The organism is Kordiimonas sp., from assembly GCF_048260245.1.
Taxonomy (GTDB): Bacteria; Pseudomonadota; Alphaproteobacteria; order Sphingomonadales; family Kordiimonadaceae; genus Kordiimonas.
On sequence record NZ_JBLXGZ010000012.1, the window covers coordinates 1 to 56541 of the forward strand.

Below are 56541 nucleotides of genomic sequence, written 5' to 3' on the forward strand. Positions count from 1 at the left end.
GTCAAGGTCCGGCCAGTGTTGCTTGACGGCAGCGCGCACGCTGGCGAGCGCCCCCCCACCTTCAACCATCACCGGGCCTTCCGCGCCTTCTACCGCGACCATCGCCTGTTCCATGGGGGAGAAGGCGAACATCAGGCCGGGCTTGCCGGGGGTGGTACGGAGCGCGTCGGTAAAGCGTTTGGCCTCGGCCGCTACAGCTTCAACGGGCACGGTATCCGCGCGGGAGCGCACGATGATCGCACCGTCTGTCGCCATGGGCTGCAATAAAGGTTCAAGCGTCTTGACTGTTTTGGTGGCAATGTCCTTGGAGAAATTGAGCCGCGCGCCGCCGTTCTCCACCACCACATAGCGGCCCATCAGGCGCGGGCGCGGGGTGACAACAAAGGCTTTGCCTTCGCCCACTGGCGGTTCGGCTACCACTTGCACCGGCAGCATCTGTCCTTCGGTCACACAGTCGCCCACGCGGTCGGCGCGGCCCTTGACCAGAAGCTTTGCGCGGCGCAGGTTCATTGAGCCATTGCGACCGTCGCCAAGGTCAAGGAACGCCATGTCCAGCGTGTTGTCCACACGGGTCACGCGGGCGTAAAACACGGCGTCTGCAGGGCTTAAGGCCACGTCGTCATGGAAAGCGATCGTGAGCGGCAGGCCGTCTTCGTCAAGGCTTGCGCTGCGCCACTGGCCAATGCCGGGTTCGATGATGGTGTCAAAACTCATGATGTGCGTGCCTTAAGGTGGGCGTTCAGCCAGCCGCCAACTTCAAAAAGTGGCAGGCCGACAACATTACTGTAGGAACCCTGAATGAAGCGGACATACATGGCAGCAAGGCCCTGAATGGCATAGCCACCCGCCTTACCGTGCCACTCACCACTTGCGATATAGGCGTTTATTTCCCCCGGCGACAGTACCTTGAATCCTACCGTGGTGGTGACGGATTTGGTTAGCTGTGCGCCGTCAGCGCGCACAAGCGAAATGCCCGAGGTTACCGTATGCCGCCTTCCGGACAAAAGCGCGAGGCAATCGCGGGCCGTGGCTTCATCTTCCGCCTTGGGCAGGATACGCCGTCCGCAGGCCACCACGGTATCGGCCGCGAGGACAACCGCACCGGCGTGCGCGGGGGCAATGGCCGCTGCTTTTTCCCGCGCCAGCCGTTCGGCATAGGCTTTGGGCTGTTCACGCTCAAGCGGCGTTTCGTCAAGGTCGGCAGGAGTGATGGCATCGGGCGTGATGCCGATCTGCGCCAAAAGGTCCCGCCGCCTGGGGGATGCAGACGCAAGTACAAGCATGTCAGCCTTGTGGGGTAGGGGCGCGGGGCCGGGCTTGTTGGAAACTTTGTCCGGTGCGTGCGTGGAAGGTCCAGCAGCCATCAAGCCACCCTGCGCCTTATTTGAAGCGGTAGGTGATGCGACCTTTGGTCAGATCGTATGGTGTCAGCTCGACGAGCACTTCGTCGCCCGCGAGAACACGAATACGGTTCTTGCGCATCTTGCCTGCTGTGTGGCCGAGAATTTCGTGGCCGTTTTCCAGCTCAACACGGAACATGGCGTTGGGCAACAGTTCTGTTACCGTGCCGCGCATTTCCAAAACTTCTTCTTTAGCCATTGTGTCTCCTTGTCATGGCTTTCAATTCGCGCACATACATGAAGCGCTTACAGCACAAATGCAACAATTTTGGCTGAAAACTCCCGATATTTGTGCAAAATGCACGAATTAAGTCACGGTGCTGTGCTCAAACAGGCACGCACATCACCCTTAAAACGGGAAGCGGTCTGCGATGCGGCACTCCAGATGGTCGCGCACAAGGCGGTAGCTGTCCATGATCTGGCTGCGGTTGCCTTCATTGTCTGCCGGGTCCGGAATCGACCAATGCTCGAGCGACTCGGTGCTTTTAAGTTTCTGTCGCGCTAGGTGCGCATGTGATTCGTCTGTCAGCGCAATCACCACATCAAAAGCGGTGAGGTCCACGTCGGCGACCGTCAGCGCCTTGTGGGATGACAGGTCGATTTTTTCCTCCGCCATGACGGCGACGGTAAAGGGGTCCAGTGCCCCTGCGATCAGCCCGGCAGATTCGACAAATATACGCCGTTTGCTCAGGCGTTTTGCCAGTGCCTCGGCCATCGGGCTTCTCACTGCATTCTGGTTGCAGACAAACAGCACACTTTTAACCGGCGCTTTTGCCGGTTGGTCTTCGGAAGACGCTTTGCTCATCTCGGTCCTCGCCCGTCCTTGAGATGCAGCACACAAACAAGGGTGAAAAGCCGCCGCGCCGTTTGCATATCTACCTTGATCTTGCCGTCAAGCCGTTCCATCAACAGCTCGCTGCCCTGGTTGTGCAGGCCGCGCCGTCCCATGTCGATCGCTTCAATCTGGCTGGGGCTCGATGACTTGATGGCTTCATAGTAGCTGTCACAAATGGCGAAATATTCGCGGATGATGCGGCGAAACGGGGTGACGGCGAGGCGGAAGCTCATAAGGGTTTCCTCCCCGGTACTTTTTACCTCAAACACCAGCCTGCCTTCAGCAATGGCGAGATGCAGCTTGTAAGGGCCTTCGTAGCGTTCATCGGCAGATTTCAGCAGCTTGAAGCTGTTTTCCTCCAGCAGATCAAAAATTGCAATGCGGCGCTCATGCTCCACATCCGCGCTCCAGCGCGTGATGGTGGATTGATCGAGCGTCACATCTACAAGTTTGTGTTTGGCCATAGTGCTATTGTTGAAGGTCTTTCAGTCGAATGGCAACAGAAAGTGCATGTGCATCAAGCCCTTCTTCCTCCGCCAGCCGTACCGCAGACGGGCCAATCGCGGCCAGGCTCTCGGCTGAACAGCCCACAAATGTGGTGCGTTTCATGAAATCATAGACGCTGAGGCCTGACGAAAACCGTGCCGTGCGCGCCGTGGGCAGCACATGGTTTGGCCCGGCAACATAATCGCCAATGGCTTCCGGTGTGTAGCGACCAATGAAAACCGCACCCGCATTACGAACCTTGAGCCGCATGGCGTCGGCATCATCGGTGGCAAGCTCAAGGTGTTCAGGCGCGAGGCGGTTAGTCAGCGGGATGGCATCCGCCAGTGCATCCACCGTGCTGATGGCCCCATATGTGTTCCAGCTCTCCAGTGCGATGTCGGCGCGCGGCAGGGTGGCAAGGTGGTCTTCAACGGCCTGTGCGACCATCTCGCCATAGCGGGCGTCATCGGTGATCAGGATGCTTTGGGCCGACGTGTCGTGTTCGGCCTGTGACAGAAGGTCAGCCGCGATCCAGCGCGGGTCGTTTTTGTTGTCGGCCACGACCAGAATTTCACTCGGCCCGGCGATACTGTCGATGCCAACCTTGCCGAACACCTGCCGCTTGGCTTCGGCGACAAAGGCGTTGCCGGGGCCGACGATCTTGTCGACGGGGGCGATTGTCTCAGTGCCGAACGCCAGCGCCGCCACCGCCTGCGCCCCGCCGATGCGGTAAATCTCTGTCACGCCTGCCAGTTTCGCCGCTGCCAGCACCAGCGGGTTTAAGACATTATCGGGTGTGGGCACCACCATGACCACCCGGTCAACGCCTGCCACACTTGCGGGGATAGCGTTCATCAGCACGCTTGAGGGGTAGCTGGCCGTGCCGCCCGGCACATAAAGCCCGGCGGCTTCGACCGCCTGCCAGTTCTGGCCAAGGCGCACGCCCACGTCGTCGGTATAGTCAAGGTCATCGGGGATTTGTTTTTCGTGGAAGGCGCGAATGCGCGCGGCAGCCACTTCCAGCGCAGCCATGGTTTCCGTGTCTACCTGTTCGCAGGCCGCGTCAACTTCCGCCGCGCTGATTTTCAGGCCGCGGGTGCGGGCGTCGAAACGGTCAAACTTTGCCGTCAGGTCATAAAGCGCATCGTCACCGCGCGCCTTGATGTCTGCGATGATACCCTCGACCACGTCGCGCACGTCGGTGGTGGTTTCACGTTTGCAGTGCAGCAGTTTTTCAAACTCGGCCGCAAAATCTGCGGCACTGGATTTAAGACGCAGAACCATTTTGCACCGCCTCCCTGAAACGTTCGATCCAATAGCTGACCTCGCGCGGGCGGGTCTTGAAGGCAGGGCGATGCACCACAAGGCGCGAGGTGATGTGGGTCAGCACCTCCACTTCCTTCAGCTTGTTGGCCTTCAAGGTGCCGCCGGTTGACACAAGGTCAACAATGCGGCGCGACAGGCCAAGCTGTGGCGCCAGTTCCATCGCGCCATTGAGCTTGATGCATTCCGCTTGCACCCCGCGTTCGGCGTAATAGCGCCGCGTAAGGTTCGGGTATTTGGTTGCCACCCGGATGTGGGACCATTCGCGCGGGTCTTCGGTTGCTTCATCTTCCGGCATCGCCAGCGACAGGCGGCAGTGGCCTATCTCAAGGTCCAGCGGGGAATAGAGGTCGCTATAGCCAAATTCCTGCAGCACGTCATTGCCGACAACCGCGAGGTGCGCCGCGCCAAAGGCCGCAAACGTCGCAGCATCAAAGGCACGTACCCTGATGATCGACAGGTTCTTGATATTGGTGTCGAACTGCAGCGCGCGGGACTTGGGGTCATCAAACGCCGGTTCCGGATGGATGCCCGCCGCATGCACAAGAGGCATGACTTCACCGAGGATGCGGCCTTTCGGGAGGGCGAGTACCAGTTTGTCGCTGAGTTCCATGATTTTGGTCCGGTTGTTTGGCTTGATAGGGGAAGTATTCCATAGGCTGTTTATATGTCGGTTTTGTTTGCCGACAATGATGTAACCCTCACGCTGATGCCTCGCGCGTGTGGCCTAATCGGTATGATGCGGGCGCGTAAGCGCCTCCCAGCCTTCGGTGAGGTCGGCCATCACGGCGTCAACACATTCAGCCGTCAGCTTGAGCGTGGCACCACCGGCGAAGTTCAGCAGGATATCGATTGCCTCATCCTTTGTGTGTGCTTCCATGCTCAGAAGTTCCAGCACGTCGTCCGCGGCGTTCATGTCGATGCCTTGCGCCTGCACCTTGATGACGCTGTTCAGGTGCAGCCCTGTACGGACGCGTTCGCCTTTTGGACGGAAAAACCTGCGTTTTTTCTCCCAGCGGAAGCGATTGGCGACAAAGGCGAGCCTGTGGCTTGTGGCCATATAGTCGATATCACCCACGCGCACGGTCGCATCCTGCATGAGGCTGGACATCACGGTTAGGTCTTCTGCGCTGTGCGCCAGCAGTTTCAGTGTATCGCTCATTTAAAAAGCCCAATGTTCATGTTCGGGGGCAATGTACGGGGGCGAGGCGTCCGCTTCAAGTGCTTAAACACCGGTGAGCAGGCAGAAATTCTGACGCCGCACGAAACGGGGGGTTATGCCTTAGTCTGCCACCCGCTCGATTTTGGCACCCACGCTGCGCAGTTTTTCCTCCAGCCGCTCATAGCCGCGGTCCAGATGGTACAGCCGGTTAACGGTGGTTTCGCCCGATGCCACGAGCCCCGCCAGCGCAAGCCCCATGCTGGCGCGCAGGTCTGTTGCCATCACGGGCGCACCCCTCAGCAGCTTTGTGCCGCGCACCGTGGCGGTGGAGCCCTTGACGGTGATATTGGCACCAAGGCGTGTAAGCTCGGATACGTGCATGAAACGGTTTTCAAAAATGGCTTCGGTGATCACACTGGCGCCGTCGGCCACACACGCCAGCGCCATGAACTGCGCCTGCATGTCGGTCGCGAAACCGGGGAAAGGCTGGGTGACGGCATTAAAGCCCTGCACATGGCCGTTGGCCTTCACGCGCACACCGACGTCTTCCACAGTGACGATGCCGCCCGCCTCGGTCAGCGTGTCCAGGGTTGCCTGCATGTCTTCGGCTTTCGCACCTTCAAGCAGCAGGTCCCCGCGGGTCATCAGCGCGGCCACCGCGTAGGAGCCAGCCTCGATCCGGTCCGGCATCACCGCGTGGGTGCAGCCGTGCAGTTTCTCGACACCCTCGACCGTGATGGTCTCATGCCCGGCGCCTGTGATGCGCGCGCCCATGGCGTTGAGGCATTTGGCAAGGTCGACAATTTCGGGTTCGCGTGCGGCGTTCTCGATTGTGGTGGTACCCTTGGCAAGCGCTGCCGCCATGAGGATGTTTTCTGTCGCACCAACAGATACAAACGGGAAGCGCACACGTCCGCCCTTGAGGCCACCAGGGGCGGTGGCGCGCACATACCCCTGTTCCATCTCGATTGTTGCGCCCAGTGCCTCAAGCGCCTTCAGGTGCAGGTCAATCGGCCGGTTGCCGATGGCGCAGCCGCCGGGCAGGCTTACCGTCGCTTCGCCCATGCGTGCCACAAGTGGCCCCAGCACAAGGATGGACGCGCGCATTTTACGCACAATGTCATAGGGTGCCACGGTGTCATTGATGGTGTGACCGTCAAAGGTGAGGCTGCGGCCCGCCAGCATGCCGCCCTTGCCACCCTCAATAGTGACCGTGACGCCCAAGTGGTTCAAAAGGTCAGTGAGCGTGGTGATGTCCGCCAGTCGCGGCAGGTTCTCAAGCGTGACCTTGTCTTCCGTCAGCAGGCAGGTGCACATCAGCGGCAGGGCGGCATTTTTTGCGCCCGAGATAGGGATGGTGCCGTGAAGCGCAGTGCCGCCGGTGATGACAAGTTTTTCCATGAATGGGACCTTTGGAATAGAAATAAACGATGCCCGCACCATGGCGGAAGAAAAAGGCAGTAAGGCGGCAGGCGCAGCAGCTTTTTAGGGGTTCGCGGCTATAGCCTCCGCCCTCAAGTTTCGGCGCTAAAGCTTCGGCAATGTCACGCCGCGCTGCCCCTGATATTTGCCCTGCCGGTCAGAATAGGCTGTCTCGCATGGCTCATTGCCCTGCAGGAACAGGAACTGGCACGCGCCCTCGTTGGCGTATATCTTGGCCGGCAGCGGCGTTGTGTTTGAAAACTCCAGCGTCACATGGCCTTCCCAGCCGGGCTCCAAGGGTGTCACGTTCACGATAATGCCGCAGCGCGCATAGGTGGATTTGCCGAGGCAGATCACCAGCACATCCTTCGGGATGCGGAAATATTCCACCGTGCGGGCAAGCGCGAAGCTGTTGGGCGGGATGATGCACACATCTGTGTCACGGTCGACAAAGCTTTTTGGCGAAAAATCCTTGGGGTCGACAATGACCGAATCGACATTGGTGAAAATCTTGAACTCGGGTGCCACGCGCGCGTCATAACCATAGGAAGACAGCCCGTAGGAGATATTGTCTTTCCTTACCTGGCCATCCACAAACGGTTCGATCATGCCGTGTTCCTGCGACATTGTGCGAATCCATTTATCAGACATGATGGACATGGTTGGTGCTCCCCTCAGTAGACGTATCAAGCTGTCCGGTGGCGGACTTTCCCGCATTAGTAAGCCAATCCTTGGGGGCGGACAAGCACCAATCTACAAGATATTGGGGGTGTAGGGTTACTTGCCGCGCGAGGGGTCTGATTTGCGGTCGCGCATCTGTTCCTTGCGCTTGCGCAGGTTGGCGCGCAGCGCTTCTGCCAGCCGGGCCTGCTTCCCAGCGTCGTGCAGCTTGCCGGGATCCTGCTTGATATCGGTTGTTTTGTCAGCGTCTTTGCTCATGGGATGAATAGATGCCGCAAAAGCCGGCGCTTTTTCAAGCGATAAATGATAAGCTTCCGCGCGTGGGTGGTGCGCGGGCGGCAAAATTATTGCTGTTTTGGCTTGCATCACTTGCGCGCCTGTGGCAATAGCCCCGGCGTGCGGCGCACCATCGCCAGCACCCACATGGTGACGCTGCTGTAGCTCAGGGGTAGAGCACTCCCTTGGTAAGGGAGAGGCCGGGAGTTCGAATCTCCCCAGCAGCACCATTTTCCTCACTACCATTTCGGCCCAAGCGCCTGACAGCCAGATGCGCAGCCATGCTCAGCAGGGGCGCGGCGGCTTGCCGAAAGCTCTTTTGAAATCCTGTGCCGAGTAGCCATACGTGCGTTTGAAGGCCCGGCTGAATGTCTCAAGGTTGTCATAGCCCACCATGGCGGCGACATCGGTGATCCGTTTGTCCGGGTCGGCTTTGATGATCTCTGCCGCCCGGCTCAGGCGGCGCACTTGAACCAGTTCCATTGGCGTACCCTGAGGTTTGCAGGCGCGATAGAGTTTGGCGCGCGAGACGCCAACCGAGCGGGCAATGAAATCGGGGGAAAGGCCGGCACGGTGCAGGTTGCGCCCAATGCAGGCCTGGATCGCCCACATCAGGGCCCCCGACATGGTTTCCGATGCAAGAATATCCGGGTGGTCGGTACTGAGGAGGGCCGCGACCACGACCTCAAGCGTTACGTCCGATAGCCTTTCCGCCTCCAGTTTGCTTGCCCGTGTGAGCACCTTCATCGACGATCTCATGTGATCCCGCAGCAGCATCGCCATCGCGCCCTCTGTCGGCAACACCAGGCCGTTCATGTGGGCGAGCCCCGGCACACGGTCAGCAAGATGATTTCGGCCGACAATCAGTGCAATATTTTCATATCCGTGGTTGCCGGATGAAAACGGTTTGGAGAGATCATGAACCCGGATTTGCCCAGGCGAAAACACTGTGCCATGGCGGAAACTGTTTTCAACCTCTACTCCGGCTAGCCGGTACTGGAGCCCGATACCGTCGAAATTGCCATGGGCGATGGCTTTTTCATCGCGGCGCACGCTGGCCGCGCAGCCGATGTGGTGGTGAGCGTATCCGGCCTTGGTCGTCAGATAGTTTTTCACGAAAGCGGGGAACGGTGCCTCGTGGGGGGCCGGGCGCTCAATGGTGCCAAAAGAGGCAGCTACCGCAGTACGCCACATCGAGTATTGGTCCCGAACAGGGAAATCCGTGCTGTCAAAACGGCTAACTTCGACCGCTGGCGCGACGGTTGTGAAGGTGCGTGCCTCCAGCAAGGTCGGTATGCTTGAAGCCGCAGCATCTGCATGCTCGAAAGAGGTCATATATTCACTCCGACATCGCAAAACCCTAAAAAGATACGCCGGGTCAAACAATTGATACGCTGCGTCAAGCAGCTCGCTTGAGCCGATGTTACAAATTGTAGCTACCCAGCCGGAAATTGCAATTTTAGCTGTGGTTGGGTGACCGGGGCGGCGACGAAGGCCCGGCAGGTCGGTAAGGGAACTCACGTAGCTGAACCTGCCGTCGGCATCCCCTCGCCTGTGAGTAGGGACGTAAGGCGAGGCAGAAGCCTTAACTGTATGCCGGTGTCGCCTGTAAGCGATACATGGCAACAACACAACCATGGATGCATGTGACTTATAGAACGAAGGGGGGACTGTCGTGACGACAGCTACGATGACATTTGACATTCCGCAGGCTTTGGACCTGCTGATAAATTTTCACGGGCAGGACGCCCATTCACAGATGAATTCACCAGCACCGAAGGAAGCCATACCGGCAGGGCTGGCAACCAGCGATAGCACATGCACGGTCAGAGATGTCGTGCTGCACCATCTGTTAAATAACACGACCCCCGGCGCAAGCCTTAATGACGCTTTGAGCACCGTCAGTAAGTCGAGCAATTCAGGCGTGTCCGGTCAGTTGAAAAGCTGCACTGTGAGCAACGATGCTCAAAAAGTTGAAGACTGGATCTTTGTCACCATCGATTCCGTGTCGGTGATCATTGATATGTTTTTTCTGGTGGAAGCCGGGGCAGAACTGGACCGCGAGGCCATCGCTGAAAAACATATGAACAATGCCGGTAGTTTGCTGGAGAAAGAACTGAAAACCATCATGAAAGGCGGAGATCTGTGGGAGCAGGCAAAGGCCTTTTTCAAGGTGCTGAAAAAAGCGTTCGAGTTTGGCATGTTTCAGGACATTTTTCACGCGCTGGCAGCAGACTGGAGCGTGTGGGATTATATCAAGGAGTCGGTCCTCGCGCTGGTGCAGATCATTGCCTGGCTTGCCACTGACTTCATTGCCGCGGTGGCGGAGTTCGTGGAAAAACTGACAACCACGGTCGAAGATATCGATAAATTGTATGAGGATATTGAGAATCTCTGCAGTTTTAACGACGTGGAATCTGCGATCGGGAGCCTCGAAAGCCCGATCCAGTTGCATACGCCGGCGGCCACTCAATACGGTGGAGACTATTATGTGGCCCAATGCCTGAAGGGCTATCATGCTGTTCTTGTTTACAAGACGACGGGCGAGCAACTGAACAGCTATCAGGCCGCTGCGGAAAAACTGAACACCGAGCTGGCAAACAAGCAGATAACGCAGAGCCAGGCAGCTGAGGCGTTTAAGGCAATATCCCCGTGGCAGACCACCCATACGCTGTCTTTCGTCGATAAAACCCAGACCTTGCATGACCCCGTGGGGGCGCCTGCATTGATGGTGTTCCAAGACACGCTATTCTGTGCGATCCTGACCGGGGACCAGTCCAGCATTATCGAGGGCAACCCACCCAAGTTTCGCGGCGAAATCTACCTGACATTCTCAACCGATGGTACCTCGTGGGCGCCAGCCTATAAATTGGGAACGGTTGATGACGCGGGCTGCGCGGCTGCTTTCTGTGAAGTTAATGACACGCTTTTCTGTGTATATATGCAAGGCGTCAGCGGCCAGATTTTCAACTGTTCCACTACTGACGGTACGGGGTGGGGGGTACAAGAAGCCGTTATGAACGGCACTGCTACGACAGCAACAACGCCGGGCGTTTGTATCAATACCGACAATGACAACAATAGCGGGCTGACGATTCTTTATCGGGGCAGTGGCTCAAACACCGACATCTGGCAAGTGCAGAGCAACCCGGATTTTTCATGGCAAGGCCCGGATGCCCAGTGTTCCGGCACATTCGAAACGCTGAGCAGCCCAATGCCTGTTGTGCTGGCAGATAACTGGCGTTATGTCTATTACCGCGGCAGTGATCCTTTCATCGCACATCTCTATTGTGGCGATCGTTTCCCCGGCCCTCGGGAGCCCTATGTCTACCCGTTTATTGACATTCTGGTTTCTGGCTCGCCCTCGCCATGCGGCGATTACATCTTCTATGCGGATGAACACTATAGTTTGCAGTTCGCGGGAATCAATTCTTACTCCTGAGGTTGAAACAGGGAAAATGGTGCTGCGCAGGTTCGCTTGACAGCGCCATTTCCCTTCTCACTTGGCTGGAAGTATGGGCCAATCCAGCAAGTGGACCGCGGGCATCCATTGCATTTGTGCCGGATCGCCTAAATATTGCGCGGCAATCGCACCCGTCACGACAGTCGTGTAGTGTTCTGGCCAACGCCGATGTTGTTCAGGTGTGCTGATCAGTCTTCCTGCTGCCGGTCACAGAAGTGGCAGCTGCGCGGTCGCCCCTTCAAGCGCCAGAAGCTGCTGCTTGGCTGCAAGTCCGCCACCAAAACCGGTGAGCGAGCCGTCTTTGCCGACCACGCGGTGGCAAGGTATGATGATGGAGACAGGGTTCATGCCGTTCGCGGTGCCGACTGCGCGCACCTTGTTGCGCCCACCCAGTGTGACGGCGATCGCCTCATAACTTATGGTTTCGCCATATGGGATATGCTGTAGCGCTTGCCACACCGCCTGCTGAAACGGGGTGCCCGCCATGGTAAGTGGCAGGTCAAAGCTTTTGCGTTTCTGGTTAAAATAACCGTCCAATTGCCGCATCACTTCATCCAGAAGCTCATGACACCCGGCCTGCGGCAGTGCCCCCACAGCGGCGTTTGTCACCGGTTTTTTCAGGTCGCACGGCCATAAAACGGCGTGCAGGGCATGCTGCCCCGCGATCAAATGAAGGGGTCCAACCGGACTTTCCATGCGGCGCACACAGGCTCCTTCAGGGAACCGTTTAAACAGGCGGGTTTTCATTCTTTTACTCTCGTAGCGGCGCTGATTTCAGGTCTTGACCACCATTACATCGGTCTTGATCTCGTGCACGGCTTTTTCCGCTGTGTTGCCAAGCAGGACAGCACTCAGCCCGCTGCGCCCGTTGCTGCCCATTACCACAAGGTCGGCCTTGCGTTTACGCGCGAGACGGGCGATTACGTTGCCCGGCGGTCCGGCAAGTACATGGCTGGCCGCAGGTGTGATGCCCGCGCCAGCAAGTAGGGCGTCGAGCGCTTCCTGCGCTGCCGGGCCTTTGTTATAAAGCACGGTTTCAGGGTCCACGGCGTCAATCTCCTTGAGCGCACGATTGACCGGGATGACATAAACTACCTCAAGCTCATAGCTGCGGTTTTTGGCGATGCGGGCAGCGGTCTCAAGCACCTTCAGCGTCATTGCATGTTTGCTGTCACTGCCATCGGTGTCAATCGCGGCGAGGATCAGCGGTTTGCTTTTCAGTTTGGTGGGCGAGGCGATGTAAAAAGGTACCGACAGTGCGCGCATCAGCTTCCAGTCAGACGGTGTGTGCAACAGGCCTTCCGACCGGCGCCCGGTTTTGATGACAAGGTCAAACCCGCGTGTGGCCACGGCGTCCAGTACCCAGGGTGTCATGTCATCTTCTGCCACCATTTCGGTTTTGCACGAGGTGCCTTCGGGGAGTGTGGCCTTTGCCGCTGCGTCGATGTCGGCCACCAGCGCCGGTGCGCTGATGTCGCCCCATGCCGCGCGCGACACGTCATTGACAAAAGCCACAATCGTGACATTGGCCTCCGCCGGGATGGCGATGCCGGCCAGTTTACCGAAAAGGTCTGTAGTCTTGGTGTCTGTGCCCCAGATGATCAGGATATTCATGGTTTTGCCTCCAGCCACTGTATTGCATAACATTCCCTGTATCATAGGACATTGTATCATCGCTGTCGCCCGGGTTGTATGTCATGCCGTCTGGCTATTTTGCCGCATGTTCGGCGTGCGAGGGGACCCCGCCTAAGCGATTGAAATATAGCGTTTATGGCTTATAGTGGCCACGTGTGCAGCACGGCGCGTGCGCATGAGGGGGATGCTGATGCTCCAGTCTTTTTACCACTGTATATACTTGGTCCGGCGCTGATATGCTGGGCGCGATAGAGGCTGGCGGGACCAAATTTGTCTGTGCGGTGGGCGGCGCACATGACGATATCTGGGCGCAAAAGACAATCCCTACCAGCACGCCCGACGAAACACTCTCTGCCTGCGCGCGGTTCTTTCAGGATGCGCAGGTGCGTTTTGGTGTCATCACCGGGCTGGGTATCGCGAGCTTCGGCCCCATCGACCTGACCCGCAGCGCCACATATGGCACGCTGCTGAACACCCCCAAGCCCGGCTGGACCGGGACCAACTTCGCCCATTTTTTTGGTCATCAGGTGGGGGTGCGGGTGGCGCTTGATACTGATGTGAACGCCGCCATGCTGGCGGAAGCAAAGGTTGGCGCGGCGCGCGGAGCAAAGGACGCGGCCTATATCACCGTGGGCACCGGCATTGGCGTGGGTGTGCTGAGCGGTGGGCAGTTGCTGCACGGCACCTTGCACCCCGAGCTTGGGCACATGCCTGTACCGCGTTGGCCGGGTGACGAAAAGTTCGAGAGCCAATGCCCCTACCATAACGACTGTGTCGAGGGTCTGGCCTCAGGCCCGGCGATCGCCATGCGGGGTGCCATGCCCGCGTCCATCCTGCCGCCTGATCATCTGGCCTGGCAGGCGGAGGCGTATTATCTGGCGCAGCTTTGCCGTACCATCACCTTGGCTTATGCGCCTGAACGCATCGTCATGGGCGGCGGGGTGATGGCACAAAAAAGTCTGATCGGGCGTGTGCGGCGCGAAGCCGAAAAGCTGATCGCGGGTTATGTGCCGGTGGCGGCGCGCCGGGGCGGCATGGAAAGCTATATCGCCGAAGCGGCACTGGGAAAAATCTCCGGCCTTGTAGGTGCCTTTTTGCTGGCGCAGCAAAACAAACCCACGGGTGGTCGCTAGCACGCGGATCATTGTTGAGGCCTCGCTCTGGCTAAAGCTTGCGAAATTTGACGGCGCCTGTTGCAAATGCGGGCGATATGGCTTTTTCTCTAGCGATAAATTCAGGGAGCCATCCGGCCTATGGGCGAACGTGTTGTCATCATCAAAAACCCGATCTCGGGCGGGGGTAAGGGGCCATTTATCGGCGCGGTGGCTGAGCGACTTTTGCGTGGTGGCCAAGAGGTCAGCATCATTCCCACTGAAGGTCCGGCACACGCCAGCGACATCACACGAGAATTGGTAAGCGCAGGCAAAACGGATGTGATTATTGCGGCGGGCGGTGACGGCACTATCCGCGAAGTGGCAGAAGGCGCGTTTGGTTATGATATTTCGCTGGGAATTATTCCGGCAGGCACCGCCAATGTTCTGGCGCGCGAACTGGGCTATATGCCGCATGGCCGGATCAGTGCCCGACATGTCTCTGATGTGTTGCTGTCACGCTCCATCATGGACCTCTATCCGTTTGATGTTGCATTCCAAGGTGAAAACCATCTGGGACTATGCTGGCTGGGTGCCGGGTTTGACGCCCGTGTACTGGCACATGTCTCCCCGATGCTGAAGGCAAGGGTCGGGCGATTGGCGTTTGTACCTGCCACGCTTAAGGCGCTGGTTGAGGAACGCAAGGTAAGCCGGATAAACTGGGCAGTGGAAGGCGGTGGTTCGGGCCATGGCGGCTGGGCCATTGTTGCAAACATACAGCGCTATGCGGGCCCCTTTCTCCTGACGCGGCAGACAAAGGTCAACCAGCCAGGGCTCGCCTGCCTGCTGATGGGCGAGACAGGCGCGCTGGCACGCATGGCGGACCAGATTGCGCTGTTGTTCGGGCGGCTCGACCGACGTGCCGGTATTCGCATTTTAGACAGTGGTAGCATGAGCCTTGGCGACAGCGACTCGCCTATCCAGCTGGATGGAGATTTTATTGGCTATGGTCAGGTGACGATAGCACCGCGAAAGAAAGCTATTGCCTTTCGGGCGTTAGTCTAGTTGCTGTTGATCCTGTGGTGTCAACCACCGCTGCACAATGGCCTTGGCGCCCGCAAGGTCATGGCAGTAGGACAGCGTGCCTGCGGTTTTGCGGAACCCGGCCCGGCGTAATTTCAGAATGATGCGGGCGGGCAAGCCAACCAGAACCAGCCCGGTGCCTGCTTTCCGCATATCGGTCAACAGGACCTGAAGCGCGATGATGGCGGTGGCGTCGATGGTGGGCACATCGGTCATGTCGAGAATGATGATCCTGACACCGGGGTCGACACGGTGCAGGGATGTCAGCGCTTTTTCCGCGACGCCGAAAAACAGTGGGCCATTGATGTCATAGACGGCGACTTCAGGTGGCAGGCCCTTCACGGTTGGGTGGCGGTCTGCATCAACACGGTTGGTCTGGGTCACAAGCGCCATACGGCGGATAAACAGTGCGCCGGCCAGCCCCATGCCGACCGCCACAGCCAACACCATGTCGAAGATGACGGTAAGGCCGAAGCAGATGACAAGGATGACCACATCCCCGACCGGGGCAGAACGCACCATCTGGACGAAATGCCGGGCTTCGCTCATGTTCCAGGCGATGATGAACAGGAGTGCGGCGAGCGCAGCCATGGGCACAAGGCCAAGCAAGCCGGCAAGTGCAATGATGGTCAGTAACACTACGGCGGAATGCACGACTGCGGCGATCGGTGAGCGCGCGCCGCTGCGGATATTGGTGGCGGTGCGGGCGAGGGCTGCGGTTGCTGTGATGCCGCCAAAAAAAGGCGCGATGATATTGCCGAAGCCCTGACCGATCAGCTCCGCGTTGGGGTCGTGTTTTGTTTTGGTCAAGCCGTCAGACACCACGGCGCACAGCAGCGACTCGATCGCGCCCAGCATGGCGATGGCAAAGGCGGGCCCCAGAAGCGCCTGTATCAACGCAAAGTCCAGTACGAGCGGTTGGCCGTCTGGCCCTGGCAAGTGCCAGGGTGCAGCGAAGGAAGGAGCGATTGGCGGGATGCCGCTGCCGCTGATGCCGTCTGCCTGCCAGGTGAAGCGGGAGGCGATGGTTTCCACTGTGGCAGCGGCGTCTGGCCCGCCCGCCCAGTGGTTGGCGGCATAGGCTGCAAGCGCGCCCAGTATCAGCCCGACAAGCGGTGCAGGCACGGGCAGCTTGAGTTTTGGCCACAGCAGCATCACACACAGGGTGAAAGCGCCGATACTCAGCTCCCAAAGGTTGAGTGTGGGCAGCGCGCTAATGATTTCCCCCACATTGTCGGTGAAATGTTCGCCAAGCTGGTCAACCTGAAGGCCTAAAAAGTCGGGCACCTGCAACACGGCGATAACAACCGCGATCCCAGCAGTGAAACCAAGTACGACGGGATAGGGTACAAATTCGATCAATCGCCCCATACGACTGAGCCCGAGGGCCACAAGGATAAGCCCCGCCATCATGGACGCGATCAGCAGGCCGCCAAGGCCATATTGTTTGACGATAGGAAACAGGATGACAACGAAGGCCGCTGTGGGGCCGGATACGCTGAACCGGCTACCGCCGGTGAGGGCGATAATCGCCCCGGCGACGATGGCGGTATATAGGCCGTGCTGGGGCGGTACACCGGTGGCGATCGCCAGCGCCATCGACAGCGGCACCGCGACGGTGCCAATGGTCAGCCCTGCCAGAATATCCTTGCGCAAATCGGCGAGGCCATACCCCTCTCTCAGGGCGGCGCGCAGGCCCGTGGCAATGCTGGGCGGATAGTACGGGGCAGAGCGGCGACGTGCCATGGTGTTTGCCTTTAAAGCTTGGCGCTACCACGTGGCCGGGTAGCTTTTTTTGTTTCTGATATGTTAACAGTATTAACATATGATTATCATATCTAGCAAGGTGGCAGATGGGAGATATGAGCAATGAGGCGTTGCGTGCATGCGATCACTACATTACCATCAAATGTTAATGTCATGGAGACAGCGAATGGAAAAGAAGACCGCGCGCCTGACCTTGTTGATTGACCCTCACAAAAAACAGGCGTTTGAAAAATTGTGTGCCGCGCAGGACCAGACACCCTCGCAAGTGGTCCGTCAGCTTATCAGGGACTATCTTGGCAGTCACGGCGTGACCTATGAAACCCAGCTGGGATCAGGCAGCAACAACGCTTGACACCGGCGCAAGGAACTGGACGGTATTGCACCGTCCAGCCTTATTGGTTTTAAAGCAACGACATTTGCATCTGGCCGTCCGGTGTACCCTTGAGGTTCACCGAGACGCCGTCCGCATTGATCATCAACCTCACGCGCAGGCGGGTGAGGTTGAGAGCTGACTTGGGTCCAATATCCACCGGGGCGTCAAACTGGATCTTGATGCGCCATACCGGGCCGCCGTCGGTTTTCTCCAGCCCCAGAATGGTGCCCTTGAAATCACTGCCGCGGTATATGCCGCCAACGCGGTCGCCGACGTGAAATGCAAGCCGGTGTGCCGTGTTTTTTTCCTCGCTGTGTGGCCGGGCCGGGACATCTGCGGCCACAAGTGTGGCCGACAATGTGTTCCAGTCCCGCATGCCATCTTCTTTTGCTACGGCTTCCAGACTTTGGGCGTGGGTGATGGGTATGTTTTGTGATGCCAAATAGGATCGGAGCCGTTTGGCACGGCCCTTGGTATGTTTGAGTATATCACTCATGGTTCGCCTTTCCGCGAACGGCACAATCGTCAAGCGGGGCCCGCGTTGCCGCCCGGTGCCGCTCATGGGCTTTGGGCGAACAAAATGTTCCGAGGCCTTCACCATGCATATGCGCGGGCGGCAGGCGGCCTCTGCCTTGCGCGCCTTTTCTCACGGGTCGCGCGATGCGTCAAGATACATATGTCTGCTTGGCGCCGTGAAATCGCAGTGATAGTCTGCCGCCTCAGTGCAAGGGGGAGGACATTTTGCAGACATCATCAAAAGGCTGGCTGCGCCAGCTTGGACCCGGCCTGTTGTTCGCGGGCATGGCAATCGGTACGTCGCATCTGGTGCAGTCGACACGTGCGGGCGCGGTGTTTGGCCTTGGCCTTGCCGGGGTTATCCTCATGGCCAATATCGCGAAATACCCGGCCTTCCGTTTCGGGGCGCAATATGCCGCGGCAACGGGCGAGACCTTGATCGCGGGCTACCGCCGGGTAGGGCTGGTACCGCTCTTGTTCCTGATGGCGGTGTTTGAGTTTGCGCATGGGTTTGCCGTGGCGGCGATATCGCTGGTGACCGCAGGCATGCTGAAAGCGGTGCTGGGCGTCAGCCTGCCCCTGATGCCGACGATCGCTGTTGTGTTGCTGGGCTGCACTCTATTTTTGGGGCTTGGCCGTTACCGGGTGCTGGAACGAGTGAACCGCGTGTTTATGGGACTGCTGACGGTTGCAACACTCACTGCGACGGTGTTGGCGTTACCCAGTGTGGACTGGTCCTTTTATCCTGATACAGCTCCGGCCTTTGACCTCACCGCCTTCCTGTTTGTTGTGGCGCTGGCGGGCTGGATGCCGTCACCCATTGAAGCATCGGTTTTTTCCAGCCTCTGGACATTGGCGAAAAAGCAAACTGGCGACAGTGTGGCGCCAGTGGGTGATGACGCCCGCAAGGCAGCGGTGCATGATGCGGTGGCTGACTTCAATGTTGGCTATGTTGGCACCACCATACTGGCCATTTGCTTCATGTTGCTGGGGGCAGGGGTCATGCACTCAAGCGGGGTGATCCCCGAAGACACCGCCCCCGGTTTTGCAGCCCAGCTTGTCGCGCTCTATTCCGGTACGCTGGGGGCATGGTCTGCCCCCGTGGTCGGTTTTGCGGCGCTGACGGTGATGTTCACCACGGCGATCACGGTGCTGGACGGCCTTACGCGCGCGCTGGTGGTCAGTTGGGCCACGCTCAGGAATGTGCCGGAAGCAAACACACAGGCGGGCACCGGGCGAGCCTATATATATGTACTGATCGGCCTTGGTGTTGCCGCCATGTTGCTGATCGGCTTTTTCATGCAGGGCTTCCGTGCATTTATTGATCTTGTGACCTCGATCGCGTTTCTCACCGCGCCTGTGTTTGCTTTTCTTAATCATCGGGTAATGATGCAAGACACGGTGCCCGAGATGGCGCGGCCAAAAGGCGGTATCAGACTATGGAGCTATGGCAGCATCACCACGTTGGCGTTGTTTGCGCTTGCCTATCTGTGGCTGCTGGCACGCTAAGGTTCAGTCAACCGCGCGTACAAGCTGGCGGTCAAAATATTTGAGAAGCTGGCCCAGATCCTTGCCGCGTTTGAGGATCTGGCCGTCCATTCCCATGATGCGCCACATACCTTGCTGCTTTGCAAGGGCGGGCTCCTTGATGACGCGGTAAAGCGGCATTTCGCTGGCGCGTCGAAAGATGGAGAAAATGGCCTCATCGCGCAAATGGTCAATAGCATAGTCACGCCATTCGCCAGCGGCGACCATGCGACCGTATATGTTGAGGATTTTGGTTAGCTCAAGCCGGTTGAAGTAGACGGTGGTATCCGCCCGCTTGTTGCCGCTACGCACCGTGCCGCTCCCGACAATTGGAATATAAGACGCTTCGTCCATGCACTCCCTTGCTGCCCTGACGCGGGCGCGTTTTTCAGCGGACATTGTGCGAGGTTTTACACTGCATGGCAAGCGGCCAGATAGCAGCTCTTGAATAGCCTTGACGAGTGATTACATGAGTGAGACTATAACGAGCCGATATAATAACAAGCGGCAAATAAATAATAACAGCGAGGAATATCTCATGAAAAAGATCGATTCACTCCGTCATGGTGTGGTGGCGTTGGCTATTGCTGGCAGCGCTGGTGCATTGGCTTTTGCCCCCATGGCGCCTACATTTGCACACAGCAACCACGGTGACCGTACGACGCAAACACGCGATGTGGAAACGTTCACCCGTGTTCAGATCAAGGGCGGTGTTGAGCTTCACCTGACCGCTGGCAAAGACCAGAAGGTCGAGATCGAAGCCGATGAAGACGACATGGCCGTTATCAAAACCTATGTGCGCGGCGACACGCTTGTGATTGACCTTGATGAGGATGACGACGACGACAATATTTCCTTTCATGCCGACAACGTGAACGTCACCATCTCGATGAAGATGCTGGAGGAACTCGAGGTTCTTGGCGCTGTTGATGCGGAGCTTCACGATATTGATAGCAAGGAACTGACGATCGACATCAAAGGCGCGGCCGATCTTGAGGCTGAAGGTACCTGCGGATCGCTCCGGCTTGAGATCAAGGGCGCCGGGGACGTGGATACGGAAGAGCTTGAGTGCGAGGACGTCGAGGTCAGCGTTAAGGGTGTGGGCGAAGCAACTGTTTTCGCCAGCGAAAGCGTGGACGCCAACGTCAGCGGTATCGGCTCTATCACTGTCTACGGCGAGCCGAAGCGTGTACGTCAAAGCGATGGTTTCCTCGGCAGTATCCGCATCAAATAACAGCGAAAATTCACTGAACGGAGGATAGGGTGATGAAAATACTACAGACAACAGTCGCTGTGGCCGCGACGGCGCTTGGTCTTGGCTTTGCGGTACAGGCGGCAGACACCTCGGAAGAAATGCGTGAGATCCCGTCTTTTAATGAAGTGCGGCTCAGTGGTTCCATGGATGTGGAAGTTACTGTGGGCAAAAAACAATCTGTCAAGGTGATCGCAGACAGTAATATTATCGAGCATCTGGAAACCGACGTGCGCGGCGATACGCTGCGGATCGGGCTTGCAAACGGCCACTATAGCCGTATCAAAGTGATGCGCGTCGTCATCACAGTGCCGGAGCTTGTGGGCGCCGGGGTGCATGGTTCGGGTGACTTGTATGTTACCGGTGCAAGCGCCGTTGATTTCAACATGGACCTACAGGGTTCCGGCGATGCAGTTTTCAAGAAAGCCAAATTCGGCAAGCTGGATATTGAGCTTCAGGGCTCCGGCGACATTGAAATGGACGGTGAGTGTGATGACTTGTCCATCGAACTGCATGGCTCTGGCGATATTGAGCTTGGCGACATGAAATGCAAAGCCGCCGAGGTTGACCTTCGGGGATCCGGCGATGTTGAACTTTTTGCAAGCGACAGCGCGGATGTCGGGGTGCACGGCTCCGGTGATGTTGTCGTCCGCGGGGAGCCCGCCAAGATCAACTCGCGTGTGCGCGGATCCGGCGATATCGTCGTGCGCTAGCAGGTTCCGCCAGATTAAAGCATCAAAACCTCGGTAGCGTGCCGGGGTTTTTTATGGATAGCGCTTTTTTGTCTGCCGCCATATTGCCATATTTGGGCCGCGTCACGGCCAAAATACAGGCTCACCGTATGAGTGTTGGCCTCGTCTGGCCCGGCTGCATGCGAAGCTCTGAACCCCCTAGCCCCCTCATCTTCGCACCCTGATGCAGTCGGGCCAGTTCTATCCGGCCTTAAATCTATACTTTCCCCTCGACAAGCCATTTCACGCGCGGCACCTTGTTCCGAAAGCTTAAACGATGGGAGATCAGGTATGCGGCAACTCTTTGAACTTTGTGGTGAAAACCGTGACGTGCGTTTCAGCCCATTTTGCTGGCGGTCACGGCTTATGTTGAAGCATAAGGGTCTGGACTTTGACTGCGTGCCGATCACGTTTCTGGAAAAGCAGCCGCTTGAAACAGCAGCGGCAAAAACCGTACCGGTGCTGAATGACAATGGTACGTGGGTCAAGGAAAGCTTCGACATCGCCTGCTATCTGGATGACACCTACGCTGACAGGCCGTTGTTTGGCAGTGCGGACGCACGGGCGCAGGCGCGTGTGCTGAACGCGTGGGTGGACCATACCCTGCTGGGTGGTATTTTCCCGATGATTGTCGCGGACATCCACCGCCACCTTGACGCTAAAAACGCCGCCTATTTCCGCGAAACCCGTGAGAAGTTTCTCGGCTGCACGCTTGAAGAGGCCCAAGCCAGCAGGGCCGGCAGGCTTGGAACTTTCCGTAAATCGATTGCGCCGCTTCGGGCTGGCTTGAAAGTGAATGACTATCTTTCGGGAGAGACGCCTGCATGGTTGGATTATGCTGTCTTCGGCTGTTTCATCTGGGTTCATCTCGCCAGCGACCTTGAGGTGTTGGAGGTGGATGATTCGCTTTATGGCTGGCGTGAACGCATGTTTGAGCTGTTTGACGGGTATGGGCGTAGCATGCCGAGAGCGGCCTGACAGGCCTGTGGCCGCAATTGATGTGAGTGCTCAGCCTTGCATGTGCTGATTTATGGCATTATCTAGCGGGCGAAGGCGCAGGCACGCGTATAGTATAGCGACACAAGCGGAAAAACTGATCGCCGCACGGCGACGGGGGATGTTTTGATGGAAATTTTATTGGAAGCCAGAGAGCTTACCAAACACTTCGGTGCTTTTATGGCAGTGGATAATATTTCACTGCAGGTCAGAAAGGGCGAGGTGTTGGGTTTCCTCGGGCCGAACGGTGCCGGTAAAAGTACAACCATGAAAATGCTGACAGGTTTTCTGGCGCCGACATCCGGTTGTGCTGTGGTTTGCGGTGAAACCGTTACCACGGGTAATGTTGCTGCAAGGGCGCGCATTGGTTATCTGCCGGAAGGTGCACCGCTTTACGGTGAGATGACCACGCGGGAATTTCTTTCGTTTATCGCCGCGTCGCACGCGATCCCCCGGCAGGAGGTTGCCGATGTTGTGGAGAGTGCGGCAGGCGCTGTGCACCTGCATGATGTGATGGAACAGCGCATCGAGACACTGTCGAAAGGGTTCAAACGCAGAGTAGGGCTGGCGGCGGCCATCCTCCATGCACCTGACGTGCTGATACTGGATGAACCCACCGATGGGCTTGATCCCAACCAGAAGTTTGAAGTCCGGCGCCTGATCGAAGCCATGTCGGTCGACCGTGCCATCATTATCTCTACCCATATCCTTGAGGAGGTTGATGCGCTGTGCCACCGGGCGATCATCATCAACAAGGGTCACATTGTAGCAGATGGCACGCCGTCTGAACTGCGTGCCCGCTCGAAGTACCGTAACGCGGTTACCATGCTGGTGCCGGGGGAAAATGCCGAACGTGTCGCGTCCGCGCTTAAACGTATTGGAGGGGTCGCAAAAATTGAGGCGGCAAGCGAAGGCGATAAAATGCGCCTGACGGTTCTGTCTGCCGGAAATGTTGATATATCAGAGTCAATCGGTGATATTGCGGCGGTCAGCAACTGGCAAGTCAGCCAGTTTTCGGTCGATCCGGGGCGCCTAGATGATGTCTTCCGACAGGCAACCGAAAGTGACGGGTATCAAGGGAAAAATCATAGCGAAAAGGAGGGCCACGCATGAAACCGGTCATGACCATTTTCCGCCGCGAGTTTGCCAGTTATTTCGCAACCCCTGTCGCTTATGTCTTCCTCGTGATCTTCCTGGTAATGCAGGGATTGTTTACGTTTTATATCGGGCAATTCTATCAGCGGGAACAGGCCGACCTTGTTGCGTTCTTTACGTATCAGCCCTGGCTGTATCTGTTTTTGATGCCCGCTGTGGCCATGAGGCTGTGGGCGGAAGAGCGTAAAAGCGGCACTTTCGAACTTTTGCTGACGCTGCCGGTTCCGGTTGCGGCTGTAGTGCTCGGCAAATTTTTGGCCGCTGTGGCCTTTGCCGCTGTCGCTTTGGCTTTGACTTTTCCCATATGGATAACAGTAAACTGGCTGGGGTCGCCTGATAACGGCGTTATTGCAACAGGCTATCTTGGCTCGCTCCTGATGGCATCGGCTTATCTCGCCATCGGTAGCGCCCTGTCGGCGACGACAAAAAATCAGGTGGTTGCGTTTATCCTGGCCGTCACAGTGTGTTTTCTATTCCTTGTGTCAGGGCTGCCCATGGTGCTTGATCTGTTTACCGGCTGGGCGCCGGACCCGGTGGTTGAAGCCGTTGCCAACCTGTCGTTCCTTACCCATTTCAATAACCTGCAAAAGGGTGTTGTCGTGTTGTCTGATGCGTTCTATTTCATCGCGGTCATTGCGCTGTGGTTATGGGTCGGTCGCATCGTGATCGAAAGCAAGCGGGAGGCAGGTTAATGGCGAAAGCAGAGAATAGTTTTATGAATAAAACTGCCGTCCAGATCACACTGGTTGTGTTGCTGTTTTTGTCCCTGACCGTTTTGGCGGATCGCTACCTGCGGGCGGTCAAGCTCGACCTTACAGATGAAGGGCTTTACACGCTGTCGGACGGTACGCGGGATGTGCTGAAAAGCCTTGATGAACCCGTCACGCTGACGTTCTACTTTTCCCGTTCGCTCGCGACCCCATACCCGCAACTGCTGAGCTATGGCAAGCGGGTGGAAGATATGCTGCGCGCCTTTACGGCAGAAAATCCAGGCAAGGTCCATCTTTCGATTGTGGACCCGGAGCCGTTCTCGGAAGCCGAGGATGAAGCTGTTGCGGCCGGCCTCAAGGGATTGCCTCTCATGGACCGGTCCACGCTTTACATTGGCCTTACGGCTAGTAATGCGCTTGACGGTGAAGGGGCTATTCCCTTTTTCTCCGAGGAGCGGGAGCAGTTCCTCGAATACGATCTCGTTAAACTGATGGCGAGCCTCGATACCGAGCCACGGCCGCGTCTTGCCGTGCTGACACAACTGCCAATGCAATTTGGCCCCGGCGGCCCTCAGGCGATGATGCAGGGGCGCTCCCAACCCTATGTGATCTATGAACAGCTGGAAGAGTTTTTTACGGTGGAACTGGTTGACGCCGAGTTCACGGAGCTCCCGGCGGAGACAGAAGTGCTGTTGGTGGTGCATCCACCTGCGCTGAACGAGGACCAGCTTTTTGCCATTGATCAGTATGTGTTGAAGGGTGGCCGGGCGCTTGTGTTCCTTGATCCGCATTCTGAAGCGATGGACCCCCGGGCAACTGCTCCCAATGCTTCAAGCCTTGGTCCCCTGCTTGGCGCCTGGGGCGTGACCATGCCTGAAGGCAAGGTTGTCGGCGATGCCGCACAGGCGCAGCGCGTGCAGATGGGCGGGTACGGCCCGGATTCCGTGAAAGATTATATCTTCTGGCTGTCGGTCAGTGGCGACTTCCTCAACAAGGAAGATGTGGTCACGGGCGCGGTTGACAATATCAACGTTGCCAGTGCTGGTGTGTTGGAACATATCGATGGCGCATCCACGACGTTCACGCCGCTGATGAGCACAAGTTCCGTCGCCATGCTTTATGATGCAGGGCGGGCTGTCGGCATGCCGGATCCGGACGCCTTGTTGCGGGATCTTGAGCCTGCGGGTCAGAGCTATACGCTCGCTGCCCGGGTGGCTGGACCGGCACAGACTGCCTTTGCAGAGCGCGCGAGCGGCGAAGGTGCGCCAAGCGCAGACCCTGCCGTCACACAAGGCGACATCAATCTTGTTGTCGCTAGCGATACCGACATATTCGATGACCGTTTCTGGGTGCAACTGCAGGAGCTCCTTGGTCAGCGCATTGTGGTGCCGCTTGCGGGCAACGGCAGTTTTGTGCTGAACCTTGCCGATCATATTGCCGGTTCGGAGGCGCTTTTGGCGCTTCGTGGCCGCGGTATTTCGAAACGGCCGTTTGAGGTCGTGGACAAGTTGCGCCGCGAGGCGGAGGCCAAATATCTCGCGGAAGAACAGCGCCTGCAGGATGAGTTGACGGCGATGGAAGACCGGCTTGCGGAGATCGAAGCCTCAGAAGGTGACAGCGGGCAGGTTATCTCCTCCGATACGGAAGCCGAAAAGGAGGGTTTTCGTGCTCGCCTCCTCGAAACGCGCAAGGCGCTTAGGGAAGTGAACCGCAGTCTGCGGGTTGATATTGAAGCACTGGGAGGCTGGTTGGCAGCAATCAATATCGTCGCTGTGCCACTTCTTCTTATCGTGTTTGCGCTCATCCGTGTATATGTGCGGCGTCGTCGGGTATAAGCCCCGGCATTTTACAGTATCAGTTGGGCCAATAAATTGAGCCTGTAAACAGGGAAGACAAAAAGGTTAGGCATGTCTCAAAGACTGACCAACATTTTAGGATATATGACTTTGATCGCTATTCTTGGCGCGATCTGGGTCATGTTCGGTGAAGACCCCGCGCGGGATCAGGGCGCGCGAGGTGAAGCTACATTTGAAGGCCTTGCTGATCGCATCAATGATGCCGCGGGCATTGCTGTGGGGCAAGGTGACACCACAACCCATCTGAACAAGGTGGGGGGTGAGTGGCGCGTAATTGAACGCGACGGCTATAAAGCCGACAGGGCAGTCGTGAATGACTTTCTGCGCGGGCTGGCACTGTCTGAGCGGCGCGAACCAAAGACGTCAAACGAACAGCGTTTCGACAAACTTGGTCTGGGCGACGACGCGCTTGCCATCAAGGTGCTGGACAGCGATGACAACGCCTTGCTGTCTTTCCAGATGGGGACACGCAAAGACAGTCCCAATGGTCGTTCTTTGACATATATTTTCCAAAAAAAGGATACCCGTAGCTGGCTTGTCTCCGGTCTTGCCAACACGTCGGCTGACCCGGCCTGGTGGCTGGATGCAGAGGTTCTTGATGTTGCGGAAAACCGCTTCTCGCGCATTTCATACGGCGATATTCGGCTTGAGCGCCCACTGGGTGACAGCAAGTACGTTATTGCTGACCTTGTGGAAGGTGAAATAGCGCAAGCTGATTGGCAATTGCGCGACCCGGCGCGTGTGTTGTCAAATCTGAATTTTGACGATGTGCGCAAGATGGGCAACCCCCTGACTGATCCGGTGGGGGCACTCAGCGCGGAAACATACGACGGTTTGGCTGTCAGACTGACGCTTTTTGAAATCAGCGGCGCGGTGTGGGCACAGGTAAGCGCTGACTATGACGCAGACCACGCCGATGAAGGCGAGAGCGGGACACTACCGGCGGCGCCTGCGGATGGGGCGGCTGAAGCCGCAGCCATCATCGAGCGCACCCGCGGCTGGCTTTTCAAGCTGAGTGATTATGACGCCAAGGTATTGCTGCGCAAACGCGCGGATTTCCTCGCGGGCAAGCCGACAGAAGAATAATGCCTGCCCCTTGACGTGGGCGCGACTGTCCCTAAATGAGGGGGCAGCAACGAGCGTGTTCGCGAACGCGCATACGGCCAAAATGAAGTTTACAAAAACAAACTGAGGGTAACGATGTCTGACGTAAAAACGGAAAAAATGGGCTTTGAGGCGGAAGTATCGCGCCTGCTGCACATGATGGTGCATTCGGTGTATTCCGAGCGTGAGATATTCCTGCGGGAGCTGATTTCAAACGCGTCCGACGCGTGCGACAAACTGCGCTATGAAGCGCAAACCAACGCTGATCTCGCGTCGGGTGACTTTGGCATCTCCATCACCGTAGACCCGGACGCCAAGACCATCACTGTCGCGGACAATGGCATCGGTATGAACCGTGATGACCTGATCGCCAACCTTGGCACCATCGCGCGCTCCGGTACCGCTAACTTTGTTGACCAGTTGACGGGCGACAGCAAAAAAGATGTGCAGCTTATCGGCCAGTTTGGTGTCGGTTTCTATTCCGTCTTCATGGTTGCCGACAAGGTACGTGTCACGACGAAAAAAGCAGGCGATAAAGAAGCTTGGCTATGGAGCAGTGACGGGCTGGGCGCCTATGAGATATCACCTGCGGAAAAAGAGACTGCGGGCACCGAAATTGTGCTGCATATCAAAGAAGACGCTGCCGAGTTTCTGGAGCGTCACCGCCTGCAAACCATCGTCAAGACCTACAGCGACCACATCGCCGTGCCGATCATGCTTACCATTCTTGGCGGTGACGAGGAAGCGGCGGAGCCGAAGGTCGTCAATGAAGGCTCGGCGATCTGGACACGGCCAAAGTCCGACATCAGTGACGAACAATATACCGAGTTTTACCGTCATGTAGGTCACGGCTTTGATGAGCCCGCCTACACGCTGCACTATAAAGCCGAGGGCATGCAGGAATATACCGTGCTCCTGTTTGTGCCGTCGCAGCAGCCGATGGACCTGTTTGATCCTGCGCGTAAAAACCGGGTGAAACTGTATGTCAAGCGTGTCTTCATCACTGACGACAGCGACGACCTGCTGCCGGGCTGGCTTCGTTTCATGCGCGGTGTGGTCGACAGCCAGGACCTGCCGCTCAATGTCAGCCGTGAAATGCTGCAAAACAACCCCACGGTTACGCGCATGTCGAAGGCGATCACCAAAAAGGTGCTTTCGGTATTTGAGAAGATGGCCGAGAAGGACACAGAAAAGTTCCTCTCTATCTGGAACGAATTTGGTGCAGTGATCAAGGAAGGTCTTTATGAGGACTTCGAGCGCCGCGACGATATCCTCAAGCTCGCCCGTTTCAAATCCACAGGCGTAGACGGCTGGACAACCCTGGCAGACTACGTCACGCGCATGAAAGACAAACAGACAGCAATTTATTACGTTACCGGAACAGATGCCGATGCGGTTAAGAAAAGCCCGCAGCTTGAGGGCTTCCGCGCCAAGGGTATTGAAGTGCTGCTGCTGTCGGACGCGGTGGATGACTTCTGGCTGCAGATGGTCACCGACTTTGAGGGCAAGCCGTTTAAATCCATCACCCGGGGTGCAAGCGAGTTGAAGGACATCGCGGGCGACGACAAAACGGAAGAGAAAAAGGACAGCGCAAGTGAAGGTCAGATGGCCACGCTTGCGACTTTGATGAAAGAAGTGCTGGGCGACAAGATCAAGGAAGTGCGCACGTCTGACCGGTTGACAGAAACAGCGGCATGTCTCGTGGCCGACGACACCGGCATGGACATGCACATGGAACGCATCCTGAAGGCGCACAAGCAACTTGATGCGATGTCGGCCAAAATTCTGGAAGTCAACCCGTCGCACCCAATGATCCGCAAACTGGCCGACAAGGCAGCCGAGAAGGGCGCGATCGACGCGCTTGGTGATGCGGTATGGCTTATCCTCGATCAGGCAAAAATCCTTGAAGGCGACCCGCTCGATGACACCGCCGCCTTCGCTCGCCGCCTGTCCAGCGCGCTGGAGCGGGGTTTGGTTTAACCAGGATATAACAACTCAAAATGCAGAAAGGCCCCGGCATGCCGTCCGGGGCCTTTCCTTTTGTCTAGCTTTGACTTTTGGGCTGATGCCCGGTTGCTTTGCTATGCTACCGGGCCGGGGCGTCTCTCAACTCTTACACAGTACACTGCGTTGAGGAGGCGCGGGCCTTGGTCAGTCCATCAGCAAAATGCCTGTTACTTCTTGCCGCCTTTGGCTGGGCCTTGGGCAGGTTTGCCAGCGGCAGGGCCAGCTTTTTTCACGTTTGTCGTGGAAGCAGTTTTTGACATTTTACCAGTTGTGGACATTTCATCTTGTCTCCAAAAAACCTCAACCATTTGAGGCATGACAAGATGTGGGATGCCGCCATCCGGCTTCAAGCCACATTAGTTTATTTCATCTGATATTTCAGGCTTTCGCCCCTTGCGCAACCTTGCGGATCTTGAGCCCGGTTATCTGGTTACGCTTGCGCGCCGTAATTTCGAACTGGAACCCGTGAAATTTGTATTTCCTGCCTACAATCGGGATGGTTTCCGCTTCATGAATAACAAGGCCCGCAATCGTAGTGGCTTCTTCGTCCGGCAGGTGCCAGTCCATCATGCGATTGAGGTCACGCAGGCTTACGGTGCCTTCTACCTGGACCGCGCCGTCCGGCAAGGCCCGTACGCCGGGCACTTCAAAATCATGCTCGTCCGCGATATCGCCAACGATTTCCTCAAGAATATCTTCAAGGGTTACAAGGCCCTGAATGGCGCCGTATTCGTCCACAACCAGCGCGAAGTGGGTCTTGCGTTCAAGAAACGCGTTCAGTTGTTCCTTCAGCGTGGTTGTCTCGGGTACAAACCATGGCTTGACCATAATACGGCGCACATTGAAGCGGTGCTTCTGACCACCGGCCCGGCGAATGGCGCGCAGTACGTCCTTGGCGTGCAGAACACCGACAATATTCTCCGGATCACCGTCATAAACAGGCAGGCGGGTATATTGGCTGCGCACTACTTGCGTGATGATCACGTCCTGGTTCAGTTTGATATCAATCGCGTGCATGGAGGAGCGGTGTACCATGACATCCTCAATGGTGATCTCGTCAAGATCGAGGATCGAGCCCAGCATATGGGTGTCTTCCTTGACAAGCCCGCCTTCCTTGCGGTGCAGGTCGATGGTGCCGCGAATTTCCTCGTGCGCGGTCAGGGCACTTTCAATGTTGGAGATATCGACGCCAAAAAGGCGCAAGGTCAGACGCACGATCACCCGTACCATATGCACCACAGGCGCAAACAGCGAGACAATGATGCGAATGGGCAACGCCACCGTCAGTGCCATGCGGTCCGGGTTGGCGATGGCGTATGATTTTGGCAGGACCTCGGCGAAAATCAGGACAAGCGCGGTCATCACCAGCGTGGCATAAACCACTCCCTGTTCCCCGACCACGCGCATCAGCAGGCTGGTTGCCAGCGCAGATGCCAGAATATTGACCAGGTTGTTTCCAAGAAGAATGGCACCAATTAGCCGTTCCGGGTCTTCGATCAGCTTGGCAACCCGTTTCGCTCCTTTATTGCCGTCCTTGGCCATATGGTGGATACGCGCCCGGCTGGCAGCTGTCAGCGCTGTCTCGGACCCCGAGAAAAAGCCTGACATGCCCAGGAGCACGAAGATGATGCCGGTGGTGATCCAGAAGTCCGTATCAAAAAGTGATGCGGCGTCGGTGGCCACGTCCATGGTTGTCTGCTCCGGTTATCGGTAATGATGGCGGCGGTAAGCCCTAACCCTTGATCGAAGAATGGAGAACCTGACGCACAAGATCAAGGTCTATGCCTTTGCGTGTCGCGGCTCCGCCGATGGGTCCAAGAATGAAAACGATCTCGCCAGCGTCGACTTTTTTATCCTGCGCCATGTGTGAGAGCAGCTTGTCTGCGTCCAGTTCACGGCCAATATGGGCGGCTTTTGTCTTCAGGCCCACAGCCTCGAGATGGCCAGAGGCGCGAGCAAGGTCAGCCGGGTTCGCCAGCCCCATGCGCATGCTCAGCTCAAGTGCCATCATCATGCCGATGGCAACGCCTTCGCCGTGCAAGAGCGTGCCGTCATAGCCGCATTCGGCCTCAAGTGCGTGACCGAAGGTATGGCCAAGGTTCAGCAGCGCGCGTTTGCCCGCCTCAAATTCGTCTTCCGCCACAATGCGGGCCTTGGCCTTGCAACTTTCTGCCACCGCATAGGCTTGAGCATGTGCATCACCATCGGTGACGGCGGTGCCGTTTTCTTCAAGCCAGGAGAAGAAAGCCGGGTTGTCGATCAGGCCGTATTTCACCACTTCCGCATAACCCGCCAACAGCTCCCGGCGCGGCAGCGTGGCGAGCAGTTTGATATCAATGATCACCCGGCGTGGCTGGTAAAAGGCACCGATAAGGTTTTTACCAAAACTCGTGTTGATGCCGGTTTTGCCGCCGACAGAGCTGTCAACCTGGGCGAGCAGACTGGTGGGAACCTGAATGAAGTCTATCCCTCGCCGCAAAACAGCCGCCGCAAAACCTGTGATGTCACCAATCACGCCGCCACCAAGCGCCAGAAGTGTGTCCTTGCGCTCAACACCCAATGCCAGAAGCGTGTCGAGGAGCGCGCCTAACTGGCTGTAGGATTTCGTCGCCTCGCCAGCAGGCAGGATAACGTCATCAACCCGGATGCCTGCATTTTCAAGCGCCTTGCGGGCAGCTTCAAGGTGCAGGGCAGCCACATTCTCATCCGTGATGATCGTCACACGTTTCTGACGAATAACTGGGGTAACGTGTGCGCCGAGGCTCTCCAGAAGCCCGTCGCCGATCACAATATCATAGGACCGCTTGCCAAGCGCCACCGGTACGGTGTGCAGGATGCCTCTGTTCTCGGTCATATGGTGGTGCTCCCCCGCGACCGAAGCGCGTCAACGATACGTTCGACCACATCGTCATGCGGGCCGTCGCTTGAGGCGATACGCAGGTCTGCTTCTGCATAAAAAGGTGCTCGCTCGGCGGCAAGGCGCCCGAGAATTTCCCGGGGGTCGCCGGTTTTCAAAAGCGGACGTGTATCGCGCCGGGCGGTGCGTTCCACCAGCACGTCAATATCGGCGTCAAGCCAGATCGAAGTGCCTTTTTCCTTGATCAGCGCGCGGGTCTCGTCATTGATGAAGGCACCGCCGCCGGTGGCAACGATCTGGGGTTTCCCGTCCAGCAAGCGGCTAATGACGCGGCGTTCACCGGAGCGGAAATCCTCCTCACCAAAACATTCAAAAATTTCGGCGACAGACATGCCGGCTGCTTTTTCTATTTCGTGATCTGAGTCCACAAATGGCAAGCCCAGTCTTTTTGCAAGCCGCCGTCCGACAGTGGTCTTGCCCGCACCCATCAGCCCAACGAGCACGATGGTGCGTTCCCCACTCGCTTCAGTTTGCTGCCTTGCCGCCTGATTTGCAGTTTTGTGTTTCATGCCACGGTGTTTACACGCGGGACGAGGCTTCGCCAACGGTTTTTATCGAAACCAGTTTCATATTTTCGCCTCAAAAACGGCCAACAGTGAAGATGCTTCAATTTCCATACAAAGTGTATCCCGGTTAGGTGCGCACAATGTGATGCATGGCTGGACTTGGCGAATTTGGCAGCTTATAAACACATGCAGGATATTTGGCCGCGCGTAGCGGCTTGTCGGGTAAAAAGGGTGGTTCATGTCAAAGTTGACAAAAATTTTGGTGCTTTTCGGCCTTGTAGCTGTTGCCGTCGGTACGGTTTTCCTCATGACTTGGGATATTCCCGCCCCTTCTGAAAAAGTGAGCAAAACGCTAAGCAATGACCGTTTCCCATCCTGACAGGAGGTTGCGCCTGAACGCGACAATAATGGGGGCGGTTCTCGCGTCCGTGCTGGTTTTTGGCGTCCCGGTGACAGCCTTTCAGGACGAGGAGCAACCTGACGACCCTCAGGCTCAAGTTGCTGAAGATGCGGAGACAGCTAGCGCAGCAAAACAAGCTGAAGCCCGCCGCCTCTATTATCTCGGCCGCGCCCCTGCTTTGAAGCGTCAAGTGGGTCCTGCCCTTGGCAGTCCAAGGTCTATCCTACCCCAGCCTTACGTCCCGCGAGGCAGTGTCGAGGTGCCAGTACCTTCGGTCGGGACGTCCGCTGATCGCGACCTGACGCCGGTTGATGGTCTGGTGCAGGCGGATGACAGCGGCCTACGGACCGGTACTGCAGACCTTGAGCTGGGTTTGCCGTCGTCTTCTTTGCCGGATAATCCTGATAGTGTGAACGGCAAAATGCCGAAAATAGGCCAGTTGGGACCAACACCGACGGGCCAGGCCTACGCAGATGGCACGCCAATAACCATGGGTGAGCTTGCAAGGATTGACCCATCCGGTACTGCTGTGTTGGCGGCTGACAAGGGTTTCCCCCGTGATTTCTGGGCAGGCAGGTCCCGTGATTATGTGCAGGCTGCGCTACAGAGCTTGCAAACTCCTTCTTCATCGAGCGCGCTGAACAGCGCCGCGCGCAAGATTGCGCTTTCGGGCTTTGTGTTGCCCGCCCCGGTAGATGAAGCCGCGATTGACAGTTTTGTCGACGCCAGATTGAATTTGCTAGCAGCCTACGGTGACCATGATGGCTATCTGGCGCTGCTGAGCCGTCTGCCCACCGACCGTGATTGGAGCGGGATTGCTCGTCACGTTGCCAATGGGTATTTACTCTCAGGCCGTATTGATGACACCTGCTCGCTTGCGAGCGAGCAGCGCGGTGCCGACGGAGACCCTTACTGGCTGCGGATTGCCGCTTTCTGTCGTGCAGTACGCGGTGACCGCCGCGGTGTGGATTTCCAGCTCGGTATCCTGGAAGAAGCCGCTGCTGTTAAACCGACCTTCTATGCATTACTTGACCAAATTCTGATTGAAGCCGAACAGCAGGCTGGTGCAGTGCTGATTCGGGCACCGTCTCTATCGTCCTCGTTGCAGGTCGACGTGCTTGAGGTGACGATGGCACGGTTGGCAAAGGTTAGCGTGCCTGAGTTGTCGCTTGAAGAGGTGAACCCTCTGGCGGTTGATGCCATCCTCAGTTTGCCCGGTGTGACACAGGCTGCGAAAATAACTCTTATAGGTGAAGCGCTTAAACACGGGTGGATTTCGGGCGAGCGCTTCGCCGTGTTTGTGCAGACATTGGATGTCAGTCAGGACGAAGGCATGGCCGCCTTTGAGTTGGCGGGGACCGATGATCGTTTTGAGATAGACGTGGTGCTTGCCACTCTCGCTGCCAACAGTGCCAACCCGGATGAACGGGAAGCCGCGCTTCGCAGCCTTTGGCAGCGATCGCTTACCCGGGGTACTGCCCAGACCATATCGGCGGGTGTGCCCGTGTTGGCCAAAAAACCGCAGGATTTGATAATCCGGGCTGCACTTCTGTCAGGTAACAGGGATGTGGCAGCGCGTGCCTTTACCGACGTGCGTGCCAATGTGGCAGGCGAGAAGCCGACAGAAGATGATGTGTTGCTGGATAGCTGGCCGCTGGTGGTTGCGGGCGGTATTGTCTCTGCTCCTGAGGTGACAGATGCCAGACTTGATGCGTGGTGGCAGGGGCAGGCCAGCAATGAAGAGCGCTTTTTACACGCAGGCCTGCTTTATGCGACACTTGAAGGACTTGGTGCCGAAGTGCCGGAGCATCTTTGGGACGCGCTTGATGATGGCCCCGTGCGCATTCAGGGCTCAGAGGTGTCTGTCGGGCCGTGGCGCGCCTTCCTGCGTGCCGCCCGAAACGATGATAAAGCCGGTGTGCTGCTGGCAGCTTACCGTTTGATGGGCGAAGGTGATGTGCCTGCCTCACTCGCGGGGTCGCTTGTGGGCACACTCAAGGATATGGGTTTTGAAGCAGAAGCGCATCAGTTGGCGGCCGAAATTCTCGTGCAGCAGGGTCTTTAGGGCGGGCGGACATCATGTCTGACGCAGGTTTGATCGACGGGTTTCTGGAGATGCTTGCCGCGGAAAAGGGGCGGGCAGCTAACAGCTTGATGGCTTACCGTCGTGATCTTGATGACTTTTGCGAGCATGCCGCGACCAAACTTGAATTTGCCTCAGCGGAGGATCTGCGGACCTATCTGGCCGGATTGCGCCGGCGGGGTATGAAGGCCGGTACGGTAGCGCGGCGGCTGTCAGCACTCAGGCAGTTTTATCTTTTCCTCTATAGTGACGGTATCCGCAGCGATAACCCGGCGAAGAACATCGAAAGCCCGCGGCAGGCACAGCCTTTGCCGAAGGTGTTGTCCGAAAACGATGTTGACCGCCTGCTGGATACGGCGGAAGCACAAACGGCGAGCGGCAAGCCGGAAGCACTCAGGCTGCATGCACTTGTGGAAACGCTTTATGCGACCGGCCTTCGGATCAGTGAACTTGTGGGCCTGCCGCGTCGCGCGGTTGGCCCCGACAGTGCGATGATCATGGTGCGTGGCAAGGGCGGGCGTGAACGTATGGTGCCGCTGGGCGGGAAAGCCCGCCGCGCGCTGGTGGCCTATACACAAGCTGTCGATGACGCCTCGCCTAAGGGGGCGGAGCGCTCGGCCTTCCTGTTTCCTAGCTCCGGTGCGGAGGGCCACCTCACCCGTCGGCGGGTCGGCCAGCTTCTCAAGGATCTGGCGGTCGCTGCAGGTGTAATGCCATCGGCGGTCAGCCCACACAAGCTAAGGCACGCGTTTGCGACACACCTTTTGGCACACGGTGCCGACCTGCGCGCGGTGCAACAGATGCTGGGGCACGCCGACATTTCAACGACACAGATCTACACTCATGTGCTGGAGGAACGGCTCAAGAGCCTTGTGCTGACCAAACACCCGTTGAGTGACGGCTGATGGCCCAAAAAGAGCTTCCCCGCCAAAGGCTTGGAATCCGTAGCGTTTATGCTTATGTGTGATAGGAATGGACAAAGCTTGACAATGGCGATCTCATCAAGGATTTTGCGCGCCTTGGTAAATCGTGGTTTACTATAGATCATGGAACAGTCGCCAAAACATACAGGTGCTAAAGATATGATGACGTTTCTCGAGTTTGAAAAACCTATTGCCGAACTTGAAGGCAAAATACGCGAACTCAGGAGCTTCAAAGGCGGTGCAGGGGATGTGGACCTGACAGCCGAAGTTGGCCAGCTTGAAAGCAAGCTGGGCAAACTGCTTAAGGAAACCTACGCGGACCTGACGCCACAGCAGAAAATTCAGGTGGCCCGCCACCCTGAACGCCCGCACTTTGGCGACATTGTTGAGCATCTTTTTGAAGATTTCACCCCGCTTGCCGGTGATCGTGCCTTTGGCGAAGATCAGGCCCTGCTGGCGGGTCTTGCGCGTTTCCGTGGTGAGGCTTGTGTAGTGATGGGCCATGAGAAGGGCTGGGATACCGAAAGCCGCATCAAGCATAACTTCGGTATGGCGCGCCCTGAAGGTTACCGGAAGGCGATCCGTCTGATGGAACTGGCCGACCGCTTTGGCCTGCCCGTGCTGACGCTTGTAGATACCTCTGGGGCCTACCCTGGCGTGGGCGCTGAGGAACGCGGCCAGGCTGAAGCCATCGCGCGCTCAACGGATTGTTGCCTCGATATAGAAGTTCCGCTGGTTACCTGTATCGTTGGTGAAGGTGGTTCGGGCGGTGCCGTTGCTATTGCGGCCGCCAACCGTGTGCTGATGATGGAACACGCAATCTATTCTGTTATTTCGCCCGAGGGCTGCGCTTCCATCCTTTGGCGCACAAACGAGAAGGCTGGCGACGCCGCCAATGCGCTCAAGATCACTGCTCAGGACCTGCTCAAACTCGCTGTCATTGATGAAATTGTGCCGGAGCCTCTTGGCGGTGCTCACCGTGACCGCGAGCGCGCCATGAACTTGCTGGGCGACGGCCTTGAACGGTCGCTACGGGATATGGCCGGTGTAGACGGCGCGCGCCTCAAGCAGTTGCGCCGCGAAAAATTCCTTTCGATGGGTACCCGGAGTCTTTAAACTGTCACGACTCACGGTCTATGCTGGGTTTCCGGTGATCTGATCCTGTAATCAGCCTTGCTCCCGGTGGCGCACCCCTTGGTGTCACTTGGCGTAAATCACTAGATTTAGTGGGGTTAAACTTTCTTCCCACTTTATCTTGACGAAAACCTCATTTCGATCTTATCCTACGCACCTTGCTTCACAGCGGCGACTCGGACGGGGGATCACGGCCGAGGCCTCTAGTAAGTTACTGAAATATATGTAAAAAGTTGACATGTTCGACTTTTGTTCCGTAATCGGGCACACTTGGGCTGTTCTCGATGCAGGAAAGGAGTCAGCGCCGCGTGGCTAGGGCGGTCAAGGGAGATATGGGCACAATGTTTGAAGTCACTCAGTTTGGACACGGTGGCGCGGTCGAGGTGGACCGCGGCCGCGATGCACTCCTTACAGAATTTGGCAAAGCAACGCTTGAAGACCGGTATTTGATGCCGGGCGAAAGCTATCAGGATCTGTTCGCGCGGGTTGCATCATTTTATGGTGACGACAAAGAGCATTCTCAACGGCTCTATGATTATATCTCCAACCTGTGGTTCATGCCGGCGACACCTGTTCTCTCGAACGGTGGTACCAATCGTGGCCTGCCGATCAGTTGTTTCCTCAACGAAGCGCAGGACAAGCTTGATAGCATCGTTGGTTTGTGGACCGAAAATGTGTGGCTTGCGTCCAAGGGCGGCGGCATTGGTTCCTATTGGGGCAACTTGCGTTCTATCGGTGAGACAGTTGGCGGTGTCGGCAAAACGAGCGGGATTGTGCCCTTCGTTCGTGTGATGGACAGCCTGACCCTTGCCATCTCCCAAGGGTCGCTCCGTCGTGGTTCCGCCGCAATCTACCTGCCGGTAAGCCACCCTGAGATTGAAGAGTTTACCGAGCTTCGTCGGCCCACGGGCGGTGACCCGAACCGCAAAACCCCAAACCTGCACCACGGTGTGCTGGTGTCTGATGCCTTTATGCGGGCGGTGGAAGCCAACGAGGAATGGGCACTGACAAGCCCGAAGGACGGCCATGTGGTGCGCACGGTATCGGCGCGCAGCCTGTGGATACGTATCCTGACCGCGCGGGTTGAGACCGGTGAGCCCTATATCATCTATAACGACACCGTAAACCGCCAGATCCCTGAGCATCACAAGCTTGCTGGCCTGACGGTCAAGACCTCGAACCTGTGCGCGGAAATCACGCTTCCGACCGGGATAGACCATCTTGGCAACGAACGCACGGCTGTGTGCTGCCTGTCGTCCCTCAACCTTGAGCATTACAAGGAATGGAAGGACCACGAGCATTTCATTCCGGACGTGATGCGTTTCCTTGATAACGTGCTGCAGGACTTTATCGACCGCGCGCCGGACGAGATGGCCAAAGCGCGCTACAGTGCGATGCGCGAACGCTCGGTTGGTCTTGGTGTGATGGGCTTCCATAGCTTCCTGCAGGACAATATGATCCCGTTTGAAAGCGCGATGGCGAAGGCCTGGAACAAAAAAATCTTCAAACTGATCCAGACAAAGGTTGATGCGGCATCAGAAGCGTTGGCGTATGAGCGTGGGCCATGCCCGGATGCGGCAGACTATGGCATCATGCAGCGTTTCTCGAACAAGACGGCGATTGCGCCGACGGCGTCGATCTCGACCATTTGTGGGGGCGCAAGCCCGGGGATCGAGCCGATCGCGGCCAACAGCTATAACCAGAAAACGCTGTCGGGCAACTTCATCGTGCACAACCGTGCGCTTAGGAAACTGCTTGATGAAAAAGGCCATAACACCGACGATATCTGGACCTCAATCACCATTAACGAGGGCTCGGTCCAGCATCTTGATTTCCTGACGCAGGATGAGAAGGACGTGTTCAAGACCGCGTTTGAGCTTGACCAGCGCTGGGTGGTGGAGCTTGCGGCTGACCGTGCGCAATATATCTCTCAGGCGCAGTCGGTGAATATCTTCCTGCCGGCGAATGTGCACAAACGCGACCTGCACCAGATCCACTTTCAGGCATGGAGCAAAGGCCTCAAGAGCCTTTATTACTGTCGCTCAAAGTCAATCAAGCGCGCGGAAGTCGTGGCCACGGGCTCGCATAAAAAACGCGAGAAACCCGAGGTGCAGCTACAGCTTGGTGGCGGCACGACCGACTACGAAGAATGCCTCGCCTGTCAATAGAGTGACAGCGTACTGAATAAAAGCACCTCTGGCCATGTGACCGGGGGTGCTTTTTTCGCTGGGAGGGCTTAGGCGTTCTTTTCGCTGTCCATATGCGCTAGTTGCGCTGCTGGGTAGCGTTCACCAGCCACATCTTTCGCTGGTGTCGCGTCCCGGAGGGCTGCAAGGTCATCTTCCGAAAGTGTTACATCAAGCGCACCGAGGGCCTCGGCGAGACGCTCGCGCTTGCGGGCCCCCACAAGCGGCACGATATTGTCCCCTTGCGCCGCCACCCAGGCAATGACGACCTGTGCCACGCTTGCGCCAAGGCGGTCCGCAATTGTGCGGATGCGGTCCACAAGTGCGAGGTTCTTGTCGAGGTTTTCTTTCTGGAAGCGAGGGCTCATGGCGCGGAAATCTCCCTCCCCGGAGCGAGCCTTTGACCAATGGCCGCTGATGAGGCCTCTCGAAAGTACGCCATAGGCAGTGATGCCGACGCCAAGGTCGCGGCAGGTAGGGAGAATGTTATCTTCAATACCTTTGGAGATCAGCGAATACTCAATCTGCAGGTCGCTGATCGGTCGTTCGCTTGCCGCACGGCGAATGGTGTCGCTGCCGACCTCCGATAACCCGATATGGCGCACGTAGCCAGCATCCACCAGGTCACCGATGGCCCCGATCGTATCCTCAATGGGTACGTTGGGGTCAAGGCGTGCCGGGCGATAAATATCGATATAATCCACGCCCAATCGCTGCAGGCTATAAGCGATGAAGTTTTTGACGGCTTCAGGACGGCTATCATAGCCAAACCATTCACCAGCAGGGCCACGCAGCGCGCCAAATTTCACACTCAAGAGCAGTTTTTCGCGGTCGAGCGTTCTTAGTGCTTCGCCGATCAGCATTTCATTGTGCCCCATGGCATAAAAATCGCCCGTATCGAGCAGGGTAATGCCGGACTCTGTGGCTTTGGCGAGGGTGGCAAGACTTTCGTCCCGGTCAGCCGGGCCGTAGAGCGCCGACATGCCCATGCAGCCAAGTCCGATGGCGGAGGTCGTCGGGCCATTTGTTCCAAGTTTGCGAGTATCCATATTGTGCTCCTTCGTGTCGTGACAGGCTCCAGTGTTCTGGAGTGCAATATAGGGCTTGCCCGTTGTCGCAATAATCCAGATAATGCAGGATGCTTTGTTCGGTATTTTAAACAATGAACGACATAGACCTACGAGACATGGCGATATTTCAAGCGGTTGCCCGGCACCGAAACTTCCGGCGTGCCGCCGCGGAACTGCGTTTGTCAGCGTCGCTTGTCAGCCAGCGCATGAAGGACCTCGAGGCGCGGCTTGGGGTGCGCCTGCTTAACCGCACAACCCGCAGCGTATCCCCTACGGAATATGGCGAAAGGCTTGCCGCGCGGCTTGCCCCAGCCCTTCGCGATGTCGCAGACGCCCTTGAGGACATTCGCACCCGGCAACACAGAATCACCGGCAGGCTGCGCATCAATGCACCACCCCCTGCGGCGCACCTTGTGCTGGCGCCTATGGTTGCGCCATTTCTGCACAAGCACCCAGGCGTAGAACTGGAGATCGTCACCGACGCCACTTTTGTGGATATTGTCAGTGAGGGCTTTGATGCCGGCGTTCGCTGGGAGGAAAGCCTGGCACAGGACATGATCGCCATTTCTCTTGGACCGCGCGAACGCTTTGTGATTGTCGCGTCGCCTGAATGTATTGCCAGACATGGCCTGCCACGGGAGCCTTCGGACCTACTTGACAAGCCATTATTGTCGGTGCGCTTTCGCAACCATGTACAACATGCGTGGGAGTTTGAGAAGGATAGCCGCACTGTCAGCATCAAACCGAAGGGGCCTTTCACTTCCACTGACAGCCGGGTCTTGATTGACGCCGCGCTGGACGGGGTTGGTTATCTGGCGACTTTTGAAGGGTATGTACGTCGCTTGATTGATGAAGGCAGGCTTGTAAACCTGATGCCGGACTGGCTGCCAAGTTTCACAGGGCCCTACCTTTACTACCCAAGCCGCCGGCAGCCGCCGGCTGCACTCGCAGCATTTATTGCCTTCGTGCGCGAATGGACAGCCGTCACGCGCTAGTGCGCGGCATGACGCGGCCATTCCGCAGTGCCTTGATGTCTTCAAGCATCATATACAGGCATGGTACGAGAATCAGGATAATGGATGTGGCGAACACGATCCCGAAGCCTAGCGATATCGCCATGGGGATCAGGTGCTGCGCCTGCAACGTTGTCTCCATCAGGATTGGCGTCAGTCCGCCGAAGGTGGTCAATGTAGTGAGAATGATAGGCCGGAAGCGCCTGAGCCCTGCCATGTGGATGGCGTCGTGCGCGCTATAGTCGCCCCGGTGTTTGTTAGCAAAGTCTGTCATGATCAGGCTGTCATTCACCACCACGCCCGAGAGAGCCACAATGCCCATCAGGCTGATGAGGGACAGATCAAAGCCCATGATAATATGGCCGATTACCGCGCCGATGATACCAAAGGGGATAGCGCACAGTACAATAAAAGGCTGAGCATAGCTTTTAAACGCGACCGCGAGCAGGGCATAGATCACAAAAATGGCCAAGCCAAAGCCGCCCCACAGCGCCTGCGTTGAGCGTCGCATTTCCGCCTGACTGCCCTGAAAGCTCCAGGTTAGGCCGGGGTAATCGGCTTGAAGCTGGGGCAGTACGTCGCTGGTCAGTGCAGCGACAACTTGCACAATCTGCCGCTTCGGCTCCACATCTGCTGAAACAGTGACGACCCGCCTGCCGTTGCGGCGTGTTATGCTGCTGAAGGCCTCGGTATACTCAAGCTCTGTCACGTCCATCAGCGGTACCTCGGTGCCGCTTGGTGTGCGGATGACGAAATTCTCGATACTGTCGATATCGTTACGTTCCGCCTCGGGCAATTTTACCCGCACTTCTGTCTCGTTGGTGCCGCGTAACTGCCGCACAGCGAGGGCGCCGAAAAAGGCCCCGCGGAGCTGCTCGCCGACATCCTCAGGGGTTAGCCCAAGTGCGCGCCCTTCCGGGCGCAGACGGAAGTCCATGCGTTTGTTGCCGGCGTTATAGTTGTCGTTAACATCGGCAGTTCCCGCGAAGCTTTGCATGATCTGCACCAGTGACTGACTTGCATCTGCCAGCACGTTGATGTCATTGTGGCTGAGATCAACGCTGATATCGGAGCGCCAGCCACCGGGGCCGCGCTCCGCCTCGAAAGTGATCTGGTCCACGCCCTGCACATCGCCGATCTCATCGCGCCATAGCTCAATGACCTGCTTGGCGGTCATGTCACGTTCCCCCGGTGGGCGCATGACAATCTCTATATCGATAAAATTCTGGCCGCGTACATTGGTTTTTATGCCTTCGGCCACCTCATGCAGGTTATGTTCTTCATACATTTTCCGCGTGGCAGCGGTCAGTTCCAGCGCCATCTTGCCGGCCTGTGCCGGTGTCGTGCCAACCGGCAGGGAAACACCAGCCTCAATCTCGTCTGCGGCAACTTCAGGCATCATGACCATGCCCATGTGGTCACTGCGCGCGTAGCTGCCTGCAACCGCGAGAAGTGCCAGCGCGAAAGTCACCGTCACGTAGCGGTTGCGCAGGCAGGCATCAAGGAAGCGGCTGTAGTGTGTGCGGACAAACCGGTCAAACCGGTTGGCGAAGGCACTTTGCCTGTCCTTGATAATTTTCATCACCCGGTTTTCGGTTTTGTTTTTCTCCACATGGGCCAGGTGGGCCGGCAGGATAAAAAGTGCTTCCATCAGCGAGATGATCAGCACCGTCATCACGACCACGGGCAGCGGCCACCAGAATTTTCCGGTTTCGCCCGGGATGAAGAGAAGCGGGATAAACGCGATCACATTGGTGAGGATCGAAAACGTCACAGGCATGGCAATTGACCGCGCGCCCACGATCGCGGCCTTGAGCGGGTTGCTGTATTTTTTTCGTGCCTCGAATGTGTTCTCCCCCACCACGATAGCGTCATCGACGACAATGCCGAGTGCGACCAGAAAACCGAACATTGAGATCATGTTGATGCTGACACCGAAAGCGGGCAGGAACAGGATGCCGCCAACAAAAGAGATGGTCATGCCCATCATCACCCAAAAGGCCAACCGCGGGGCAAGAAACAGCGACAGGATGGCAAGCACGATAAAAATGGACAGTGCGCCATTTTCCAGAAGGAGATACAGGCGGTCGCGGTATTCCTCGGCGTTGTTGCTGTCGATACGCCATTCTACGCCGGGCGGCATGGTGTGTTCAAACTCTGCCATGACCGCCTGCACGCTTTCCTCGATCTCAAGCGGGGACTGGGTGCCGGTACGGTAAACCTCAAGCTCAACAGAAGGCACACCGTTGAAACGGGAGTGGAAATTGCCTTCCTCGAAACCGTCCCGAATAGTGGCGATGTCGCCTAAGCGCAAGGTGGCGCCAGTGTCGCTTGCGATCACTTCAATATCGGCAAATTGCTCTGCCCATACGCGGCGTTCCTGCATGCGGAGAAGGATGACCCCGTCATAGGTGTTCACGGCGCCTGCGGGCACGTCCTGGCTTGACTGGCTGATGATGTCAGCAACTTCGGGCAAGGTCAGGCCGTAGGTGCGCAAGGTTTGGGCAGGGATCTCGACGTGGGTGATGTATCCCGGCACATTGCCAAGCTCAACCTGCGTGATATTGGGGTCGTTCAATAACTGGTCTCTGAGACGCTCGGAAAGTTTACGCATTGTCCAGGTATCGACAGGGCCATAAAGGCCAAGCTGCATGGCTTCTTGCTGGCGGCCTTGAAGGCGGACCTCAGGATTGTCGACTTCCTCTGGAAAGGTGCGGATGCGCGCAATGGCCTGATCAATATCCTGAAAGGCTTTCATCCGGTCGGTACCGGTAACAAGTTCCACGTCGATACGCCCGCTGCCTTCACGGGCTTCGGATGTGACCTCCCGGATGCCTTCTACCTGCCGGACCGCCTCCTCGATCGGTTGCAGGATACCGCTTTCCACTTCGCTTGGCGCAGCGCCGGGGTAGGAGACACTAACCGTGACAATATCGAGATCAAATTGGGGGAAAACCTCTTTCTGAATATTCAGCGCAGACCAAATGCCGCCCACAAGCAGGATCATCATCGCCAGGTTGGCCGCGACAGCATTTTTGGCCATCCATGCAATCGGGCCGCGCTCGTCGACAGGGTCCTGGTGCTGGCTCATGCGCCTCTCCTATTCACCTTGTGTGGTGCTTGCGGTCCGGAGCGGCGCCCCGTCCGTAACCGTGGCGAGGTTGCTGGTGACGATGAGGTCACCTGTGTTCAGACCGCTGCTGATATAAGCATAGGCGGTGTCTTTGAAGGCGACGGTTACCGGGCGCACATCAAGGTTGCTTTCCTGCATCACCCAGACAGTGTCCCCCTGCCTGAGGTGGTCCCGATCGATCCGCACCACATCGCTAAGTGGTTTGCCGCTGATTTTTGCTTGCACGATTGATCCAACGATCAGTATTGGCAAGCTGTTGTCGCCGCTGCGGGATAGCGGGTCCCGGACGCTGACGAGAATGCGGGCAAGCCGTGTCTGCGGGTCCGTGGAGCCGATCAGGCTGAGGATTTCCCCTTCTCTGGATATACCGTCAGGCCAGGCTGCGCGGTCACTGATTTCCACCCGCGCACCAGCTTTACCCTGCTGCGGAATGGCAATCTGTTTCAGTTTAGTCAGGGGGACTGTCACGATAACATGATATTCTTCCGTGCCGACAAGCCGCGCCAACATGGTGCCGGGGTCAACTTCTGATCCGACATTGGCTCCCCGGGTGATGATTTGAGCATCAAAAGGTGCGGTGACATCGGTCCGCTCGAGGTCCAGCTTCGCTTGATCGAGGGCTGCGCGTGCCGCCATAAGCGCCGCTTCAGCAGCGTCCCGTTGTGGTTCCCTCAAGGCGAGGGCGCTGTCTGCCCCTTCCATGTTTTTGCTCAGAACTTCAAAATCGCGCTTGGCAATATTACCTCTACCCTGTTCCTGCGCCAGCGCGCTTTGCGCTTCCTTGAGAAGGCCTTCCTGTTGCCGGACCCTGTGGTGATAATCGGCATTATCCAGGCTGAGCAGGGTTTGTCCCTTCTTGACAAAACCGCCGGGAATGAAGTTGTCGGATACCTCCATCACACGGCCTGCGACGCGCGGACGCAGCTCAATGTCCTGTGCTGCCGTGACAGTTCCAAGCCCGGTGATCTGCGGGGTGTAGATACCTCGCTCGACAGGCACGACATCCACCAGCATGGCAGTTTCACGGGTCGCGGTTTCCCGCTCAGCTTTTGGTTCGCTGCTATAGATGACAAAAATCAGCGCAGCCGCGATACCGATGATCAGCAAGCTCAACAGGGCGGTGGCGACAGGTCTCAAGGTTCGCACGCTGCTTTTTTCACCCTCATGAGGGGCTGTTTCGGTTTCCACCACTGAAATGTCTCCCTCTGATTTTCAAGAAACCCATATCATAATACGTCGCATTTGCAATAATTGTCAGACTGTACCAGCAGATTCCGGCGGTTTGCATGACCTAGCTTTCAAAAACCCATTTGCCGCCAACCATAGTGCGCTCTACCGGAATGTCGACAAGACTGAACGGGTCTGCTTTTGTCGGGTCTTCGTCCAACACCACGATGTCCGCCAACTTGCCGACTTCCAGCGAACCTTTGATCTTTTCTTCATACGAAGCGTAAGCGCCGTGGATCGTTCCTATCTTGATTGCTTCCTCCACGGTGATGCGCTGCTTTGGTCCCCACAGGGAGCCTTTCATGTCGGTGCGGGTGACACTTGATTGCAGTGCCATCATGGGTTCATAGGGGCCAGGCGGGTAGTCGGACGACTGTGTGACCTTGATGCCAGCGTCGAGAAAGCTTCTGAGTGCAAACATATGGTTGAGCCTTTCCTTGCCGTATTCGCCCATCTTTTCGCCATGGAAATAAACATATGTTGAGAAAGGCGTCGGAATAGCGCCTAGCGCGGCGATCCGGCGCACGAGGTCATTGTTGATAACGGTGCAGTGCTCTAGCCGGAAGCGTGGATCCGCCTTTGGCATTTCCTTTTGCAGGCGTTCATAGATGCCCAGCGTGATATCCACCGCGACATCGCCGTTGGCGTGGATGCCAACCTGCCATCCGGCGGCGTGGGCTTTGCGGGCCAATTCATAAAGTTTGTCGTCCGGCGTGACGATGATGCCATAGTCGTCCGGGCGGCCGATGTATGGCGCGGAAAGCCGTGCGGTGCGCTCTGAAATAGAGCCATCACAAGTGGCTTTCATGCCGCCAAGTCGCACCCATTCATCGCCAAAGCCTGTCCTGAGGCCCGCGTCGATCATGCGGTCGATATCGAAGTGGCCAATCATGCAATAGATGCGGGTGCCCAGCACGCCCGCCTGATAGGCGTCGGTATAGGCGACGAAATCATCACGGCTGCCGTAGGCGTCTGTCACGGATGTGATGCCGGATTTTGCCAGCATTTTGGAGATCAGCGCCACACCGTCACGGTGCTGTTCCCGTGTGTGACCCTTGGGGATAAAGGCTTCAACCGCGCTGGCCCCGGTTTCCAGCAGTCGACCGTTCAACTGGCCATCTGTGCGGTCGAATCTGCCGCCTTCGGGGTCTGGCGTGCTGCCGTCAATACCAGCCATCTTGAGCGCTAGTGAATTTACGAAACCGGTGTGGCCGCCACGGTGTGAGATGAAAACCGGGTGGTCTGGCGCAGCTTCATCAAGATCGGCGCGGGTTAGGAAACGTCCTTCGGCCGTTTTAGTGTCGTCATATTTGAAGCCAAGCACCCATTCTCCCGGTGCCTTCTGCGCGGCAGCGGCGCGTATAGCGTCTTTGATCGCGGCGATGGAACGCAGGTCACAGTCAACTTGAAAGAGGTGCATAACGCCAGAATAAGCTGGATGGCTGTGTGCATCAATGAAGCCGGGCAGGACGGTTTTGCCTATGAGGTTGATCTTTTTGCTCAGCGGGCTCGCGAGATGCATCACGTCGTCATTGCTGCCAATGGCTGTGATGTGGCCACCGCTGATGGCGACGGCTTCCGCGCGGGGCATCGCCGGATTGGAGGTGATGATGGTGCCGCCGTGCAGGATAAGGTCCGGCTTTTCCATACTGACCATGGGCAAAAGCGCGAGACCGCCCATTTGGGCATGAAAGGTGCGGCGTGTGATCATATGCTGTTCCCCCGAAAGCAAAGTGTGGTGATGGGCGTCCTACACAGCACAGATGACCACGCCCGATATGCGGTCACCCAAACTTCATACAATAGCTGCCCGAAATTTCCCAGCGGCGTTCACATGACATAAAGCGAGCAGTTCCGCTGATTCATGCCGGAGGTTGCCGTGGCCATATGGCTGGCAAGTCTTTTTTCTACCAAATATGGTGTATTGAGCGTTTCTTTGCACAAATTGAGGGGCTATACTGCCGCTTCGCTGGCGGGCTTGGACGTCAGTATTCAATGCATTCGAAAGCGTGGAGACAGGGGCAAAATGGCCGAGACCGGTGAAAAGCAGCTTACGGGACTTCTGGAAGAACGACATGTTTACAAGCCGTTCAGGTATCCTTGGGCGTATGAAGCATGGCTGATGCAGCAGCAAATTCACTGGTTGCCGGAGGAGGTGCCGCTGGCGGAAGATGTGCGCGACTGGGCCCGCAAGCTTAGTGACAGCGAGAAGAACCTGCTGACGCAGATTTTCCGCTTCTTCACGCAAAGCGATATCGAGGTGAACAACTGCTACATGAAGCATTACACACGGGTGTTCAAACCCACCGAAGTGCAGATGATGCTGGCAGCGTTCTCGAATATCGAGACTGTTCACATTGCCGCCTATAGCCACCTGCTTGATACGCTTGGCATGCCAGAGGCTGAGTATTCCGCCTTCCTTCACTATAAAGAGATGAAGGACAAATACGACTATATGCAGCAATTCAATGTGGATGATCTCAAGTCGACTGCGCTGACGGTTGCTGTTTTTGGTGCCTTCACTGAAGGTCTGCAACTGTTCGCCTCCTTTGCTATGCTGCTGAACTTCCCGCGCTTCAACAAAATGAAGGGCATGGGGCAGATCATCAGTTGGTCGGTGCGGGATGAAAGCCTGCACTGCGAAAGCATTATCAAGCTGTTCAAGACGTTGGTCAGCGAAAACCCGGAAATCTGGGATGAGGACCTGAAGTCGCAGATCACCGAAGCGTGCCGCACGATCGTTGAGCATGAGGATGCCTTCATTGACCTCGCGTTTGGCATGGGGCCAATTGAGGGCCTGACCGCCGAGGAAGTGAAGCAGTATATCCGCTATATCGCCAACCGTCGGCTGGACCAATTGGATCTCGATGGCCTTTATGACATCGACATCAACCCGTTGCCATGGCTCGACAGCATGCTGAATGCGGTGGAACACACCAACTTTTTCGAGAACCGTGCGACGGAATACTCCAAAGCGGCGACACAGGGATCATGGGACGAGGCGTTCGAATAGGCGCAGAACCGACCTGACCGGCACTAGAGATAAAAAAGCCCCGAGCGCCATATGGCTCGGGGCTTTTTATATGAACGCCGCCCGAGGGAGCACCGCCGCATGAAGTTGCGCGCTTCCCGGACCGGTTACAGCGAGGAGGAGTGACCGGTCCGGGTTCCCCTCAGGGTCTCAGGTCATGAGGGGATCGGTAGCGTGCATCAGTCCCACCAGTTGTGGGCTGTCTTGTGGTTATTACGGTCTTTCCAAGGATTGCCGTAATACCCGCCGTGGGCGTAGCGGATCGCAAGCGATGCGTAATATTCGTTCACGTTGCTTGCGATCTCTTCGGCCAACTCATGACCCAGGTCAATTGCGGTTTCGCTGCGCACTTGTTGCGCCATATGAGCCCGGTTGGCTTTGCTGTTGTTTTTAAACAGCGCGACCACCCGATTGTTGGGAAATCTGTTTGTGGGTTCGGCTGTGCAGCGTGTGTGAGCCCTCAGGTTTTCGCCATAGGTCATATAGGTGCCTGCCTTGGCCACTATGCGTTCCCGGTCACGACCAACGCCGTCTGTTTGAACACGGACCGTATAGTGCGCGGTTACCTCTGCACGTTCCTTCACAACCGTGTAAGAAGCCTTATATAGCGGGCCGCAATGGTTGCCGGTGCGAGGATTGACACGTTTGTAGCGGTCATCTTTGCGGTCGCGATCAACGACCCGGAACACGAGGTCAAAATCCTGCTCTCTAACATGAACAGTCATGTCGGCTTGGCGTGGATTGTTCACAAGGCGTACATAACCGGGCAGGTTGTGGCGCATGGCTTGCTCTGTCTGCTGTTGAAACCGCTCATCACTGGGGCGTTTTTCGCGTGTGTCGACATCGACGAATATCTTGACCGGATTATCATGGCGAAAAGCAACAGACCGTGCATAGCCCTCAGCGCCGTCATGGCTTCCGTGATAAGTAGGGTCGGCAAACGAGGCTGTGGTCGCCAGCATGGCCAAACCTGCGCTGGCTGTGGCGGTGCGTATCGCATTCAGTGGTTTCATCTTGGCTTCCTCCGCTGTTGATAATGCAACAATAGATGAAGCTCGCTGAGCCAAGCCTGAGCTTCGCGTTCACTTAACGTTCATGAACGCGGTAGGAATAAACCCTTATATTTTAAAACTTTATGGCGGTGTACCATTTCTTTTGATGTTGTGTGATTTCGCGCTGACCTCATTGTCGCATATCAACAAAAAGCCCGCGAACCGAAGTGCGCGGGCTTTTGATTCGGTTATGCCATGCAGCTTATAGCTGGCCGTGACAATGCTTGAATTTTTTGCCGGACCCACAGGGGCACGGGTCATTCCGTCCGACATCCTGATAGGGGTTACTGGCGCTCTGGCTGCTTTGGGCGCCGGGGACCGGCATGCCTGTCATACGCACGTCGCCGTGGCAATGTTTGAACTTTTCACCTGACCCGCAAGGGCAGGGGGAATTACGTGGTACATCACCCCAAGTGCTGGTGTCGTTAGAGTCAAACGCACCGCTGCTCTGGCCGCTACCTATCGCTGAGTCAGGCGCCGGGTGGCTTTCCTGCACAATCTTTGGGCTTTTAGGTTCCAGTTCTGCAGGGTCGGTCTGCGGAGCCAACTCAATACGGCATAGAAGCTGGGTGACATTTTCACGCATGTGATAAAGCATGGCTTCAAACAGCGTGAAGGCTTCCGTTTTATACTCGTTCAGCGGGTCGCGTTGACCGTATGCCCTGAGGCTAACCCCTTGACGCAAGTGGTCAAGATTCTGCAGGTGCTCTTTCCATTCCTGATCCACAACCTGCAACAACAGACTTTTTTCAATGCCGCGCCAGAATTCCGGACCATATTTGGCCGCCTTTGATGCAAGGTGTTTTTCAGCGGCATTATCCAGACGTTCGATGATCACTTTGTCATCGACACCTTCTTCTGCAGCCCAGGCTTTGACATCGACGTCGAGCCCCAGATAGGTCCGCACATCTTCCTGCAAACCGTCAATATCCCACTGCTCGGGATAGGATTTTGCCGGGATGGCTTTTTCGGTGATATGGTCAACCACATCAGCGCGCATGTCCTTGATGGTCTCGGCAACGTCTTCTGCGTCCATGATTTCACGGCGCTGTTCGTAGATGACGCGGCGCTGGTCGTTCATCACATCGTCAAATTTGACGAGGTTTTTCCTGATATCGTAGTTGCGAGCTTCCACCTTGTGCTGAGCTTTTTCAATCGCTTTGTTGATCCACGGATGAATGATGGCTTCACCTTCTTCGATACCAAGGCGCACAAGCATACTATCCATACGCTCGGGACCAAAGATACGCATCAGGTCATCTTGAAGCGACAGGAAGAACTTGGTACGGCCCGGGTCACCCTGCCGACCGGAACGGCCGCGCAACTGGTTGTCGATACGGCGGCTTTCGTGCCGTTCGGTCGCAACGATATAGAGACCACCAGCCTCGATAACCTTTTGCTTTTCCTCAGCAACCTCAGCGCGGATACGCTCCGCCGCTTTTTTGATTCCGGTTTCGTCCTCGATGCCTGCGGTTTCTTCTTCAATCCGCATGTCGGCGTTACCGCCAAGCTGGATATCGGTGCCGCGTCCCGCCATGTTGGTGGCGATGGTGACCGCATTCAGACGGCCAGCTTGCGCCACGATGGACGCTTCCTGCTCGTGGAAACGGGCGTTGAGCACCTGGTGCTTGATCTTCTTCTCTTTCAGGAAGGCTGACAGTACTTCAGATTTCTCAATGGAGACCGTACCCACAAGGACCGGCTGGCCTTTTTTCTGGGCTTCGTCGATATCCCGCACGATGGCGTCGAATTTTTCCTTGGCGGTACGATAGAACTCATCATGCTCGTCTACGCGCTGGATCGGCACGTTGGTCGGTATTTCAACGACGCCAAGACCGTAAATGTCGCCAAATTCCTCGGCTTCAGTGGCGGCCGTACCGGTCATACCCGAAAGCTTGGGGTACATGCGGAAATAGTTCTGGAATGTGATGGAGGCCAGTGTCTGGTTTTCCGGCTGGATCTCGGCACCTTCCTTGGCCTCAAGCGCCTGATGGAGGCCACCTGAGTAGCGGCGGCCTTCCATCATACGGCCAGTAAATTCATCAATGATGATGACCTTGCCGCCCTTGACGATATAGTCTGTGTCACGTTCGAACATGGTGTGCGCTTTCAGCGCCTGGTCCACGTGGTGCACGATGGCGGTGTTCTCATAATCGTAGAGATCGTCGCCTTGAAGCATGCCGGCATCACGCAGGATTTGTTCAACCCGTTCGGTGCCATCTTCCGTCAGCGCTACATGTTTGGACTTTTCGTCCTTTTCATAATCGCCTTCGCCGAGTTGCGCGACAATCTTGTCGATGGAGATGTAAAGCTCCGATTTGTCGTCGGTGGGGCCAGAGATAATCAGCGGTGTGCGCGCCTCATCAATCAGGATCGAATCTACTTCATCGACGATGGCGTAGTGGAAAGCACGTTGGACCATCTCGTCCCTGTGCGACTTCATATTATCGCGCAGATAATCGAAGCCTAGTTCGTTATTGGTGCCATATGTGATGTCACAGGCATAAGCTTCACGGCGTTCCTGATCGTATTTTCCGGGCACTATGACGCCGGTGGTCAGGCCAAGGAACCCGTATAGTTTACTCATCCATGCGGCATCACGTTCTGCCAGATAGTCGTTGACGGTGACAACATGCACACCTTTGCCGGGCAGGGCGTTGAGGTAAGCCGCGAGCGTGGCGACCAAGGTTTTACCTTCACCGGTCTTCATCTCGGCGATGCTGTTGTCGTTCAGCACCATGCCGCCAATGAGCTGCACATCATAGTGCCGCAGGCCCAGTGCGCGTTTGGATGCTTCCCTTACCACGGCGAAAGCCTCAACAAGCAGGTCGTCAGTCCCCTCACCTGCCGTGAGCCGGTTTTTGAATTCCCCGGTTTTGGCTTTTAACTCTTCGTCGGAGAGTTTTTCATAGTTGGCCTCAAGCGCGTTGATCGCTTCGACTTTAGGCGTGAGTTTCGCAAGGTAACGGTCGTTCGCCGAACCGAAGATCTTTTTGGCGAGTGAATTAAGTCCCAGCATAATGTTTCCCTGGTCTGCCCTTCCTGGTCACGCGGTGTTGTCTTGACGGCAGACCTGATAAAAATGTTCCGCAAAACAGCAATTGGATGACTTTATTAATATATGCAGTTTGTCACTACAGGATTGCAGGCACAGATAAGTATCTGCTTGCCGTCTGTCAACTGGGCTGGGGTAATCCGCTGCCAAATGACCATAATGCATGTGCAATTCTTGCAGCTGCGGTGTTATATGAGCAATATGTTCTTTCAACTTCATGACCACGGATGACATAAATGGCCGAGTCTAAGATATCCCCGCTGGCACCAGCCACTTTTCCCAACCTATTACCTGTCCCCGGCGTTGAGATGGGCGCCATGTATGCCGGGTTCCGTAAAAGGGAACGACCAGACCTGCTGTTAGCGGTTTTCAATGAAGGCTCTGTCGCCGCTGGCGTGTTCACGCGATCAAAGGCACCTGCTGCACCGGTAGACTGGTGCCGCGAGACCTTGGCGAAAACCGGCGGCAAAGTACGGGCCCTTGTTGTGAATGCGGGTAACGCTAATGCCTTCACCGGAGAGAAGGGCATGAAAGCGGTGGTCAAGTCTGCCGATGCGGCATCGCGGACCGTTGGCTGCGTGCCAGAGGAGGTGCTGCTGTGTTCAACCGGTGTGATTGGAGTGCCGCTGAATGGTGACCTGTTTGAAAAACCTTTGGCGCGCATCTACGACGGTATGTCCGGGGCCATGTGGCGGGAGGCAGCAGGCGCTATTATGACGACGGACACATATCCTAAGGGGTGTTGCCGGGTCGCTACGGTTGAAGGCCGCCCGGTGGTTATTTCCGGTATCACCAAAGGTTCAGGCATGATCGCGCCTGACATGGCAACGATGCTGGGTTTTGTTTTTACCAACGCAGCGCTTACCCATGATTGTTTGCAAAAGCTGCTGTCGGACGCGACGGACCGCAGTTTTAACAGCATTACGGTGGACAGTGATACGTCCACCAACGACACCTGTATCGCGGTGGCAACCGGGGTTGGTGCGGCGTATGAGCCGATCAACGACCCTGATGACCCGCGGCTCGCGGACTTTCGCGTCAAATTTGACGAGCTGATGATCGACCTTGCACAGCAAATTGTGCGGGACGGCGAGGGCGCGACCAAATTTGTATCGATTACCATCGAAGGCGCGGAAAGTGACGCTGCGGCACGTACGATCGGCAAATCCGTTGCCAACAGCCCGTTGGTAAAAACGGCGATTGCTGGTGAGGATGCCAATTGGGGTCGTCTTGTGGCCGCGGTTGGCAAATCGGGCGAAGCGGCAGAGCGAGACAAACTGCAGATTTGGATCGGTGGGCAGCACGTAGCGCATAAAGGGGCTGTACACCCACGCTACAGCGAACCTGAAGCGGCTGCTCATATGAAGGGACAGGAGATTGATATCCGCATTGATGTCGGAGTTGGTAAAGGGTCCTCGACCGTCTGGACCTGTGACCTGACATATGAATATATCCGCATCAACGCAGATTATCGCAGCTAGGCGGTAACTGCCGCATGTACAGTAGAAAGCCCGGCTAAAGCTGCCGGGCTTTTTGTTGCCTGTGTTCAATGTATTGAAATATATAACATTTTTCTTTGGCACATCTTATGCATCGCCTTTACCGGGTCGTGGCTGAGAAGCGAGTTGCCGGAGAGAAGATATGCCAACTGTAAATTTGGAACTGCAACTAAAGTTTTTGAATGAGCTTGATACCGCTCTTGCCGAGGCGCTGGGCCGTTATTCGGGCGAGGGTGCCGAAAAGCTGGCGGAACTGGAATATATGCAGCGTGAAGTGACGCGTGCGCGCCGGGTGATCAATGATCGTCTGACGGTTACAGACAATGACAAGTCGTCTGCCCGCGTTTCGCGCAAGGAAGAAGGTTACCGCGAAGCAGCATTTTCGTAAGCGCGCCGCCTAGCCGCCATCACCGGCGGCATCGACCTCGGGGCCCAGCATCTCGAATATGCTGAGTACGGTGTCTGACAATGTGCCGATACCAGCCGCAAGACCAGCTGCGATTAACGCGCCGATAAAGCAATATTCTACTGCGGTGGCCCCTTCCAAATTGGTCATAAGTCTGAACAGGGTGCCAGGCTGACGCCGTGCGATCTTGCCGCTTACTCTATAATTCATGTCCTCAACTCCGCTTGCCTCATCTGCAGCCTGTGGCTCAATCATAAACAATCGGTTAAAGCTTGAATTTGGCTAAAACTCTCGTTACCCGTTGGCGTCATGATGGATTGTCCCGAACCGAATGTGAGAGTTGATGCTGGCCTGCCAACCGTGCTGGTCGCTGCCATTGCGCTGATCGATATAGATGGGCGTGTACTGATTGCCGAACGGCCTGCGGGTAAATCCATGGCTGGCATGTGGGAATTTCCCGGCGGCAAGGTTGAGGAAGGTGAAATCCCGGAGGCCGCGCTTATCCGCGAATGCAAGGAAGAACTGGATATCGACATAACGGCCGCCTGCCTCGCTCCCTTTGCTTTTGCCTCCCATTCCTATGAGAAGTTTCACCTGCTGATGCCGCTTTATGTGTGCAGGAAGTGGGAAGGACTTGTGCAAGGAATGGAAGGCCAGCGAACCAAGTGGGTGAAAATTCGCGACCTTGGTGCCTATACCATGCCCCCCGCAGATGAACCTCTTGTTGCCATGTTGCGGGATTTCTTTTGAGCGCAATGGCACTTGAAGACATTTTACTGGCAGACCGAGATGTTGTCCAAATTCTTGAGGCAGTGAAACACCACGCGCCTGTCGGTGCCTGTGTGGCCGCGGGGCTTATCCGCAATCTGGTATGGGACAGGCATTACGGCCGTGTACCGAACGACAGCGGCGGTGACATAGATGTGGTTTATTTTGATACAACCGACCGGTCGCGAGAATCGGAATCCCGATACGAGAACGCGTTAAGAACCGTGGCGCCGGGTTATATCTGGCAGGTACGCAATCAGGCACGTATGCATGTGCCAGCCGGTGATCCGCCATATGCTGATCTGGCGGACGCCTTGTCCCATTGGCCGGAAACTGCAACAGGGGTGGCGGCCCGCTTCAATATGGACGACAGGCTGGAGATAATCGCCCCATTTGGTTTCGGTGATCTCATGGGGCATGTGCTTCGGCCAACGCCTGCCATTGCCGCGCGAGATATCAGCATCTTTCATGCGCGGGTAAGGCAGAAAGGCTGGCTGGAGCGCTGGCCCGATCTTACGGTTGCGGGTGGCTGATTATTACGGCTTCTTTGGCGGTTTGCCTGCCTTAAGCGCGTCGCCGAGGTTCATTTTGCCGCTGCCGGGTTTCAACGGCTTCTGCTGGCTTTCATGCGGATGCCAGCCGGTCATATACAGTACCTGAAACGTGGCCGGGATACGGCCATCAGGCCCAGCATATTTGGCGGTATATCTCTCGCATGCCCGCATCAGCACATCACGGCGCAGAAAATTACGGCTGCGGGTGGTCATGGCATTCGCTTCCCCCATGCCCCTAAGGTCCTGCAGTAATTTCAGCGGATGCTCGTAAGTCACTGTTATGGTGTCCATGTCGGTAACAGGAAGGGCAAAACCGGCGCGTTGCAGCAGGCTGCCAAGATCACGCACGTCCGCGAAAGGAATGACGCGGGTATTTGCACCGCCAACAACTTCTGATTCTGCCGCGATCAACGCGTGTCGCAATTCATGCAGGGTATCGCCACCAAAAAGCGAAGCGATGAAAAGTCCGTCCGGCTTCAGGGCATGATTTGCCTGTACCATCAGGCCTGGTAGGTCGTTTACCCAGTGCATGCTGAGGTTTGAAATCACCAGATCATGGCTTGCGGGCACCGCATCCAGTGCTGCATTGGCTGTCGGCAGTTCAACACTTGTTGCGCCTTCCACAAATGACCGACCACCGATATCAAGTACATGTTCAAAACGCCGGTTGATGTCCATCAACCGGTCCTGCATGCGGTCGGCCACTTCCCGGCGTAAAAAGTCATACTCACTA

At 56.7% G+C, this 56541-nt stretch carries 52 protein-coding genes and 1 tRNA gene (1 of these 53 only partly in view); 25 read left to right on the top strand and 28 right to left on the bottom strand.

The window, feature by feature from the left end; all coding sequences use genetic code 11:
• The 11 genes from ACN0VM_RS08310 to ACN0VM_RS08360 form a co-directional block, all read right to left on the bottom strand.
• Positions 1-714: hypothetical protein (locus tag ACN0VM_RS08310; protein WP_417450406.1), on the bottom strand; the 714-nt coding region annotated here is incomplete at its 3' end.
• Positions 711-1283, bottom strand: coding sequence for a Maf family protein (locus ACN0VM_RS08315; RefSeq protein WP_417450478.1), 573 nt, complete (start codon positions 1281-1283; stop codon positions 711-713). The genes ACN0VM_RS08315 and ACN0VM_RS08310, both read right to left, overlap by 4 nt.
• Before the next feature lie 97 nt (positions 1284-1380).
• Positions 1381-1599, bottom strand: coding sequence for a translation initiation factor IF-1 (gene infA / locus ACN0VM_RS08320; protein WP_020400497.1), 219 nt, complete (start codon positions 1597-1599; stop codon positions 1381-1383).
• Positions 1600-1749: 150 nt separating this feature from the next.
• A complete protein-coding gene (locus ACN0VM_RS08325) occupies positions 1750-2205 on the bottom strand; it encodes a low molecular weight phosphatase family protein (protein WP_417450407.1) in 456 nt (151 codons plus the stop codon).
• Positions 2202-2699, bottom strand: coding sequence for a UPF0262 family protein (locus tag ACN0VM_RS08330; protein WP_417450408.1), 498 nt, complete (start codon positions 2697-2699; stop codon positions 2202-2204). Before ACN0VM_RS08330 ends, ACN0VM_RS08325 begins: the two co-directional genes overlap by 4 nt.
• Before the next feature lie 4 nt (positions 2700-2703).
• A complete protein-coding gene (gene hisD, locus ACN0VM_RS08335) occupies positions 2704-4005 on the bottom strand; it encodes a histidinol dehydrogenase (RefSeq protein ID WP_417450409.1) in 1302 nt (433 codons plus the stop codon).
• On the bottom strand, positions 3989-4657 hold the full coding sequence (hisG, locus tag ACN0VM_RS08340) for an ATP phosphoribosyltransferase (protein WP_417450410.1): 669 nt from the start codon (positions 4655-4657) through the stop codon (positions 3989-3991). Before hisG ends, hisD begins: the two co-directional genes overlap by 17 nt.
• Positions 4658-4771: 114 nt before the next feature.
• Positions 4772-5206 (bottom strand): DUF2948 family protein, encoded by a 435-nt coding sequence (locus tag ACN0VM_RS08345; RefSeq protein WP_417450411.1) that lies wholly within the window; start codon positions 5204-5206, stop codon positions 4772-4774.
• A 120-nt stretch (positions 5207-5326) separates the two neighbouring features.
• Positions 5327-6607, bottom strand: coding sequence for a UDP-N-acetylglucosamine 1-carboxyvinyltransferase (gene murA / locus ACN0VM_RS08350; protein ID WP_417450412.1), 1281 nt, complete (start codon positions 6605-6607; stop codon positions 5327-5329).
• Between the two features lie 126 nt (positions 6608-6733).
• On the bottom strand, positions 6734-7288 hold the full coding sequence (gene dcd, locus ACN0VM_RS08355; RefSeq protein ID WP_417450413.1) for a dCTP deaminase: 555 nt from the start codon (positions 7286-7288) through the stop codon (positions 6734-6736).
• Positions 7289-7405: 117 nt separating this feature from the next.
• The gene (locus ACN0VM_RS08360; RefSeq protein ID WP_417450414.1) at positions 7406-7732 is read right to left on the bottom strand and encodes a hypothetical protein; all 327 of its coding nucleotides are present in this window, start codon (positions 7730-7732) and stop codon (positions 7406-7408) included.
• Between the two features lie 8 nt (positions 7733-7740).
• Between ACN0VM_RS08360 and ACN0VM_RS08365 the strand changes: the two genes are divergently transcribed.
• A tRNA-Thr gene (locus ACN0VM_RS08365) sits at positions 7741-7815 on the top strand.
• Between the two features lie 55 nt (positions 7816-7870).
• On the opposite strand, the gene ACN0VM_RS08370 is transcribed toward ACN0VM_RS08365, so the two are convergent.
• Positions 7871-9106, bottom strand: a complete 1236-nt coding sequence (locus ACN0VM_RS08370) for a helix-turn-helix transcriptional regulator (RefSeq protein ID WP_417450415.1) — start codon at positions 9104-9106, stop codon at positions 7871-7873.
• 154 nt (positions 9107-9260) lie between these two features.
• Between ACN0VM_RS08370 and ACN0VM_RS08375 the strand changes: the two genes are divergently transcribed.
• Positions 9261-11027 (top strand): hypothetical protein, encoded by a 1767-nt coding sequence (locus ACN0VM_RS08375; protein ID WP_417450416.1) that lies wholly within the window; start codon positions 9261-9263, stop codon positions 11025-11027.
• Positions 11028-11255: 228 nt separating this feature from the next.
• Here ACN0VM_RS08375 and ACN0VM_RS08380 read toward each other — a convergent pair whose 3' ends face one another.
• Both ACN0VM_RS08380 and ACN0VM_RS08385 read right to left on the bottom strand, forming a co-directional pair.
• Positions 11256-11795, bottom strand: coding sequence for a methylated-DNA--[protein]-cysteine S-methyltransferase (locus tag ACN0VM_RS08380; RefSeq protein WP_417450417.1), 540 nt, complete (start codon positions 11793-11795; stop codon positions 11256-11258).
• Positions 11796-11822: 27 nt separating this feature from the next.
• Positions 11823-12662 carry a universal stress protein gene (locus ACN0VM_RS08385; protein WP_417450418.1) on the bottom strand — a complete coding sequence of 280 codons (840 nt, stop codon included), beginning with the start codon at positions 12660-12662 and terminating at the stop codon, positions 11823-11825.
• A 257-nt stretch (positions 12663-12919) separates the two neighbouring features.
• Between ACN0VM_RS08385 and ACN0VM_RS08390 the strand changes: the two genes are divergently transcribed.
• Complete coding sequence (locus ACN0VM_RS08390; protein WP_417450419.1) at positions 12920-13816, top strand: ROK family protein; 897 nt, start codon at positions 12920-12922, stop codon at positions 13814-13816.
• A gap of 120 nt (positions 13817-13936) precedes the next feature.
• The gene (locus tag ACN0VM_RS08395; protein ID WP_417450420.1) at positions 13937-14839 is read left to right on the top strand and encodes a diacylglycerol/lipid kinase family protein; all 903 of its coding nucleotides are present in this window, start codon (positions 13937-13939) and stop codon (positions 14837-14839) included.
• Here the strand turns inward: ACN0VM_RS08395 and dauA are convergent.
• Positions 14831-16603: a C4-dicarboxylic acid transporter DauA gene (gene dauA / locus ACN0VM_RS08400; protein WP_417450421.1), complete on the bottom strand. Its 1773-nt coding sequence runs from the start codon at positions 16601-16603 to the stop codon at positions 14831-14833. The two genes, ACN0VM_RS08395 and dauA, sit on opposite strands and share 9 nt — an antisense overlap.
• A gap of 187 nt (positions 16604-16790) precedes the next feature.
• Between dauA and ACN0VM_RS08405 the strand changes: the two genes are divergently transcribed.
• Positions 16791-16976, top strand: a complete 186-nt coding sequence (locus ACN0VM_RS08405; RefSeq protein ID WP_417450422.1) for a CopG family transcriptional regulator — start codon at positions 16791-16793, stop codon at positions 16974-16976.
• Between the two features lie 49 nt (positions 16977-17025).
• Here the strand turns inward: ACN0VM_RS08405 and ACN0VM_RS08410 are convergent, their stop codons facing one another.
• Positions 17026-17493, bottom strand: a complete 468-nt coding sequence (locus tag ACN0VM_RS08410) for a glyoxalase superfamily protein (protein WP_417450423.1) — start codon at positions 17491-17493, stop codon at positions 17026-17028.
• A 245-nt stretch (positions 17494-17738) separates the two neighbouring features.
• Between ACN0VM_RS08410 and ACN0VM_RS08415 the strand changes: the two genes are divergently transcribed.
• Positions 17739-19022, top strand: coding sequence for an NRAMP family divalent metal transporter (locus ACN0VM_RS08415; protein ID WP_417450424.1), 1284 nt, complete (start codon positions 17739-17741; stop codon positions 19020-19022).
• 3 nt (positions 19023-19025) lie between these two features.
• Here ACN0VM_RS08415 and ACN0VM_RS08420 read toward each other — a convergent pair whose 3' ends face one another.
• Positions 19026-19394, bottom strand: coding sequence for a DUF2794 domain-containing protein (locus tag ACN0VM_RS08420; RefSeq protein WP_417450425.1), 369 nt, complete (start codon positions 19392-19394; stop codon positions 19026-19028).
• Positions 19395-19578: 184 nt separating this feature from the next.
• On the opposite strand from ACN0VM_RS08420, the gene ACN0VM_RS08425 reads away from it, so the two are divergent.
• The 8 genes from ACN0VM_RS08425 to htpG all read left to right on the top strand — a co-directional run bounded on the left by ACN0VM_RS08425 (position 19579) and on the right by htpG (position 28824).
• Positions 19579-20274, top strand: a complete 696-nt coding sequence (locus ACN0VM_RS08425) for a head GIN domain-containing protein (protein ID WP_417450426.1) — start codon at positions 19579-19581, stop codon at positions 20272-20274.
• Positions 20275-20306: 32 nt separating this feature from the next.
• The gene (locus ACN0VM_RS08430; protein WP_417450427.1) at positions 20307-21005 is read left to right on the top strand and encodes a head GIN domain-containing protein; all 699 of its coding nucleotides are present in this window, start codon (positions 20307-20309) and stop codon (positions 21003-21005) included.
• A gap of 309 nt (positions 21006-21314) precedes the next feature.
• Positions 21315-22001, top strand: a complete 687-nt coding sequence (locus ACN0VM_RS08435; RefSeq protein WP_417450428.1) for a glutathione S-transferase N-terminal domain-containing protein — start codon at positions 21315-21317, stop codon at positions 21999-22001.
• 147 nt (positions 22002-22148) lie between these two features.
• Positions 22149-23132, top strand: coding sequence for an ABC transporter ATP-binding protein (locus ACN0VM_RS08440; protein WP_417450429.1), 984 nt, complete (start codon positions 22149-22151; stop codon positions 23130-23132).
• Positions 23129-23866, top strand: a complete 738-nt coding sequence (locus ACN0VM_RS08445) for an ABC transporter permease (RefSeq protein ID WP_417450430.1) — start codon at positions 23129-23131, stop codon at positions 23864-23866. The genes ACN0VM_RS08440 and ACN0VM_RS08445 overlap by 4 nt, the downstream gene beginning before the upstream one ends.
• Before the next feature lie 23 nt (positions 23867-23889).
• Positions 23890-25719 carry a GldG family protein gene (locus ACN0VM_RS08450; protein ID WP_417450431.1) on the top strand — a complete coding sequence of 610 codons (1830 nt, stop codon included), beginning with the start codon at positions 23890-23892 and terminating at the stop codon, positions 25717-25719.
• A gap of 111 nt (positions 25720-25830) precedes the next feature.
• Positions 25831-26826, top strand: coding sequence for a DUF4340 domain-containing protein (locus ACN0VM_RS08455; protein WP_417450432.1), 996 nt, complete (start codon positions 25831-25833; stop codon positions 26824-26826).
• Positions 26827-26940: 114 nt separating this feature from the next.
• Positions 26941-28824 carry a molecular chaperone HtpG gene (gene htpG, locus ACN0VM_RS08460; RefSeq protein WP_417450433.1) on the top strand — a complete coding sequence of 628 codons (1884 nt, stop codon included), beginning with the start codon at positions 26941-26943 and terminating at the stop codon, positions 28822-28824.
• Positions 28825-29229: 405 nt separating this feature from the next.
• Here the strand turns inward: htpG and ACN0VM_RS08465 are convergent, their stop codons facing one another.
• From ACN0VM_RS08465 to ACN0VM_RS08475, 3 genes are read right to left on the bottom strand one after another with little or no spacing between them, the layout of a single operon-like run.
• Entirely contained in the window at positions 29230-30540 is a 1311-nt protein-coding gene (locus tag ACN0VM_RS08465) for an HlyC/CorC family transporter (protein WP_417450434.1), read from the bottom strand.
• Positions 30541-30583: 43 nt separating this feature from the next.
• The gene (gene aroB, locus ACN0VM_RS08470) at positions 30584-31705 is read right to left on the bottom strand and encodes a 3-dehydroquinate synthase (RefSeq protein ID WP_417450435.1); all 1122 of its coding nucleotides are present in this window, start codon (positions 31703-31705) and stop codon (positions 30584-30586) included.
• Positions 31702-32277 (bottom strand): shikimate kinase, encoded by a 576-nt coding sequence (locus tag ACN0VM_RS08475; RefSeq protein ID WP_417450436.1) that lies wholly within the window; start codon positions 32275-32277, stop codon positions 31702-31704. The genes aroB and ACN0VM_RS08475 overlap by 4 nt, the downstream gene beginning before the upstream one ends.
• Before the next feature lie 235 nt (positions 32278-32512).
• Here ACN0VM_RS08475 and ACN0VM_RS08480 point away from each other — a divergent pair, with 235 nt between their 5' ends.
• The 5 genes from ACN0VM_RS08480 to ACN0VM_RS08500 all read left to right on the top strand — a co-directional run bounded on the left by ACN0VM_RS08480 (position 32513) and on the right by ACN0VM_RS08500 (position 38982).
• Positions 32513-32653, top strand: coding sequence for a hypothetical protein (locus ACN0VM_RS08480; RefSeq protein ID WP_417450437.1), 141 nt, complete (start codon positions 32513-32515; stop codon positions 32651-32653).
• A complete protein-coding gene (locus tag ACN0VM_RS08485) occupies positions 32634-34739 on the top strand; it encodes a hypothetical protein (RefSeq protein ID WP_417450438.1) in 2106 nt (701 codons plus the stop codon). The genes ACN0VM_RS08480 and ACN0VM_RS08485 overlap by 20 nt, the downstream gene beginning before the upstream one ends.
• 14 nt (positions 34740-34753) lie before the next feature.
• Complete coding sequence (locus ACN0VM_RS08490) at positions 34754-35662, top strand: site-specific tyrosine recombinase XerD (protein ID WP_417450439.1); 909 nt, start codon at positions 34754-34756, stop codon at positions 35660-35662.
• Between the two features lie 180 nt (positions 35663-35842).
• Positions 35843-36796, top strand: a complete 954-nt coding sequence (locus ACN0VM_RS08495; RefSeq protein WP_417450479.1) for an acetyl-CoA carboxylase carboxyltransferase subunit alpha — start codon at positions 35843-35845, stop codon at positions 36794-36796.
• 350 nt (positions 36797-37146) lie between these two features.
• Positions 37147-38982, top strand: coding sequence for a ribonucleoside-diphosphate reductase subunit alpha (locus ACN0VM_RS08500; RefSeq protein WP_417450480.1), 1836 nt, complete (start codon positions 37147-37149; stop codon positions 38980-38982).
• Positions 38983-39050: 68 nt separating this feature from the next.
• Here ACN0VM_RS08500 and ACN0VM_RS08505 read toward each other — a convergent pair whose 3' ends face one another.
• Complete coding sequence (locus ACN0VM_RS08505; protein WP_417450440.1) at positions 39051-40049, bottom strand: aldo/keto reductase; 999 nt, start codon at positions 40047-40049, stop codon at positions 39051-39053.
• A 113-nt stretch (positions 40050-40162) separates the two neighbouring features.
• On the opposite strand from ACN0VM_RS08505, the gene ACN0VM_RS08510 reads away from it, so the two are divergent.
• Positions 40163-41065: a LysR family transcriptional regulator gene (locus ACN0VM_RS08510; protein WP_417450441.1), complete on the top strand. Its 903-nt coding sequence runs from the start codon at positions 40163-40165 to the stop codon at positions 41063-41065.
• Here the strand turns inward: ACN0VM_RS08510 and ACN0VM_RS08515 are convergent.
• The 3 genes from ACN0VM_RS08515 to ACN0VM_RS08525 form a co-directional block, all read right to left on the bottom strand.
• Positions 41055-44174, bottom strand: a complete 3120-nt coding sequence (locus ACN0VM_RS08515; protein WP_417450442.1) for an efflux RND transporter permease subunit — start codon at positions 44172-44174, stop codon at positions 41055-41057. The two genes, ACN0VM_RS08510 and ACN0VM_RS08515, sit on opposite strands and share 11 nt — an antisense overlap.
• 9 nt (positions 44175-44183) lie before the next feature.
• A complete protein-coding gene (locus ACN0VM_RS08520) occupies positions 44184-45404 on the bottom strand; it encodes an efflux RND transporter periplasmic adaptor subunit (protein ID WP_417450443.1) in 1221 nt (406 codons plus the stop codon).
• 103 nt (positions 45405-45507) lie between these two features.
• On the bottom strand, positions 45508-47154 hold the full coding sequence (locus ACN0VM_RS08525) for an amidohydrolase (protein WP_417450444.1): 1647 nt from the start codon (positions 47152-47154) through the stop codon (positions 45508-45510).
• Between the two features lie 315 nt (positions 47155-47469).
• Here ACN0VM_RS08525 and ACN0VM_RS08530 point away from each other — a divergent pair, with 315 nt between their 5' ends.
• Positions 47470-48456: a ribonucleotide-diphosphate reductase subunit beta gene (locus tag ACN0VM_RS08530; protein WP_417450445.1), complete on the top strand. Its 987-nt coding sequence runs from the start codon at positions 47470-47472 to the stop codon at positions 48454-48456.
• Positions 48457-48653: 197 nt separating this feature from the next.
• On the opposite strand, the gene ACN0VM_RS08535 is transcribed toward ACN0VM_RS08530, so the two are convergent.
• Positions 48654-49487, bottom strand: coding sequence for a hypothetical protein (locus ACN0VM_RS08535; RefSeq protein ID WP_417450446.1), 834 nt, complete (start codon positions 49485-49487; stop codon positions 48654-48656).
• A 241-nt stretch (positions 49488-49728) separates the two neighbouring features.
• Entirely contained in the window at positions 49729-52545 is a 2817-nt protein-coding gene (gene secA / locus ACN0VM_RS08540; RefSeq protein ID WP_417450447.1) for a preprotein translocase subunit SecA, read from the bottom strand.
• Positions 52546-52817: 272 nt separating this feature from the next.
• On the opposite strand from secA, the gene argJ reads away from it, so the two are divergent.
• Complete coding sequence (argJ, locus tag ACN0VM_RS08545; RefSeq protein WP_417450448.1) at positions 52818-54062, top strand: bifunctional glutamate N-acetyltransferase/amino-acid acetyltransferase ArgJ; 1245 nt, start codon at positions 52818-52820, stop codon at positions 54060-54062.
• A 160-nt stretch (positions 54063-54222) separates the two neighbouring features.
• Positions 54223-54468 carry a hypothetical protein gene (locus ACN0VM_RS08550; protein WP_417450449.1) on the top strand — a complete coding sequence of 82 codons (246 nt, stop codon included), beginning with the start codon at positions 54223-54225 and terminating at the stop codon, positions 54466-54468.
• A gap of 9 nt (positions 54469-54477) precedes the next feature.
• Here the strand turns inward: ACN0VM_RS08550 and ACN0VM_RS08555 are convergent, their stop codons facing one another.
• Positions 54478-54696: a Flp family type IVb pilin gene (locus tag ACN0VM_RS08555; RefSeq protein WP_417450450.1), complete on the bottom strand. Its 219-nt coding sequence runs from the start codon at positions 54694-54696 to the stop codon at positions 54478-54480.
• Positions 54697-54795: 99 nt separating this feature from the next.
• Between ACN0VM_RS08555 and mutT the strand changes: the two genes are divergently transcribed.
• Positions 54796-55236 (top strand): 8-oxo-dGTP diphosphatase MutT, encoded by a 441-nt coding sequence (mutT, locus tag ACN0VM_RS08560; protein WP_417450451.1) that lies wholly within the window; start codon positions 54796-54798, stop codon positions 55234-55236.
• A 5-nt stretch (positions 55237-55241) separates the two neighbouring features.
• A complete protein-coding gene (locus ACN0VM_RS08565; RefSeq protein WP_417450452.1) occupies positions 55242-55787 on the top strand; it encodes a nucleotidyltransferase family protein in 546 nt (181 codons plus the stop codon).
• A gap of 3 nt (positions 55788-55790) precedes the next feature.
• On the opposite strand, the gene ACN0VM_RS08570 is transcribed toward ACN0VM_RS08565, so the two are convergent.
• Positions 55791-56541, bottom strand: the 3' portion of a protein-coding gene (locus ACN0VM_RS08570) for a methyltransferase domain-containing protein (protein WP_417450453.1). Its footprint extends 80 nt past the window's final position; 751 of the gene's 831 nt are visible here — the last part of the coding sequence; the start codon falls outside the window, past its right edge; it ends in the stop codon at positions 55791-55793.

What these genes read in the sequence shown, in the direction of transcription:
- ACN0VM_RS08315 (WP_417450478.1), bottom strand. Translation starts at nt 1,283, where the DNA reads ATGCTTGTACTTGCGTCTGCATCCCCCAGGCGGCGGGACCTTTTGGCG.
- infA (WP_020400497.1), bottom strand. Translation starts at nt 1,599, where the DNA reads ATGGCTAAAGAAGAAGTTTTGGAAATGCGCGGCACGGTAACAGAACTG.
- ACN0VM_RS08325 (WP_417450407.1), bottom strand. Translation starts at nt 2,205, where the DNA reads ATGAGCAAAGCGTCTTCCGAAGACCAACCGGCAAAAGCGCCGGTTAAA.
- ACN0VM_RS08330 (WP_417450408.1), bottom strand. Translation starts at nt 2,699, where the DNA reads ATGGCCAAACACAAACTTGTAGATGTGACGCTCGATCAATCCACCATC.
- hisD (WP_417450409.1), bottom strand. Translation starts at nt 4,005, where the DNA reads ATGGTTCTGCGTCTTAAATCCAGTGCCGCAGATTTTGCGGCCGAGTTT.
- hisG (WP_417450410.1), bottom strand. Translation starts at nt 4,657, where the DNA reads ATGGAACTCAGCGACAAACTGGTACTCGCCCTCCCGAAAGGCCGCATC.
- ACN0VM_RS08345 (WP_417450411.1), bottom strand. Translation starts at nt 5,206, where the DNA reads ATGAGCGATACACTGAAACTGCTGGCGCACAGCGCAGAAGACCTAACC.
- murA (WP_417450412.1), bottom strand. Translation starts at nt 6,607, where the DNA reads ATGGAAAAACTTGTCATCACCGGCGGCACTGCGCTTCACGGCACCATC.
- dcd (WP_417450413.1), bottom strand. Translation starts at nt 7,288, where the DNA reads ATGTCCATCATGTCTGATAAATGGATTCGCACAATGTCGCAGGAACAC.
- ACN0VM_RS08380 (WP_417450417.1), bottom strand. Translation starts at nt 11,795, where the DNA reads ATGAAAACCCGCCTGTTTAAACGGTTCCCTGAAGGAGCCTGTGTGCGC.
- ACN0VM_RS08385 (WP_417450418.1), bottom strand. Translation starts at nt 12,662, where the DNA reads ATGAATATCCTGATCATCTGGGGCACAGACACCAAGACTACAGACCTT.
- ACN0VM_RS08390 (WP_417450419.1), top strand. Translation starts at nt 12,920, where the DNA reads ATGCTGGGCGCGATAGAGGCTGGCGGGACCAAATTTGTCTGTGCGGTG.
- ACN0VM_RS08395 (WP_417450420.1), top strand. Translation starts at nt 13,937, where the DNA reads ATGGGCGAACGTGTTGTCATCATCAAAAACCCGATCTCGGGCGGGGGT.
- dauA (WP_417450421.1), bottom strand. Translation starts at nt 16,603, where the DNA reads ATGGCACGTCGCCGCTCTGCCCCGTACTATCCGCCCAGCATTGCCACG.
- ACN0VM_RS08405 (WP_417450422.1), top strand. Translation starts at nt 16,791, where the DNA reads ATGGAAAAGAAGACCGCGCGCCTGACCTTGTTGATTGACCCTCACAAA.
- ACN0VM_RS08410 (WP_417450423.1), bottom strand. Translation starts at nt 17,493, where the DNA reads ATGAGTGATATACTCAAACATACCAAGGGCCGTGCCAAACGGCTCCGA.
- ACN0VM_RS08420 (WP_417450425.1), bottom strand. Translation starts at nt 19,394, where the DNA reads ATGGACGAAGCGTCTTATATTCCAATTGTCGGGAGCGGCACGGTGCGT.
- ACN0VM_RS08425 (WP_417450426.1), top strand. Translation starts at nt 19,579, where the DNA reads ATGAAAAAGATCGATTCACTCCGTCATGGTGTGGTGGCGTTGGCTATT.
- ACN0VM_RS08430 (WP_417450427.1), top strand. Translation starts at nt 20,307, where the DNA reads ATGAAAATACTACAGACAACAGTCGCTGTGGCCGCGACGGCGCTTGGT.
- ACN0VM_RS08435 (WP_417450428.1), top strand. Translation starts at nt 21,315, where the DNA reads ATGCGGCAACTCTTTGAACTTTGTGGTGAAAACCGTGACGTGCGTTTC.
- ACN0VM_RS08440 (WP_417450429.1), top strand. Translation starts at nt 22,149, where the DNA reads ATGGAAATTTTATTGGAAGCCAGAGAGCTTACCAAACACTTCGGTGCT.
- ACN0VM_RS08445 (WP_417450430.1), top strand. Translation starts at nt 23,129, where the DNA reads ATGAAACCGGTCATGACCATTTTCCGCCGCGAGTTTGCCAGTTATTTC.
- ACN0VM_RS08450 (WP_417450431.1), top strand. Translation starts at nt 23,890, where the DNA reads ATGAATAAAACTGCCGTCCAGATCACACTGGTTGTGTTGCTGTTTTTG.
- htpG (WP_417450433.1), top strand. Translation starts at nt 26,941, where the DNA reads ATGTCTGACGTAAAAACGGAAAAAATGGGCTTTGAGGCGGAAGTATCG.
- ACN0VM_RS08465 (WP_417450434.1), bottom strand. Translation starts at nt 30,540, where the DNA reads ATGGACGTGGCCACCGACGCCGCATCACTTTTTGATACGGACTTCTGG.
- aroB (WP_417450435.1), bottom strand. Translation starts at nt 31,705, where the DNA reads ATGACCGAGAACAGAGGCATCCTGCACACCGTACCGGTGGCGCTTGGC.
- ACN0VM_RS08475 (WP_417450436.1), bottom strand. Translation starts at nt 32,277, where the DNA reads ATGAAACACAAAACTGCAAATCAGGCGGCAAGGCAGCAAACTGAAGCG.
- ACN0VM_RS08480 (WP_417450437.1), top strand. Translation starts at nt 32,513, where the DNA reads ATGTCAAAGTTGACAAAAATTTTGGTGCTTTTCGGCCTTGTAGCTGTT.
- ACN0VM_RS08485 (WP_417450438.1), top strand. Translation starts at nt 32,634, where the DNA reads ATGACCGTTTCCCATCCTGACAGGAGGTTGCGCCTGAACGCGACAATA.
- ACN0VM_RS08490 (WP_417450439.1), top strand. Translation starts at nt 34,754, where the DNA reads ATGTCTGACGCAGGTTTGATCGACGGGTTTCTGGAGATGCTTGCCGCG.
- ACN0VM_RS08495 (WP_417450479.1), top strand. Translation starts at nt 35,843, where the DNA reads ATGACGTTTCTCGAGTTTGAAAAACCTATTGCCGAACTTGAAGGCAAA.
- ACN0VM_RS08500 (WP_417450480.1), top strand. Translation starts at nt 37,147, where the DNA reads ATGGGCACAATGTTTGAAGTCACTCAGTTTGGACACGGTGGCGCGGTC.
- ACN0VM_RS08505 (WP_417450440.1), bottom strand. Translation starts at nt 40,049, where the DNA reads ATGGATACTCGCAAACTTGGAACAAATGGCCCGACGACCTCCGCCATC.
- ACN0VM_RS08510 (WP_417450441.1), top strand. Translation starts at nt 40,163, where the DNA reads ATGAACGACATAGACCTACGAGACATGGCGATATTTCAAGCGGTTGCC.
- ACN0VM_RS08515 (WP_417450442.1), bottom strand. Translation starts at nt 44,174, where the DNA reads ATGAGCCAGCACCAGGACCCTGTCGACGAGCGCGGCCCGATTGCATGG.
- ACN0VM_RS08525 (WP_417450444.1), bottom strand. Translation starts at nt 47,154, where the DNA reads ATGATCACACGCCGCACCTTTCATGCCCAAATGGGCGGTCTCGCGCTT.
- ACN0VM_RS08530 (WP_417450445.1), top strand. Translation starts at nt 47,470, where the DNA reads ATGGCCGAGACCGGTGAAAAGCAGCTTACGGGACTTCTGGAAGAACGA.
- ACN0VM_RS08535 (WP_417450446.1), bottom strand. Translation starts at nt 49,487, where the DNA reads ATGAAACCACTGAATGCGATACGCACCGCCACAGCCAGCGCAGGTTTG.
- secA (WP_417450447.1), bottom strand. Translation starts at nt 52,545, where the DNA reads ATGCTGGGACTTAATTCACTCGCCAAAAAGATCTTCGGTTCGGCGAAC.
- argJ (WP_417450448.1), top strand. Translation starts at nt 52,818, where the DNA reads ATGGCCGAGTCTAAGATATCCCCGCTGGCACCAGCCACTTTTCCCAAC.
- ACN0VM_RS08550 (WP_417450449.1), top strand. Translation starts at nt 54,223, where the DNA reads ATGCCAACTGTAAATTTGGAACTGCAACTAAAGTTTTTGAATGAGCTT.
- ACN0VM_RS08555 (WP_417450450.1), bottom strand. Translation starts at nt 54,696, where the DNA reads ATGAATTATAGAGTAAGCGGCAAGATCGCACGGCGTCAGCCTGGCACC.
- mutT (WP_417450451.1), top strand. Translation starts at nt 54,796, where the DNA reads ATGATGGATTGTCCCGAACCGAATGTGAGAGTTGATGCTGGCCTGCCA.
- ACN0VM_RS08565 (WP_417450452.1), top strand. Translation starts at nt 55,242, where the DNA reads ATGGCACTTGAAGACATTTTACTGGCAGACCGAGATGTTGTCCAAATT.